Origin of the sequence: Bacillus sp. FSL K6-0255, from assembly GCF_045040725.1 — a bacterium.
Lineage (GTDB): Bacteria > Bacillota > Bacilli > Bacillales > Bacillaceae > Bacillus > Bacillus subtilis.
This window is the reverse complement of sequence record NZ_CP150278.1, coordinates 1,325,093-1,381,593: the sequence shown is the minus strand read 5'-3', so window position 1 is coordinate 1,381,593 and position 56,501 is coordinate 1,325,093. Positions and strand designations below refer to the sequence as shown.

Genomic DNA, 56,501 nt, shown 5'->3' with positions numbered 1-56,501 from the left:
ATCACTCTTTCTTTCGGATAGTGATAGTTCGCTTCAATTTCCTTTCTTCCGATCAGATACAGGAAGGTTAGGATGCCGATTCGCCCGATAAACATGACAATCATAATGACGCATTTTCCAACACTGCTCAAATCTGCCGTAATTCCAAGCGACAGGCCGGTTGTACCGAATGCCGAGCACACTTCAAACAAAAGCTCCAGCAGGGAATGTTTTTCTGTAATGGTCAGAATGAGTGTCGCGCCAAAAACGAGCAGGATCGCCATCATCGTGACAACAAGCGACTTCATCAAGTCAGCAGGGTGAAGCTCCCGTTTGAATACCTTTACGGCCTTATTGCCGCGGGCAAAATGAAACAGCGCAAGAAGGTTCAAAGCAAAAGTCGTTGTCCGTATGCCTCCCCCGACTGAGCTTGGCGACGCTCCGATAAACATCAGCGCACAAATAAAAAAGAGTGTGGAATCTGATAATTGGCTGATATCGATTGTTGCCAGTCCCCCGCTTCGGGTTGCCGTTGATTGAAACAGGGACAAAAACAAAATATCATGCCATGATTTTCCTGCGAACGCATGGTTTGCTTCCAGGGCAAAGATGCCAATGGCTCCAAACAAGACAAGTGAGCCGAACGTAATCGTCGTGATCTTTGTAAAAAGCGTAAATGGATAACGCCGATGCTTTGAAAACAGGAAATCCTTTACTTCAACAAGCACGGGAAATCCAATCGCTCCAAATATAATTAAAAGCATTGTAATAAACTGCACAAAGTAATCGTGGCGAAATGGAATCATCGAATTACCGGTAATATCAAATCCGCCGTTTGTCGTTGCACTGATACTGGCAAAAAATCCGTGTAAATAAGCTTCCTGATAGGAGTCATAGTAGGTTAAGAAATATGTGCCGAGAATCAGCCCGCCAAAAAATTCAATCCACAAGATCAGAAACAGTACCTGCTTCATCAGATTGACAATTCCTGAAAACTGGGATTGGTTTTGATCAACCATAATCAGCTTCCGTTCTTTCAGCCCGATACGTTTTCCCATTATCAGCCAAATGAATGTTCCGAGCGTCATAATTCCGATTCCGCCAAATTGCAGAACAAATGCTAATATAAAAATCCCTATTGTGCTGAATGTATCAGCTGTATCAACAACTGTCAGCCCTGTTACACTGACTGAACTGACAGCTGTAAAAAGCGCATCAATAAACGTCCAATCCGCCCCCGGTTTATGGGCCGCCGGCAAACTCAGCAATATAACGGCCACAGTAACTGCAAGAAAATAATATAATGCGATCAGCTGGGCCGGTGACAAGGCCTGTATCAATTTTCCAAACTTTAATCTCATGTAAAATCCTTCTGCCTCTCTTTTTAAGTACGGTAATTATTCTAAAGATATTAGGTCCATTTTTAAAGGCTTTTACGAAACATTTTCTTAACTTGCTTATTTTTTTATGATTTTAGTCAATGGATAAAATAAAAAACCTCTGAGAATTCTCTCAGAGGAACAATGTGTTTGTATTATTTAGCTTCCAGCCGCCTGATTCGCTCATCTAAATCAGGGTGAGTAGAGAAAAGCGAAGAGCGCTTCTTGCCATTAATCTTTAACGTTTGGACAGCTGTCTGATCGTCTTCCATAATCCGGGAAGAATAGCTTTTAAGCGTCCGCAGCGCATGAATCATCTTGTCCTTGCCGGCAAGATCCGCTCCTCCCCTGTCAGCATGGAATTCACGATGGCGTGAATACGCAAACACAACCAGGCTGCCAAGTATCGAAAAGACAATCTGAAAAATAATTATTGCAATAAAATGAACGATCGGCGCTAGATCTTCTTTGACAAAACGGCTTGCTATCCAAGCGGCGATACGCGATAAAAAGAAGACAAAGGTATTAACGATGCCTTGTAAAAGCGTCATTGTTACCATATCACCATTTGTAATATGCGCGACCTCGTGGGCAAGCACACCTTCAACTGCTGCGTCATCCATCTGCTCCAGCAGCCCTGACGATACTGCGACAAGTGAACGGCGTTTTGACGGTCCAGTCGCAAACGCGTTTACTTCAGGTGAACGGTAAATCCCGACTTCCGGCATTTTCGTTAAACCGGCAGAGCGGCTTAATCTGTGAACACGATCAACCAATTGCTGTTCCTCATAGCTGAGCGAGTGTTTTTTCGGATTCAGCACTCTGACGCCCATCATCGTCTTTGCCATCCATCTGGATATCGCAAGAGACGTAAAGGAACCGACAAATCCAACGACTAAACTGAACACAAGAAGCGCCATTGGATCGATACCGCCATCAGCTGTAAAGTACGTCCCGACTCCTGTAACAGAGCTTAAAACAGACAAAACGATCCCGATTGTTGTAAGCACCAAAATATTCGTTAGAATAAACAGAAAAATTCTTTTCGCCATAACAACCTCCGTTATTTTAAGTTCAAAAGAACCCGTATATTTAAATTATAAAACATCCATTTGAAAATGCAAGGAATTCGACGTATGATGTTAATGTAATTTGCTGACGCTTGAATTTTGAACTTATACATAGACCTATATCCGCGTCAAATTGTTTAAAGAGGTGAACAATGAACATTTTTAAACTCTCTCGAACCGATATGGTGCGGCTGCTCTATTCCCTAAAAGGACAAGGAGAACATAGCCCGCTCGACATTCTCGTCCAATCAGCGAACATGTCAGCAGAAAAAGCAGCCAATCATCTAGAAATTCCTGAATTTCTTACAAGATACGAACGAAAAAAACAGAAAAAAGAATACGGTCTTTCTACAAATGAAATCGTAGAGCTTGGCAACTTATGCGAGCTGACTTCGTTAAAGTCAACCGCAATTCAAAACTGGGTAAAGCGTGATATCAAAGATCTGATCGGACACCCTGAGCTGGGCAAAAAATACTCAGTTGAACAGGCAGTTATTCTTTTAATTGTACGTGATTTAAAATCCATTTATGACTTTGAACACATACGGGCTATTTTAAAAGTGGCCTTTAACACAATCTCAGACAGATCTGATGATGTCATCAGCCCGATTGCTTATTATGAAAGCTGCGCATATGTGCTTGATGCCATCCATCACCAAGATACTCCTTCTATGAAAGAATCAAATCTGCAGGAGATCGCCGAACAGGAGACAGAGCGTCTCCGTCACCGTTTTGAAGAACTGAATGACAGCCAATGGCTTAAAATCAGACAAATTATCGCCATTACAGTCCTCTCCATTTTGACGTTCCATATTCAGGCAACCGCACATAAAATGACAGCAGACATTCTATAGTCTGCGTCACCTCGGCTTAGAGGCCGGGGTTTTATTTTTCTCCACAACAATTGCCAGCATAAATAAACCCCGTATATTTCAAACTAAATACGCGTTAAGAATTTCTTTATCGAAAAAGGAGATGAAAAAGATGGCGAGCAGAAATAAACTCGTTGTTCCAGGGGTGGAGCAGGCACTAGACCAATTTAAACTCGAAGTGGCTCAAGAATTCGGTGTGAACCTTGGTTCTGATACAGTCGCACGCGCTAACGGCTCTGTAGGCGGAGAAATGACAAAGCGGCTGGTACAGCAAGCACAATCACAATTAAATGGCACAACTAAATAAATTCAGGTCTTTATTCGCCGGGGGCACTCGGCGAATCTTCATTTTTAGCTGAATGATTATCACTGCTGTAGCCGTTTGGATTACGTCGGTCTGAAGCGTTATCCCTTCTGGACGAAGAACGGTTCTTGCCTTGTTCACCATTGTTCCAGTCCCTGTGATATTGGCTTTGGCCCTTGTCAGCGCCGTTATTTTCATTTCCTTTATCTTGAGGATCTTGTATTGGGGTTTGCTCATGGTCCCCATCTTTTTCGGTATTTGTGTTTTCATCTGATTCCTTTATTTTTTTATCTTTGTCACTATCATCAATCTGGTCATCCGCTTTCTCTTCTTTCTGGTCTCCGGAATCCGCATCATTCAGCTGTTCATTATCTCCTTGCTTGCTGTCCTGGATGTCAGTTTGATCGGTGTTTTCATCCTCATTTTCATCACTCTTTTGATCCTCTTCCCCGGATGGTTTGCTGGAGTCATCTTTTAAATCTTTATTGTCATTCTTTTCATTTGATTTGATGTAGCTGCCTGTTGAGACGCCTTCTTTCTTCGCTTTTTCCCTCGTTTGCATATCTGACTCGAGAGATTCCATGCGGTATGTCGTTTTATATTTTTCAGTCACATCATTCAGCTGTTTTTTCACAGCCTTTTTATATGTATTGTCTTCTGTGTTTTCATAAACAGTGGAAATCAATATTTCTTTCGATTTCTTTACATACCCGTGTTCACTGCAGTCGGTTATAATATCGTCAATCACCTTTTTAAAATCAGTCTTCTCCCAATCATCTATATCATTCACGACTTTCTGTCCCTCATCGTTTAGAGGCGTCAGTTCAATCACTTCATAATCGCTGTTTAACGCCATTTCGACGCTTGGATTGATATCGATTGTCATATACGCATAGGCCTTATTATTAGAAAAAACGGGGAGAACTATAAAAATAAAGAGCATAATAGCAGTCATCGTAAAAATCCCCATTTTGAAAGGGCGCAGTTTAAAAAAATCAAAAAAGCTGGCCCTTCTGCCCATGCGTGTTTCACTCGGAAGCATGATTTCTTCTCCGATTTCATAGCTGTGTCGATCATTTTTGGCTTTTAAAAATTGTCCGTCAGGGGTCAGCAACGTGACGAATTTTTTATTTTTCTCTACTATAATCCCTCTTCTCATGAGTGCAGCACCCCTTTAAGATAATCTTTTAAATAAATATAATCACCCGTAATGATAATACACATCGCAATAATATATTTTCTGTTTCTCTCAATCGTTTTTCGGCTTACAGAGACAAGCTGTTCAAGCTGTTTGACCGGAAGTTGCTTCTTTGTATACAGGATAGCGGCCAATTCTTCATGTTCAACAAGCGTCATTGCCACCTTTATGGCGTTTTGCCTTGCATCCGTGTGCTTTGGAGAATTTTCAAGCAGTTCTTTAAACGATAAACCATAATCCTTGAGCTGCTTTTGAAAATAGAGGATTTCCTCCCGCCTCTGCTCCTGTTCAATCTGACGGCGGTATTCATCAATGGAAAGCTCGGCTTCAATCAGGCTTTGTGATGACTCCTGATCGTCTCCTTCCTGTAAATCGATATTTATATTTTGTGCGCTTCTGGCTTCTTTTCTAATGTAATCAATGACTTTTCTTTTTATAATAAGCTCAGCAAATGCGAGCAGAGAATTTCCTTTTTCAGGTGAATATTTTTCTATAGCTTCATTAAACGCGATCAGTCCAATACTGAACTCATCGTCTTTTTCATCTATATATCGTTTACAAACGGATGAAACCGTCTTTGCGATAAATGGCTTATATTGCTGTATTAATTCATTTTGCAGATCTTTATTGCCTTTTTGTATACTCTCAACAGCTTTTTCAAGTGTTTGCTTCTTTTTTCCCAATTTAAACAAAAGGCTAAGCACTGGTTTCACCTCAGTTCCTCCCTATAACTACTCATTAATGATAGCTAATTTGATAGGGATTCGCAAAGGAGAAAAAGAAATATTGATTTCCAATGTCTCAATTATGACAAACCATTCTGACGTCCTATACATGATTTCGTGCCTTTCTAAAGAATTAAGGGGGTTTTATGCGTGTTTTTTGTAACAAAGATGTTATAAAAATGTTATTTTATTTCGCTTATGAAAACGCTTCAAACAAAAAAAGACTCTGCTTTTAAGCAGAGTCTTTCAGATTACGCCCGTTCACGGGTGCTGTTTTTTTGTTCGTTTTGTGCGCCCTCCGGCTGTTTTTCCCCACCTGACATAAACCAGCCGCAAACCGCGATTGCTGCTAAGACACCCCAGAATATCAGCTTCCATGTTCCAGAATGAATAAAGTGCTCAGAAACAACCGCTATGTCGCGATGGGCAAGCGTATATAAAGCAAGCTTCACTCCGACCCAGCCGACAATCACAAAGGCTGCTGTTTCTAGGCTTGGACGTTCCTTTAATAACTTCACAAACATGGAAGCCGCAAACCGCATGATCACCAGTCCGATGATACCGCCGGCCAAAATGACGAGAAATTGTCCTCCGTCAAGTCCGCCGATCTTCGGGAGTGATGTCCCAGGAAGTGTAACCGCCAGCGCTACTGCTGCTAAGATGGAATCAACAGCAAACGCGATATCTGCCAGCTCAACTTTTAAAACAGTCGGCCAAAAACCGCTTTGCTTCGTCTCTTTATGTGTATCTTCTTTCTTAAATACATATCTTTTCAATAAGTGGCTTGCTGAGATATACAGCAAATAGATCGCGCCAATCGCTTGAACCTGCCATACGTTGACCAAAAATGAAATGGCGAATAAAGAGCCAAATCGCAGAACAAAAGCCCCTGCCAATCCATAAAATAACGCTTTTTTTCTTTTTTCCTCCGGCAAATGTTTTACCATTACCGCCATAACCAGCGCGTTATCGGCGGCTAAAATCCCTTCCAGCCCGATCAAGACGAGAAGAACCCAACCATACTCTAATAATAATGCTGCATCCATAAATGATACCCTCCCAAAAAAGTTGTTTTCTTTCTCTTCATCCGATCTTATGCCGGCCGGACCATGCAAAAAAGACCTTTGCCGACATAAGGCAAAGGTCTTGCTAGACATGAATTCAGGCATGCCAACAAAGCCGATGGATACAATCCATGAAATGACGACTTTGTTTCCGGAATACATTCCGGACGCTACTCCCCTTTGGGATTTCAAGAAATATGATTTTATACGTCAATGATATGCGCAGCGCAATGATTTGTCAACGTTTATTTTTCAAAAATACAGATAATTGTTCGGAGTGCGTGCGTTTCTTCCTCTTTTTCATCAGTAAGTAGAGCAGGAAAAGCGCCAAAATGGCTATTCCGATCGGAAGCATATATTGATCAAGAATAGAGCCGACTTCCTTCCAATTTTCACCGAGCTTCACACCGAGATAAACATATACAAATGTAATCGGAAGCATAGCAATGAATGTATAAAGCGAAAACACCCAAACATTCATTTTTGCAATTCCGCACGGTATGGAAATCAATGTCCTGATGCCAGGCAAGAAACGGCCGCTGAAGGCGACAAAGCCTCCATGTTTTTTGAAAAATTCATCTGACTTATCAAGCGCTTCAGGTTTAATAAAGAGATACTTCCCAAAACGTTCAAGAAACGGCCTTCCTCCGTACCGGCCTATCCAATACAGCGTAAGCGGACCGGCCACTCCCCCAAGCGATCCTGCCAAAACAACGCCGGCAAGTGTCATATCGCCTTTAGATACCCAATAGCCCGCAAGCGGCAAGACGACTTCGGCCGGGATAAACTCAATACTGAGCGCTAGAAATATTCCAAAATAAGATAAGCTTTTAAATGCTTCTATCCATGACATAACTAGCTCTTCGATAGCCACCAACTCCCTTGTTTCATGTTTATGTATCATACATTTTTGTTTTTTCGGAAAACGTCAAGATGATTTTAACACATTTTTCACGGTCAGTTGAACTAAAAATAGATCTCCCTCGTATTTCTATCGTTTTGAAGGCTGAAACTCTGCGGTTAAGCAGCCGATAATAAAGAGAGTCAACAAGACTGGAACACACGATACTGGGGGAATCTCCATTTGGAAATACACGTTACATATAATACGACGCTCATATGTTTATCTTTTCTTATCGCCTGTACCGCCTCGTATATTTCCCTTGAACTTTCAAGGAAAGTCACCATCAATAAAGGCTTAAAAAGTAAAATTTGGCTGATCGGCGGCTCACTTATTATGGGATTCGGTATTTGGTCAATGCATTTTGTAGGGATGATGGCGGTCCATATGGAAATGCCGATGGAATATGAATTCATGCCTTTACTGGCAGCCATTGGCGCATCTGTTTCGGGATCATTTGTGTCATTATATTTTGTCAGCCGGCACATTCTTACATATTACAGACTGCTTACCGGATCAGTTGTGCTTGGCGCATCTATTGCTTCTATGCACTATATCGGAATGTCTGCCATTTCCCGGGTAATGATTATTTACGAACCGATTTTATTTACAGTTTCAATTATCATTGCGATTGCAGCCTCTTTCGTCTCGTTAAAAATATTCTTTGACTTGGCCGTAAAAAAACATTCTGAGCATCTTATATTCTATAAAGTCGTCAGTTCAATTGTAATGGGCATTGGGATTTCGGGCATGCACTACACAGGGATGCTCGCGGCAACTTTCCATAAGGACATGGCTCCGCCCGGAAGCCATATGGAGGTGCAAACGTTTCATTGGTCAATTTTTGTTACTTTAATTATTTTTTGTATCCAAACGTTATTGTTATTCAGTTCCCATGCAGATCGAAAGTTTATTAAACAGAGCGAACGCATAAAGGATAACGAACAGCGATTTCAGTCTTTAATCGTCCACAATATTGATGCAATCTTTATTTTATCATTAGAAGGAAACATAATATCTTCCAATCACGCTGGTGAGGAAATGATCAGCAAATTTGGCTTCAGCATGCATGACTGGAGGAATTACACATCACTGAAGATTAAGCGCCTTTTTGAGCAAGTTAAAAAAGATAAACAAGCGATGAACAGTGATGGCGAACTTATCACTGAAAAAGGCCAGTTTCACTTAAATATTACGCTCATACCTGTTGAGGTCAATCAAGAACTGGACAGCATTTATGTCATTTGCAAAGACATGACGAAGCAGTACAAAGCAGAAAAAGAAATCCATAGAATGGCTCATTATGATTCGCTTACAGACTTACCTAACAGAAGACATGCCATCTCTCATCTAACAAAGGTACTGAATCGCGAGCATACCTTGCATTATAACACCGTTGTTTTCTTTCTCGACTTAAACCGGTTTAAAGTGATTAACGATGCATTAGGGCATAATGTCGGGGATCAACTGCTTCAGTTTGCGGCTAAACGTTTGTCATCTGTAGTCCCTGATAACGGATTTATCGCCCGTCTTGGCGGTGATGAATTTATTATTATATTAACAGACGCCAATACAGGAACAGGCGAAGCAGATGTTTTAGCAAGAAAAATTATCCAAATATTCAAAAAACCTTTCAAAATTCAAGATCACACCCTTGTCACATCTGTCAGTATCGGGATTGCGATATCTCCAAAAGACGGGACGGATGGCCTTGAATTGATGAAAAAGGCTGATATGGCGATGTATGCGGCTAAAGAACGAAACAAAAGCAAATACAGATACTATTCTTTTTCAATCGGCAACAAAGAAACCGTCAAGCTTAACCAAGAGATGGTACTCAGAGAAGCAATCGAAAACGATAGATTTGTCTTGCATTATCAGCCGCAATTCAGTGTAAAAAAACAAAAAATGACAGGAGCAGAAGCACTGATACGCCTTGTGACACCAGACGGGCAACTGCGTCCGCCCGGAGAATTCATCGGTGTCGCAGAAGAAACGGGACTTATTATTGATATCGGAAAGTGGATTATAGATGAAGCATGCAAGCAGGCAAGGATTTGGCACGACAAAGGCTATGATCTTTCTGTCGCCATTAATATTTCCGCCAGACAGTTCCAATCCGAAGATCTGATTCCCCTCATCAAGGATACGCTTAATAAATACCAGCTTCCTCCGCAGCTTCTTGAAGTGGAGGTGACGGAAAGCATGACAATGGACAATCTCGATCACTCCAAAAAGGTTTTGTCATCCCTTACAGAATTAGGAATCAGAATCAGTATTGACGATTTCGGTACTGGTCACAGCTCCCTTAGCTATTTGAAGGACTTCCCGATTCACAGGCTGAAGATTGACAAATCATTTATTGACGATATTCAGACCCATCCTAAATCAGAGCAAATTACCGGAGCTATTATTGCCATGGGGCATCAGCTGTCTTTGCAGGTGATTGCCGAAGGTGTGGAAAATGCAGCTCAAAAGCAGCTTCTATATGAAAAAGGCTGCGACCATTTGCAGGGCTTCTTTTTCAGCAGGCCAATACCTCCGGAACAATTCGAACAATTCATTATTGAACAGCCGTCGCAATAACAGCGCCGGCTTTTTTTCACCCATAAGTTACTACACATGAATCGTACTCCTTCTCTTCACACTAAAGAAAAAAAGGGGTTTATCGATATGCATACAATGTGGAAGGGATCGATCAGCTTCGGATTAGTAAACATCCCCATCAAGCTATATGCGGCCACAGAAGATAAAGATATTAAACTGCGCAGCCTCCATAAAGAGGATCACGCACCAATCAAATACGAGAAAGTTTGCACAAATTGCGAAAAAACTCTTAGTCCTGATGAAATTGTGAAGGGATATGAATATGTAAAAGGGAAATATGTAGTGCTGACGGACGAAGATTTAAAAAGCTTAAAACAGGAGCATGAGGAGAAAGCAGTTGAGATTGTTGACTTTGTTCAGCTTCAGGAAATTGATCCGATTTATTTTAACCGCTCCTACTTTGTCGGCCCCGGGGATAATGGGACAAAGGCCTATACCCTGCTGCGTGAGGCGCTGCGCTCAACCGGAAAGATCGGTATCGCCAATATGACAATCAGGTCAAAGCAGCAGCTGGCGATTCTCCGCGTTTATGAAAATTGTATCGTCATGGAGTCTATCCATTATCCGGATGAGGTCAGAAGCGCCGCTCATGTCCCAGGTGTACCTGATCAATCGAATGTAAACGATAAGGAACTGCAAACCGCTATCACTTTAATAGATGAACTGACTGCTGAGTTTGAGCCTAAGAAATATGAAGACACGTACCGACAGGCGCTGCTGCAAAGAGTCAACGACAAGCTAGAAAATAAAGAAACGGCCGTCACTCCTGATAAAGCGCCACCTCGTGAAGATGTCATTGACCTGGTAAGCGCTCTGCAAGCCAGCATTGACAGAACCAGAAGGCCGAACAGGGAGACACCGGCTGCCGCACCTGCACAAGCCGCTGAACCGAAAGGAGCCGGAGATAAAAAACAAAAAACAACTAGAAAAAAAGCCTCCGGCACGTCATAGCCCATGGCGTTTACCATGCAGCCGGTCTTAACTTCGTCACCGCCAATCGGAGCAGAATGGCGTTACGAAGTAAAATATGATGGGTACCGCTGTATTCTCCGCATCCATTCTTCAGGTGTGACCTTAACCAGCAGAAATGGTGTGGAGCTCAGCAGCACCTTCCCTGAAATCACACAATTCGCCAAAACTGCCTTTCAGCACATGGAAAAAGAGCTTCCGCTGACACTTGATGGTGAAATCGTATGTTTGGTGAATCCTTGTCGTGCAGATTTTGAACACCTTCAAGTGCGGGGGCGTTTGAAAAGGCCAGACAAGATTCAGGAATCGGCAAACGCGCGGCCGTGCTGCTTTCTCGCCTTTGATTTGTTAGAGCGAAGCGGAGAAGATGTAACGCTTCTTTCGTATTTGGACCGCAAAAAATCTCTGCGTGAACTCATATCCGCAGCAAAGCTTCCTGCATCTCCAGATCCTTACGCAAAAGAAACCATTCAATCCATTCCCTGTTATGATCATTTTGATCAACTCTGGGAGATGGTAATAAAATATGACGGAGAAGGAATTGTAGCGAAGAAAACAAACAGCAAATGGCTTGAAAAGAAGCGGTCGTCCGATTGGCTCAAATATAAAAACTTTAAACAAGCTTATGTTTGCATAACAGGGTTCAACCCTAACAACGGGTTTCTGACGGTATCTGTGTTAAAAAACGGAATAATGACACCGATTGCCTCTGTCTCGCACGGAATGCGCGATGAGGAAAAAAGCGCTATACGCAAGATTATGGAACAGCACGGACAGCAAACACCCTCAGGCGAATTTACGCTTGAACCTTCGATTTGTGCAGCTGTTCAATACTTAACAATTCTCCAAGGCACATTAAGAGAGGTATCGTTTATCGGTTTCGAATTCCAAATGGACTGGACCGAATGCACATATGCGCAAGTCATACGACACTCCAAACCGGTTCACCCAAAGCTCCAGTTCACAAGCCTGGATAAAATCATATTTGAAAAGAATAAAAAAACAAAAGAAGATTTTATTCAGTATATGATTGAAGTCAGTGACTATCTGCTCCCATTTCTGAAAAACCGGGCTGTCACCGTCATCCGCTATCCGCATGGATCTAGGAGCGAATCATTTTTCCAAAAAAACAAGCCGGACTATGCGCCGGATTTTGTTCAATCTTTCTATGATGGAAGCCATGAACATATTGTCTGTGAGGATATGTCTACATTGCTATGGCTTTGCAACCAGCTTGCTTTGGAGTTTCACGTTCCTTTTCAAACCATTAAAAGCAGGCGTCCGGCTGAGATTGTCATTGATTTAGACCCGCCTTCGCGAGATGACTTTCTTATGGCCGTGCAGGCCGCAAATGAACTGAAGCGGCTGTTGGATTCCTTTGGCATCACATCGTACCCGAAGCTGTCCGGCAACAAAGGCATCCAGCTTTATATTCCCTTGTCTCCCGAGGCATTTACGTATGAAGAAACACGCCACTTTACGCAGCTGATCGCAGAGTACTGCACCAATGCATTTCCCGAGCTATTTACCACTGAACGCTTGATTAAAAACAGACACGGCAAATTGTATCTTGATTATTTGCAGCATGCAGAAGGAAAAACGATTATCTGTCCCTATTCGACGAGAGGAAATGAGCTTGGGACTGTTGCAGCCCCGCTCTACTGGCATGAGGTGCAATCATCTTTAACACCCGCTCTGTTTACAATTGATACGGTCATCGATCGAATTAAGAAGCAGGGCTGCCCATTTTTTGATTTTTACCGCAACCCGCAAGACGAACCGCTTAGCGCTATATTGCATCAGTTGAAGAAAAAGAGCTGACTAATGAAGTCAGCTCTTTCCGTGTTTAACTGTACTTTTTTTCTAACCGCTCTTTTTCCTGGCGCTGAAGCGGGCTCAGCTGTTCATTATACAAATCAATATCAATCGCGTATTTCGGCCGTCTTTTCACTTCAGAAAAAATCGTTCCAATATACTCTCCGATAATTCCAATTCCCATCAATTGCAGCCCGCCCAAAAACCAAATGGATATGATAAGAGACGCCCAGCCTGCATTCGTATGGCCGAGCAGCTTTTGAATAAACGCGCCAATCCCTGCCACAGCGCTGAGGAAAAACAAAACAAACCCTAAAAGCGTAAAGAATCGAATTGGTGCGACACTGAATGAAGTAATCCCGTTAAAAGCGAAGGATAGCATCTTTTTCAGCGGATATTTCGTTTTGCCGGCAAAGCGTTCCTTGCGGTCATACAAAACTTCGGCCGATTTAAAGCCGATCATGGGGACAATACCTCTTAAAAACAGATTCGCTTCCGGATAACGCTCAAGCTCTTCGAGGGACCTTTTATTCATTAAACGAAAATCAGCATGATTATAAATTAATTTAATCCCAAGCTTATTCATGAGACGATAAAACCCTAACGCGGTCGTGCGCTTGAAAAAGGTATCGGTTTTTCTGCTCCGGCGTACACCGTAAACGATCTCGCAGCCCTCATGATATTTCAGCATAAAATCCCGGATCACAGAGATGTCGTCCTGAAGATCAGCATCGATCGAAATGACGCAGTCTGACCTATTCTTCGCTTTATGCAGTCCGGCTAAAAGCGCTTTTTGGTGGCCGACATTGCAGGCTAATTTTAAGCCGGTAACCTTCTTGTTTCTTATGCTCTCCATAGCAATTAAAGCCCAAGTGCGGTCTTTGCTGCCATCATCGACAAACAGAATTTTACTGTCTTCAGCAATTAATTTTTCTTCAATTAAATCATCTACAACCTCTGTCAGCTGACGGCTTGTTTCTTGAAACACTTCCTCTTCATTGAAACACGGGACGACGATGGTTAATACTGGCTGTGACTGTTTCAATCGATATCCTCCTTATCTTGTTTCATATAAATAAATGCGCCAGGCGGAATCTTTATGGTCAAACGTCTTTACGAGCGCGAGATGGTTTTGTTCAGCATTCATGATCGGAACTGAAGAAAAAATGTACCGTCCGCCCATTTTTTTAAATACATCTGTATTTAATTGAAGGTTGTTGATCGTTTTCTTCGAGTTCTTTTTGAAATCATATCGTTTACCGAGTTCATCGACAAAAAGGTAGCAGCGGCTGCCCCATTCATCAAAGTATTGTTTCAGCCGAGAATTTTTTTCCAGCTCTTTTTCGATGATTTTCCTAAATTCATATTTATATGAAAGCGGATACAGATTGTTATACGTATCTAACGTATAAAACCCGTTATATTGGGCGATAGACGGATGCAGTCCGATGCTCGCCACCCTGTACGAATCTTGCGGACGTCCGATATATTCCTTAATCTCTTTGAATTGCTCTGATGCATAAAACTCCCTGAATGTCGGCGCGTTGTAATGAACGCCATACGTATATTCTTCATTAAAAGGCGCCAACACCATCAGCTGTGCAGCGACTGCGGCGTACACAAGCCATTTCCATCCTTTCCCCATCCGCCAAATGAGATATAAAGCAAGCGCAAAGCTCACGTATATAACAAGCGGCCGAAGAAAATGAAAACGGGCAAAATTAAATTCTGCTAAAAAAGCAAATTTCTGCTTCGGAACAGCCCAAATTTTGTTGAACCAAAACGCATACCATAATGACAACCCGTAATTAAGCACACATAAAAACAGATAAACATTTTCTGGCTTTGTCCGATTTCGTTTGAACAGCAGAGCAGCAAATACGACCAGCAGGATCGGAAGGATGACAACGGTATGAACGGTCATCACATGATTATGGCCATAGACAAAGTTTTTTACGGAAAGCCGAAGAGAATGCCAAACGTCATGCCTAGATGAGATAAATTCGATACGATGCATCGGTGCGTGCTCAAACAGCATCGAATAGACAAGCCGATATTCAACGAAAAGATAAATACTCGTCATAAATGCAATACTGCCTAAGAACATCAAATTCCATCTTCTTTTTGTAATGGCATCATAAAGCCAAAAACACGCCATCCCTGCCAGGAAAAAGAAGAAGCCTAGAACAAAGCTTGAGTATAGAGGGAGCAAGCCCAGCGTCAGCCACTCTCTCCATGAGATATCCCCTTTTCGGATATTTAAAAAAGCCCACAGTGCCAAGGGGTACCCAAGCGTACTCAGCATTCCCGAAGGCCAGAACGGTGTTAAGGCAAATGCAAGCGATACGCCAATTCGGATGAAAGCCGCTTTTGGTTCCGGGATTATATGTTTCTTCAGCAGCACATACATTCCAAAAAAAGCGACAACTCTTGTAACCGTCTGGCTTATTGCATAGGCGGTCATGGAAGAAAAGAAAGCATGGAGCCAAACAATTCCGCTCCACTCGGTGCCAAAGGCATCCCGGGGCAGCCCGTTAATGATTTGCGGAATGGCGGCGTCAACCTTGCCGACGATTTCTCCGCTATCGGCCAGAACCTTGTACCAAGCGATGTTGGAATCTAAATTATCGTGGACCCGGATATGGGCATCTTCCTTTAAAATAAAAAGCGGGGATACATACAATAAAAGAAGAAATAATGCGATCCAGAGATAATATGTTTCTTTTTTTTGTTGTCTCATCAATCGTAACATTGCTTACACATCCATTTGTTATTCTGACTCCGTCGGCATGTTCTGCCTCATGTGTCAAAATTTATTATCCCTTTTCCCTTCCAAATCATTCATCATATGACAATCCGTTTTTCAACCTGTCTCTACCCATTAATTCCCGCTATCCATAGGGCTTGATCACTTACTATACTGATAGAAGGGAGGGGATATATTTTGTTTACAATCTTACTTTCATTGGCCATACTCGTATTTGTGCCATTTCTATATAAAGCGAACCGCAATACAAAAGATGTGAAAGTCAACACCATTTCAATCGACCAAAAAGACGGCCTTCCAGCCAGAAAAAAATTAAATATACTTCATTTATCTGATCTTCACTTGGAAAACATTTCAGTCTCACCTGAGGAGCTGTATCATTTAACAAAAGATCAGCCTGTGGACATCATTGCTCTTACCGGGGATTTTCTTGATCGGAAACGTAATATTCCGAAACTGGCAGGTTACTTGAACGCCTTGCAAAAGCTAAAGCCTGCATATGGAATGTACGCGGTGTTCGGTAACCACGATTATGTATTGAAAGAAGAGGACTTTCGGAGATTGAAGCGAGTTTTAGAGGAAAACGGCTGTATTACGCTGCAAAATGAACATGTTCGAATCGAGACGGCTGCAGGGCCAGTCAATATTATCGGCATTGATGATTACAGTACGAATCGGAGTAATATCACCGGCTCTTATCAAAGTCTGGAAAATGGCTATCATCTTGTCTTAACACATGACCCAAATATTATTCTGGATATGAAAGATGTTCATTATGATTACCTGCTGTCAGGGCATTTTCACGGCGGGCAAATTCACTGGCCAAAACCGTATCATTTGGTGAAAATGGGAAAGCTCGTGCGAATGAACATGATTAAAGGCCTTCATTATCATCACGATAAACCATTTTATATCAGCGAGGGCTTGGGACAAACCGGCGTAAATATCCGTGTCGGAAGCCGTCCTGAAGTGACATTTCATCAGATTTAATCAAAAAAGACTGTGCTGACCGAGGCATCAGTCTTTTTTTTGATAGGTTTTCTGCAGCTTTTCTTTTGAGATAAACAAATAGGATGAATTCGGTAAATGCCGCAAGCTCACAGGCTTTGAAGTCAAATATAAAATCGGCACATGGGACACTTTTTTAAAACATCTGTAAAAAGGGTTCACCGGGGTGATCACATCAAAGCCGAGCCTTTCCACACCTTTGTCAAGCATTGTAATCCCAATGATTCCTTTGATTTTCTCGCTTTTTTTATGATTGTTGATATAGTCAAGAAGAAGCGGCATCGATTGATATACTTTCTGATAAATAATGATTCCTTTTCTGACCGCGCTCTCAATGCTTTGCAGTTCTCTTATCAGCTTAATATTGTGCAGATGAATTTTAACGAGCACATCATTTTTTCTAATATGCGTTCCATCGCTCAGCACGACATGATGTCCTTTATACTTCGTCAGCCTGACTCGAAAAACGCTTTTTTGATCGTTGTCAATCAAGCTTAGCCTTGAAAAAAAGAAATAAATCGGGTCAACCACTCTCCATATGGAAAGGAAACAGGTTTTCATCTCTTCACCTTCCTCATAATCAAAAACACCCTTATATTTTGTGAACGTTCTCCTCAAAATATAGTTGCCATATTTTTTTAGGAGGACTGTCATGAAAAACATTCTCATTTTTCCTTTTTTAAGCATTTCCACCGGCCATCATCATGTGGCTGATGCATTACAGGCTGAATTAGAGTCTCAAGGGCTGGCAGCTGAAAAGATTGATATCTTTTCACATGCGTATAGCCGGTTAAAAAAATTGTCCTCCGTGGCTTATTTAAAATGGATTCAATATTTCCCGAAAACGTACAGCGGCATTTACAGGCTCCTCGCCTGCGGAGAATTCCAGCATGACAAACGCTATTTCATGTACGAATGGCTGTTCACACAGCAAATGAGGCACATCCTCCAAGAAAAACAGCCTGATATCGCCTTCTGCACACATGCGCTGCCTTCTTATCTGCTGAACCGACTAAAGCCTGAATATCCGAATCTGACGGTTGTGAATGTATACACTGATTTTTTCGTGAATCAATTATGGGGACGGAAGAACATTGATTACCATTTTGTTCCGAGCACGGAAGTAAAGAAGCAGCTAATATCAGAGGGGATCGATCAGAACAACATATACTTGACCGGCATTCCAGTTCACCGAAATTTTGAAATGGAATCAGCAGATACCTTGCAGCACCACCCGCCATATACCATCATCATCACAGGGGGCAGTATGGGGGTCGGCGGGATTTTAAAATGGGTGCAGGAACTGTCGCCAGGCGGAAAGATCTTATACAAAATATTATGCGGCAGAAACGAAAAGCTCTACTCCTATGTCAAAAGTTTACACCACCCCTTGATTGAGGCGATTCCTTACCTTCACAGCAAAGCAGAGATGAACCGTTTGTACGAACAGTCGACAGGCATCATGACTAAACCCGGAGGCGTGACCATCAGTGAATGCTTACAGAAACGGCTTCCGGTATTTATTTATCATGCACTGCCGGGACAGGAGGAAATGAATTTAATCCTCCTACATGAAAGGAAGCTCGTCACAGATATGAGAAACTGGGACATGCAGAAAGCAGAAGAGTATATCGCGGCATTTTTTCAATCGAACGAACAGATGAAGGAGTATAAAAAACACGTCAATGGATACCTTGGCGAAATGTCTGATAGGAAGATTGAAGATGTTTTAAAAAGAATCATATGGAAACAAAAAAACACTCTCCTGAAATAGAGAGTGTAGAATAGTTAACGAAACAGCAAATGCTGGCTGTGTATGCCTGCTTTCTTGAGCAGGACGATCAGCTGGTCCTGTTCATCAGGCGAAAGGCCTGAAAACGCTCTCGCAATACGCAGTGCATGAATCGGATAAATTTTATCCAAATACTCATTTCCCTTGTCAGTTAAATGTGCGTAAACAGAGCGTTTATCTTTCGGGTCCTGCTCCCTTACTAAAAACCCGTTTCTTTCTAGTTTGTCAATAACATATGTGACGTTTCCGCTTACAAGCAGAAGTCTCGACCCAATTTGCTGTAATTTTTGCGGGCCTCTTGTGTACAGGAGCTCCAGTACAGCAAATTCAGTGGGATTAAAACCGTGCTCTTTGCTATCACGGATACTATGTTCGGACACACTTTTGAAAGCCCTTGCAAAAACTCTGTACAAATTCATCGCACGCTCAACTTCTTCTTCGTTAAACGATAATCTCATCATATCTACCTCGTATATAGGATTTTTATAAAAAAATAATGAAAACCCTTACATATAATAAGAGTTCAGTCCCTTACTATACGTATTCGCTATAATTCGAGAAATTCCTTCTAAAAGCAAAAAAATCCTTATACATTATCTTGTATAAGGATAATTTTTATGATTTGTAATGCTTCGAAAGAAATAAGCGTATTCTTTTCGAAGCTCAGAAATCGTCATTTTGTTCATGACCTCTTTATTATAAACCCCAATCTGATAGAGTTTTTCAGAATAATGGCGTCGTTCTTTTTCTAAAGCGGATTTCAATAAATTACTCATAGCGTCCTCCTTCATTTTGAGGTATCCTATACAAAAGATACTCTTTTTAAATGAACGTGGTATGAATCTAATGTAAAGAATTTATGTTTACGAAGATTTTCGGTATTGTCCGTTTTGAACCGATCTTAATAATTGAAAAGCCTGTTCTCCGGCAAGCTGCATAAACGTCTCCAGCATTTCATCACGCTTGATATCCAACTCTATAATTTCTTTTGCCAGTGAGACCGCTTTTTCTTCCTCCATGATTATCCTTCCTCCTTGTTTGATTCGTTACATAAAGGATAAAACGTGCTTGGGTGTTACGCATTATTCTTGTTAATTTTTCTTCCGTATTTTTTCAAAAATCTTCTATTTGATGTTAGAAAATATGACAAGCGTTAGGTTTTTTCTCTTTGTTTTTTATATACTATTATCAAAAGACATCCAGGGGTGGAAAAATGACCACAGAAGATCATTCTTATAAAGACAAAAAAGTGATTTCAATCGGAATTGTGAGTGAATTGACAGGATTGTCCGTAAGACAGATCAGGTATTATGAGGAACGAAAGCTCATTTACCCGCAGCGTTCTTCAAGGGGGACAAGAAAATACTCCTTTGCCGATGTGGAGCGGCTGATGGATATCGCCAATAAGCGTGAAGACGGCGTACAGACGGCAGAGATTTTAAAGGATATGCGCAAAAAAGAACAGATGTTAAAAAACGATCCGCAAGTGCGGAAAAAAATGCTGGAGGGGCAGCTTAATGCTCACTTTCGGTACAAAAACCGTTAAATAATAAAAGTCCGGCTCGCAGTTGAGACGGACTTTTTACGTTTATAATGAGTGAATGAATGCAGTGGCAATGCCAAAGTAGATTAATAAAGATAAAATATCGTTTAACGTTGTAATCAGCGGTCCAGAAGCAATCGCCGGGTCTACTTTCAGTTTGTGCAAAATAATAGGGATAATCGTTCCTGACATCGTGCCGATGATTAAGGTTAAGAACAGTGAAGAGGCGACAACAAATCCCAAAAGCGCATTCCCCTGCCATATGATAGAAACAATCGCAATCAGCACAGAACAAACCGCTCCGATAAAAATACTTGTTCTGAACTCCCGGAAGATCAGGCGCACAATCGTTTTTTTGTTCATTTCTTCTTTAGACAAACCTCTGATAACAACCGCGAGAGATTGTGTTCCCGTATTTCCTGTCATCCCTGACACCATCGGCATGAAAAACGCAAGCGCGACAACCTGCTTCAGCGCGTCTTCAAAATAGCTGATAATGCTTCCTGAAATCAGTCCGATAAACAAGAGTAAAATCAGCCATGGCAGGCGCCGGTATGCCGCCACGTAAGCTTTTGTGTCAAAGGTGATGTCTTTACCGGAAGCGGCAAATTTTTCGTAATCCTCATCAGCTTCCCGAATAACGACGTCGATAATATCATCGACCGTCACAATGCCGACAAGCACGTTGTTTTCTTCTACAACCGGTATTGCCAAAAAATCGTAACGTTCAATCAGGCGGGCAACTTCTTCCTGGTCCTGAAGAGCATCTGCTGATATGACGCGGGTAAACATTAAATCCTGCACCTTTTCTTCAGGTTCACCCAGAATCAAATCGCGGTAGGAAAGAACCCCAACCAGCTGTTTGCTTTCATTAATAACATATAAGTAGTTGATCGATTCAGCTATTTCAGCGAAGCTTTTCAGTTTGACGACCGCGTCTTTTACCGTGTAATGCTGAGGAATCCACACATACCGGTTTGTCATCATGCGTCCCGCTGAATCAGCCGGGTAATTCATTAAGAGCTGTACAGCTTTTGACTCTGACGCTTCCATGCTGGATAAAAGCTGTTCCTTCAGTTCTTCGTCCATTTCTTCAAGCAATTGAGCGAGGTCATCGTTGTCCATTTTGTTCATCGCCAGTGTTGCTTTTGTTTTTCCGACTTTATTTAAGACGACAAGCTGAAATTCGCGTTCCAGCTCCCCGATCATATCAGTGATATCGTCTACAGTTAAATAAGATAAATAGCGGGCGCGGTGTTTTTCCGGCATTTCTTTAAAAATAAATGCCATGTCATAGGGCTGAAGCTCATCAATAACACTTCTAAAATCCCTGATTTTTCCGTCTCGCAGTAAAATAATGATGCGTAAAATGAGTTCGTCATAGGTCATGTTTTGAACCATCGGGACTCGTACCTCCTCTACGGAGACGTGCCGGCCTCGCCAGAAGGTGCGGCAGTTCGTCTCCTCATCGTGTAATCAATTGTCTTGCTGTCATAGTATATGGGTACTTCTTCAGATTGACTCGAATGGGGAGAATCCATACTCCGCACCTCCTTTGATTGGTTTCGTTTTAAAGGCATAAAAAAAGCCTTCGGGATTGAAGGTGAAAGAAGCACGGCAAAAAAAGCGTGCGGGCGCCTTCAATCGTAGAGCTTTAGCACTGTATGGCATAGGACAAGCATCCAGCTGCATTAAAAATCACCTTATGTCGATGATTTCTGTTGACCCATTGGCGTCTTTGGACATTTTTGGGCAGCAGCGTATCTCCATACAGGAGCCTCACCTAACGAAGTTCCTAATTGAATTGACACACTGAGATTACAGAAAAAAACAAGCTGTGTCAACTCAAAAAAGTAATAAATGCGCTTACATCACAATTACGGAACAAAACAAGGGCCTAAGCCCTTATTCTGTTGTTTGTGTCTCGTCATCTTCAGAAAGCAAATGATACGTTTCATGAAGAAATAAGGCATACTCTCCTTCCTTCGTCGGATGAGGGACATATTCAGCCTGATTGATGTATTGCTCCTCTTTCTTTTCCATGCGTTTCGCCTCCTTTTCTACTTAGATTGTCCAAAAGAAGGTTTCTTATCATGAAAAACCCCCGCTGCAGCGGGGGTTTTGATTAGTCATCTATCTCCTGTTTGATAATGCGTCCATCTTTTGCGGAAATTTCAAATTCTGTCTCAGTTCCTTGCTTCGTTTGGATTTCCATTTCATAGATGTAAGCACCGTCATCTTCGTCAAGCTTACTTTCTGTTACGGTTCCACCTGTTTGCTTTAAAGCAATTTCTTCAGCTTCTTCTTTGGTTATGGTGACTTGTTCTGCTTTCTCCTTTAACGGGTCATTAAGCGCTTGTTTTGTATGAATATCTACATAAACGTCGTAGTCTTCACCTTCTTTTTCAATCTCCACTTCATAGACTTCTTTGCCGTTGTAAAGGTCTCTGTCAATGTCTTCTACTGTGCCGTCAACAACTGTTTTAGCAATTGCTTCTGCTTCTTGTTCAGTGAGTGCATCCGTCTTAGAAGAAGCCTGTCTGTTTTCATTGTTTTCTTTGGCAAACGCGTTATAGCTGAATCCTCCGGCCGCTAGGCACCCTGCTAAAAGACCGACCATCCATTTTTTCTTGAGCATTTGTGAGTCCTCCTTTGTTTTGTATGAGTACAGTTTACACACTCAACATGAAAGGAAAACGAGAGCAAGATGAGAATTTGATGAGAAACCGTCAGTCTTCATACACAATGTTAGCTACCTTTCCTGTGTAGGCATTGATTTTCACTGTCGCTTCCTTATTATCAGGAAGATCAACGTCCACTTCAAAGATGAGAGTGCCCTCACTTTCTTCGAGATCTGCGTCATCCGCTGTTCCGCCCGTTTTTCGCTCTGCAATTGTTTTGGCTTCTTTTTTCGTAATCGGCGTTTTTTGTTGATCTTTGCTGCTGATTTGATCGGCAGACAAGACTGTTTTTGCCTGCATGTCTACCTTCACTTCGTATGTTTTTCCATCTTCTTTTTGTATGGTATAAGTGGCAACTCGACTTTGTCGTGTTTGTTTTTTGACCGTTCCCGGCACCCGCTCAAGCGCGAGATGCTCGGCTTCTTTTTCTGTCATGGCAGATGGATTCACTGCTTTTACTCTATTCATTGAAAGAATGTCAGCCGATATTGCGTCTGCTTTTACAAAGTAAGTTCCCTTTTGATTTTCAAGCGTTATATCATATGTTTTTTTATCCTTTGATTGTGTTGCTTTCGTGACCTTGCCTTCATAAGAGGCTTCGACTTTTTTTACGACAGTCTCCTTTGACAATACGTTCTCATGGGTTTGCCGAATGATGAGAAACGTACAGATGATGACAACTAAAATGGCTACTGCAGCAAAAGATACTGTTTTTATTGTTTTAGTCATCGGCCTCCCCCATTCTGTTCGCTGAATTGCATGGTGACAGCTGTTCCTCGTCCCGGCTTGCTTTTGACAGACAGCTCAATGCCATGCTCATCGGCGATTTGCTTGGCAATGGAAAGGCCTAAACCCGTTCCGCCTGTTTTTCTGTTTCGTGCCTCATCTGCCCGGTAGAACCGTTCGAACAAATGCGGGATATGCTCCTCAGGTATTCCGATGCCTTCATCCCTCACTGATAGAAACGGCCGTCCATTCCTCGTTCCGGCTGACATCTCAATAGGCTTTTCACTATACTTTATTGCATTATCAAGCAAAATGGTCAACAGCTGCTTGATGCGTTCTTCATCAGCCTTTACAAGCAGGCTCTCTTTATCTGTTTCAAGCAATATGTCACGCTGATAAACGGACTGGAGCGTTTGCATAACCGCCCGCGCCGCTTCAATCAGATCGATTGTTTTCAGATCAAGCTCAAGCTCTTGATGACTTTTGGCCAGCGCCAAAAGCTGATTGGTCAGTTTTTTCATATGCACCGCTTCTGAGTGAATGGCTTCTATCGACTCCTCAAGCACCTCCGGCTTTTTTGCACCCCACCGCTTCATCAGGCTGCTGTAGCTTTCTATAATGGTGAGCGGCGTTTTCAATTCGTGTGAAGCATCTTGAACAAATTGCTGCTGTTTATCATAGTGCTCCTTCAGCATCATTGCCATTTCATTAAATGTCAGCCCCATTTGATACAATTCATCGTTGGACTGTCCTTCTAAAGAAATCGTTTTAAATTCTTTGTCTCGCTGTATGTCTTTCATTGTGATCATTAATCGTCTGATCGGATTGATGATTCGGCGGGCTAGCAAGCTGCCTGCAAAAAAAGAAGCAATGCAGACAGCAGCACTTGCAGCGATTAAGATGATTTTCAACAGAAACAGACTCTCTTCTGTGTTCTCAAGCCTTTCAACCAGCTGAAGAGACACCACTTGTCCATCGGTCCAAATCACCGGAACAGCAGCCTCGGCAAACAGCTTGCCGTCATGTTTCCTCACATCTGCCTTTTCTCCGCTATGAAAAGAGAGAGGAAAATCTTTATAGGCTTTTTCTTTTGTGATCGTCATAACGGCTTTTTGATCACCATTCACTACACGCACCATGCCATTTGCCGGAAGATAGGCCTGCAGCATATCCTGCAAAGCCACTCCTTCTGTTTCAGCGGCACGCAGCGCTTCGGCAATGTTATCCGTCTCATCAGCAAGCCGGGCCGCATCCTTTGATGTCAGCGCAGACGAAAAAATGAGATATACTGCGGTATGAACCAAAATTAATAAAATCAACAGTGATAGCGAAGTGTATAGATGAATCTTGGTCTTCAGCTTCATCGTTTACCCCTTAATGGCATAGCCGACCCCGCGAATCGTATGGATCAGCTGTTTTTCGTAAGGATAGTCCAGTTTTTTTCTGATGTATCTTATGTAGACGTCCACGACATTGGTATCACCGATATAATCAAATCCCCATACCGAGCTTAGAATTTGCTCCCGTGTCAGCACTTGCTGCGGATGCTTTAGCATATAGACGAGCAGATCAAATTCCCGCGGCGTTAATTCCACCTCTTTGTCTCCGCGTCTCACTTCACGGGTTTTTTCGTTCACCCGCAAATCGTCATATGTAAGAAAGGTGCCGATATCTTCAGTTTTTGTTCCATTTTGTCGCAGCGCCGCCCTGATTCTCGCAAGCAATTCCTCGATTTCAAACGGCTTGGTGACATAGTCATTTGCACCGATGTCCAGACCTGTTACCTTATCAGGAATACTGTCTCGCGCCGTTAATAATATGACCGGTGTCTGCGAATCCGTTTTTCTCAAGCGGCGCAGCACTTCCAGTCCGCTAAGCCCCGGAAGCATGACATCAAGAAGCACCAAGGAATACCCGCCCTCCGCTGCCGCATCCAGACCTTCTGTGCCATTTTGTTTGATGGTGACGCTGTATCCTTCATATTCCAATTCAAGCTGAAGAACCCTGGCGATTTTTTCTTCATCTTCCACAATTAATATGTGTCCTTTTTCCAAATTTGATCATCCTCTCCCGTCCCTATTTGAAAAAAATGATTTCGTTGTTTACAAAATGATTCTTATCATCTATTATGATGTCAAAATAAAAAATTGTATACGGAAAGCACTAGGGGTGCTGTTTTGGCTGAGATAAAGCGCGAAAGAAACGCGCTTTGATCCCTTATGACCCGATCTGGATAATACCAGCGTGGGGAAGTGCAGGTTGACCGAATGGTGTATTTTTTGTGCGCTTAATCGATCTATGACTGCATATTCCCTTAGGATATGCAGTTTTTTATTTTACCAAAAAAACAGGAGGTCGGAGAAATGGAGCATATTTGCGGTACAAGCAGAATCGCCGGTTTTCGCTTCTCTTTATATCCGATGACGGATGATTTTATCAGTGTGATCAAGTCTGCGCTGAAAAAAACAGATACATCCAAGGTATGGACGAAAACCGACCATATCAGCACGGTGTTACGCGGATCGATTGATCATGTATTCGATGCTGCAAAAGCCATTTACCTTCATGCAGCAAACAGCGAAAAACACATCGTCATGAACGGCACGTTTTCCATTGGATGCCCGGGTGACACACAGGGGGATACATATCTTTCCAAAGGTGATAAGCGTGTCAATGAAGATGCTGTCCGAGGCTTGAAGGCGGAAGCGCCGTGCCAATTTGCCCTTTATCCAATGAACGAGCCGGATTATATGGGATTGATTAAAAAGGCGGTCGACATTGCAAAAGCCCGAGGCACTTTCGTACAGGGTGTCCATTACACGAGCGAGCTTGACGGGGATGCGCATGACGTATTCAGCACATTGGAAGCCGTTTTCCGCATGGCTGAGCAGCAAACAAACCACATCACCATGACTGTGAATCTTTCGGCTAACAGTCCATCAAGAAAAAACAGAAAGCAGGGATAAAATGAAAAGCTGGAAAGTAAAAGAAATTGTCATCATGTCCGTTATCAGTATCGTATTTGCCGTTGTTTATTTATTATTTACACATTTCGGAAACGTGCTTGCAGGTATGTTTGGGCCAATCGCCTATGAACCGATTTACGGCATTTGGTTTATCGTTTCTGTAATCGCCGCGTACATGATTCGAAAACCGGGTGCGGCGCTCGTTTCTGAAATCATTGCCGCTCTCGTTGAGTGCCTGCTGGGAAATCCGTCTGGCCCGATGGTCATCGTCATTGGCATTGTTCAAGGGCTCGGGGCTGAGGCTGTATTTCTTGCAACACGCTGGAAAGCATACTCTCTCCCTGTCCTTATGCTGGCCGGTATGGGGTCTTCAGTAGCCAGCTTTATCTATGATCTCTTTGTTTCTGGCTATGCAGCCTATTCACCAGGTTATCTGCTCATTATGCTTGTGATCCGTCTCATTTCCGGCGCGCTTTTGGCAGGGCTTCTCGGAAAAGCTGTCAGCGACTCTCTCGCTTATACAGGTGTGTTAAACGGAATGGCACTCGGAAAGGAACTGAAAAAGAAACGGAAGCGGGCGTCAGAACATGCAAGCCTTTGATGAGCTTCTGACGGTTGAGCAGCTCAGCTTCTCTTATGAAGAAGACGAGAAACCGGTTTTTCAAGACATTTCGTTTGAGCTTCAAAAAGGAGAATGTGTTTTATTATTAGGACCGAGCGGATGCGGTAAAAGCTCGCTCGCCCTTTGTTTAAAAGGTCTATATCCGGAGGCTTGCGACGGCATTCAGTCCGGACATGTCTTTCTATTTCAAAAGCCGGTCACAGATGCTGAAACCTCCGAAACGATTGCTCAGCATGCCGGGGTCGTTTTTCAGGATCCTGATCAGCAGTTCTGCATGCTGACGGTGGAGGACGAAATAGCGTTCGGGCTGGAAAATCTGCAAATTCCAAAAGAAGAAATGACAGAGAAAATCAACGCCGTATTAGAAAAATTACGCATTACCCATTTAAAAGAAAAAACGATCTCAACCCTTTCAGGAGGACAAAAGCAGAAAGTGGCTCTCGCCTGTATTTTGGCGATGGAGCCTGAGCTTATTATTTTAGATGAGCCGACCTCTCTTTTAGACCCTTTCTCAGCGCGGGAGTTCGTTCATCTGATGAAGGATCTTCAGCGGGAAAAAGGTTTCAGCCTCCTCGTCATTGAGCACCAGCTTGATGAATGGGCGGCTTGGATTGAGAGAACGATCGCGCTTGACAAATCAGGCAAAAAAGCGCTGGATGGCCTGACGAAAAATCTATTTCAACACGAAGCGGAGACACTAAAGAAATTGGGCATCGCCATTCCAAAGGTCTGTCATCTGCAGGAAAAGCTGAGTATGCCGTTTACTTTATCAAAAGAAATGCTGTTCAAAGAGCCTATTCCCGCCGGGCATGCCAAAAAGAAGGAAGCTCCTTCTGGGGAGAGTGTGCTTGAAGTCAGCAGCCTTTCGTTCGCGAGAGGACAGCAGACGATTTTCAAAGACATCAGCTTTTCGTTGCGCGGAGGCTCTTTAACGGCGCTTGTCGGTCCGAACGGCACTGGAAAATCGACGCTCTTATCAGTTCTGGCCCGTCTCATGAAACCGCAAAGCGGCAAAATCCTTCTTTATGACCAGCCGCTGCAGAAATATAAAGAAAAAGAATTGCGTAAACGGATGGGATTTGTTTTTCAAAACCCTGAGCATCAATTCGTCACCGATACGGTGTATGATGAGCTTCTGTTCGGCCAGAAAGCAAATGCTGAAACTGAGAAAAAAGCGCAACACCTGCTGCAGCGTTTTGGTCTTGCGCATTTGGCTGATCATCATCCGTTTGCGATCAGCCAAGGGCAAAAACGGCGACTGAGCGTAGCTACTATGCTCATGCATGACGTAAAGGTTTTATTATTAGACGAACCAACCTTTGGCCAGGATGCCCGCACGGCGGCTGAATGCATGGAAATGATTCAGCGTATCAAGGCAGAGGGAACCGCTGTCCTTATGATTACACACGATATGGAGCTAGTCTCTTCGTATGCTGACAGCGTGCTTGTGCTTCACGATACGGGCCTGGCCTTTGACGGATCTCCAGCGCAGTTGTTTTCTCAAGAAACAGGGCTTGTTCAAAAAGCAAAGCTCACCCTTCCCCTTCTATATGAATGGATGGCATTTCAAGAGGAGGTGCGTGATGAAGCAGCCGTTACATCTCATTAATCCGACTGTGAAAGCGGCGGCGGTTTTTTGTTGTGTCGTCATGCTGTCGTTTATTTACAACCCATACACTCCGGCATGTTTTTATATCATCATCGTTGCGGGCGTTCTACTGGCGGCCGGAATCCCATTGAAAAAATGGTTGTTGTTTACGATTCCGTTTTTGATTTTAGCATTCGGATGCGTGTGGACAGCCGCAGTTTTTGGAAAAGTGCCGACAACACCGGATAATTTTTTGTTTCAAGCAGGCCCTATCTCAATTAACAGCGATAATGTGTCTGTCGGCATCTCTCTCGGGTTTCGTATTTTATGCTTTTCCGCCTTATCGATGATGTTTGTTTTTACAACCGATCCGATTTTATTTATGCTGAGCCTTGTCCAGCAGTGCAGGCTCTCACCAAAGCTCGCGTACGGTGTCATTGCAGGCTTTCGCTTTCTTCCGCTGTTAAAGGATGAGGTCCAGCTGATTCAGCAGGCTCATAAAATCAGAGGAGGAGCGGCGGAGAGCGGCATCATGAATAAAATCAGTGCGTTAAAACGATATACCATACCGCTATTGGCAAGCGCCATCAGAAAAGCGGAACGGACAGCGCTTGCGATGGAATCGAAAGGATTTACAGGAAGCAGAAACCGGACATACTACAGGACATTGAGCGTGAACCGGCGCGACTGGGTGTTCTTTTGCCTCGTCCTCATATTATTCGCGGGATCCTTTCTCGTATCTTTATGTTTCGCATCATAAAAAATCCGCTATCACAGATAGCGGATTTTTTTATTGATGATAGTTTAATGCTTGGGCAAGGTTGGTTTTAATGGTAATATTCGAAAAGTCAATCCCCAGCTGTACAGCAGTTTGCGCAATTTCAGGCCTGATTCCTGACAGGGTTGACCGGACACCGATCAGATTAAGCGCCTCAATCAATTTAAAGATCTGGTGCGCCACCATCGTATCCACCACAACAACACCTGACAGATCGATTAACAGATGCTCCACACGTCTTTTCGCACAAGCTTGAAGCGTGTTTTCCAGAATAAACTTCGCCCGTTCGGTATCAATGTCACCGACAAGTGGCAGCAGAGCTGTTGATTTGCTCAGGGTAATGACAGGTGAGCTTAATTCCAATATCATTTCTCTTTGGGCGTTTAATTGCTGCTTGGCATTCATTTCAGCGTGATCAACGAATGTATAAATGGTGAAATCAAATACTTTTACAATCAAATCTGCCCATTTTTGCTTCTCTCCCGGTTCAAACGCTGATTCATTTTCTTCTGCGAACTTCTCAAAATACTTCGTATATAATCTCCTGTTTCTCATAAACTCCCGAATGACATACTGAACCGGTGTGTCGAGATGTTTTTGATCGTTGGTCAGCTCAATGACCCACTCTTGAAACTCTTCGAGAAATTGTTTTTCCGGTAAAACATACATGTAATTCAGATGCCGGTAAAATTCTCTGTCCTGCTCTTTCAATTCTTCCGTTACTGTTGCATTATGTAGGGCGTAAAGCGAATTCGGATCACTTTCCTCCATCGTTTCAATCCATTCCTCGGCCATTTGTTCCACATGCTCTGAAAAAAATGCATATAATTTTTCATTCAGTTTCATGACACTGCTCCTTTCCCCAACACTATTATAACTTGACTTACAGTTGAATCCCAGTCATACACGCCGAAGCCACCCAATATTTTGAAAATTACTAATTCTTTGGTGTGTATCCTATTTTTTCAAAATGCTTCAAATGGCTCTGTCCGAGCGCTTGTTTTTTTCATATAATATGAGACAACACCCTTGAATCCACTTGCAAGCATAAAAAAGGAGGGCTTTTTTATGAATGGTGAAATCCGCTTGATCCCGTATGTGACGAATGAGCAGATCATGGATGTAAACGAGCTTCCTGAGGGCATTAAAGTGATTAAGGCGCCAGAAATGTGGGCAAAAGGGGTAAAAGGCAAAAATATTAAAGTTGCTGTATTAGACACGGGCTGCGACACAAGCCACCCTGATTTAAAAAATCAAATCATCGGCGGAAAGAACTTCACGGATGACGACGGCGGCAAGGAAGATGCGATTTCCGACTACAACGGACACGGCACACACGTCGCCGGAACAATTGCAGCTAATGATTCAAACGGAGGCATTGCCGGAGTCGCGCCTGAGGCAAGCCTATTGATTGTGAAGGTTCTTGGCGGCGAGAATGGCAGCGGACAATACGAATGGATAATTAACGGCATCAACTACGCGGTGGAACAGAAAGTCGACATCATCTCAATGTCCCTTGGAGGGCCAAGCGATGTGCCAGAGCTGGAAGAAGCAGTGAAAAACGCAGTGAAAAACGGAGTGCTTGTCGTTTGTGCAGCGGGAAATGAAGGTGACGGCGACGAACGCACAGAAGAGCTTTCCTACCCCGCAGCTTATAACGAAGTCATTGCAGTTGGATCTGTTTCAGTAGCGCGAGAATTATCAGAATTTTCTAACGCGAATAAAGAGATTGACCTTGTGGCACCAGGAGAAAACATCTTATCCACCCTTCCCAACAAGAAGTACGGTAAGCTGACCGGCACTTCAATGGCTGCCCCTCATGTCAGCGGTGCGCTTGCTTTAATCAAAAGCTATGAAGAAGAATCATTTCAAAGAAAGCTTTCTGAATCTGAGGTTTTCGCACAGCTAATCCGCAGGACACTTCCTCTTGATATTGCAAAAACGCTGGCAGGCAATGGATTCCTGTATTTAACAGCTCCTGATGAGCTCGCAGAAAAAGCAGAGCAATCACATTTGTTGACCCTATAAGATTATTTTTCTTATATAATATACACCACATCATGTAAATAAAAATTTCAAATTCTATGTTGACAATGAATTTGAATTACTGTTAAGATTACCAACAAATGATTCAACTTTTCAAAAAATTAATAACATTTTCTCTTATCGAGAGTTGGGCGAGGGATTGGCCTTTTGACCCCAACAGCAACCGACCGTAATACCATTGTGAAATGGGGCGCACTGCTTTTCGCGCCGAGACTGATGTCTCATAAGGCACGGTGCTAATTCCATCAGATTGTGTCTGAGAGATGAGAGAGGCAGTGTTTTACGCAGAAAAGCCTCTTTCTCTCATGGGAAAGAGGCTTTTTGTTGTGAGAAAACCTCTTAGCAGCCTGTATCCGCGGGTTAAAGAGAGTGTTTTACATATAAAGGAGGAGAAACAATGACAACCATCAAAACATCGAATTTAGGATTTCCGAGAATCGGACTGAACCGGGAATGGAAAAAAGCACTTGAAGCGTATTGGAAAGGCAGTACTGATAAAGAAACGTTTTTGAAGCAAATCGACGAACTATTTTTATCCGCAGTAAAAACACAAATTGACCAGCAGATTGATGTTGTGCCTGTTTCTGATTTCACACAGTATGACCATGTACTCGACACAGCAGTCAGCTTCAACTGGATCCCGAAACGGTTCAGACATTTGACTGACGCTACCGATACATACTTCGCTATCGCCCGCGGAATCAAAGACGCTGTATCTAGTGAAATGACAAAATGGTTTAATACAAATTACCATTACATCGTTCCGGAATATGACGAGAGCATTGAGTTCCGTCTGACAAGAAACAAACAACTCGAAGATTATCGCCGGATCAAACAGGAATACGGTGTGGAAACAAAGCCTGTGATTGTCGGCCCTTATACGTTCGTTACGCTTGCTAAAGGCTATGAACCGTCTGAAGCAAAAGCGATCCAAAAACGCCTTGTGCCATTATATGTACAGCTTTTGAAAGAGCTTGAAGAAGAAGGCGTAAAATGGGTTCAAATCGATGAGCCGGCGCTCGTTACCGCCTCTAGTGAAGATGTCCGCGGTGCAAAAGAATTATTTGAAAGCATTACAAGTGAGCTTTCATCCTTGAATGTGCTTTTGCAGACGTATTTTGATTCTGTTGATGCTTATGAAGAGCTGATCTCTTACCCGGTTCAGGGAATTGGCCTTGATTTCGTTCACGACAAAGGCAGAAACCTGGAACAGCTTAAAACACATGGCTTTCCGACAGACAAAGTGCTGGCAGCCGGCGTTATCGACGGACGCAACATTTGGAAAGCGGACCTTGAAGAGCGTCTCGATGCCGTTCTTGATATTCTCAGCATTGCAAAAGTTGATGAACTGTGGATTCAGCCTTCCAGCAGCCTGCTACATGTTCCAGTAGCGAAACACCCTGATGAGCATTTGGAAAAAGACCTATTGAACGGATTATCCTACGCAAAAGAAAAGCTGGCCGAGCTGACAGCTTTGAAAGAAGGCTTAGTATCAGGAAAAGCGGCGATCAGCGAAGAGATTCAGCAGGCTAAGGCTGATATCCAGGCGCTTAAACAGTTTGCAACAGGCGCCAATTCCGAACAAAAGAAAGAGCTTGAGCAATTAACCGATAAAGACTTCAAGCGCCCGATTCCGTTTGAAGAACGTTTAGCCCTGCAAAATGAATCTCTCGGCCTTCCGCTTTTGCCGACGACAACGATCGGAAGCTTCCCGCAGTCTGCTGAAGTGCGGAGCGCACGCCAAAAATGGCGGAAAGCTGAGTGGTCCGATGAACAGTATCAAAACTTTATCAATGCGGAAACAAAAAGATGGATTGATATTCAGGAAGAATTGGAGCTTGATGTCCTTGTTCACGGCGAATTTGAACGGACAGACATGGTCGAATACTTCGGTGAAAAGCTGGCCGGTTTCGCCTTCACTAAATATGCCTGGGTTCAATCATACGGCTCACGCTGTGTCCGCCCGCCAGTCATTTACGGAGATGTTGAATTTATTGAACCGATGACAGTGAAAGACACAGTCTACGCACAGTCATTGACTTCCAAGCATGTGAAAGGAATGCTGACGGGCCCGGTTACAATCTTAAACTGGTCTTTCCCTCGAAACGACATCTCGAGGAAAGAAATCGCCTTCCAAATCGGGCTTGCCCTTCGCAAAGAAGTTAAAGCGCTTGAAGACGCAGGCATTCAAATCATTCAAGTCGATGAACCAGCGCTGCGTGAAGGCCTTCCATTGAAAACCCGCGATTGGGATGAGTATTTGACTTGGGCGGCAGAAGCTTTCAGATTAACCACTTCTTCCGTGAAAAACGAGACACAAATTCATACACATATGTGCTACAGCAACTTCGAAGATATCGTTGATACAATCAATGATCTTGATGCCGATGTGATTACAATCGAACATAGCAGAAGCCACGGAGGATTTTTAGATTACTTAAAAAACCACCCGTATTTGAAAGGGCTTGGCCTTGGTGTATATGACATTCACAGCCCTCGTGTGCCGTCAACTGAAGAAATGTACAATATTATCGTTGATGCGCTTGCCGTCTGTCCGACTGACCGCTTCTGGGTAAATCCGGACTGCGGATTGAAAACAAGACAGCAGGAAGAAACGGTTGCAGCATTGAAAAACATGGTTGAAGCTGCAAAACAGGCAAGAGCACAGCAGACACAGCTAGTATAATTTGAAAAAACCATCTGCATTTGGCAGATGGTTTTTTTCTATAATACAGCCACAATCGGTTTCTTATTTAGCAAATCCCCCAAATACTTTGTTTATTTTGCACTTTTTTAAGAATGTTCTTTGCATTCTTTTCGGCTATACTAATAACACTCTATTGACAGGAGGGATTGGGATGAATCATGAAACGTTCTTAAAACGGGCTGTCACTCTCGCATGTGAAGGAGTGAATGCAGGAATCGGCGGGCCTTTTGGAGCCGTTATCGTGAAAGACGGAGCCATTATCGCAGAGGGACAGAACAACGTCACAACAAGCAATGATCCGACTGCCCACGCGGAAGTCACAGCTATTCGGAAAGCCTGTAAGGTGCTAGGAGCCTACCAGCTTGATGACTGCATTTTGTATACGAGCTGTGAACCATGCCCAATGTGCTTGGGCGCCATCTACTGGGCCCGGCCTAAAGCCGTTTTCTATGCAGCTGAGCACACAGACGCTGCCGAAGCCGGGTTTGATGATTCATTCATTTATAAAGAAATTGATAAACCTGCTGAAGAAAGAACGATCCCCTTTTATCAAGTGACACTAACAGAGCATTTATCCCCGTTTCAAGCATGGCGGAACTTCGCCAATAAGAAAGAATATTAAAAGGATCAGGCATGCGCGGCCTGGTCCTTGTTATTTCTCCAAGTAGCCGCTATGCCCTGTGCAAATACAAAACAGCATATACGCGCAATTCAGCACGGCAGACACCGTGCCAGCCACCCGCTTCATCTGTAACTTTTGGTTTAAAGGCATGCTTCAAACGCTTCTCTGAAGTTTTATCATAAATCTGTGCCCGCCCCGCATGTCCGACACCAAAAAACATCCTGAGAATCCTCAGGATGCCGGTCATTATTTTAATTCTAGTTTTACATCAACATTTCCTCTGGTTGCCTTTGAGTAAGGACAGAATTCATGAGCGGCGTTGACAAGCTCTTGTGCCTTTTCCCGATCTAAATCTTTCGTGTTCACAACAAGTGTGACACCGATTTTAAACCCGCCGTCGCTCTCATCCTTCATGAGGCTGACCTGCCCTTCAATCTCCGAATCAATTTCGATATTCTGCTCTTTGGCTACGTGTTCGAGCGCGCCGCCGAAGCATGCAGCATACCCTGCCGCAAAGAGCTGTTCCGGATTTGTGCCGGTTTGTCCTTCTTTTTTGGCATTTGGCATGACAATATCAAAATCAAGAACACCGTCATCTGATGTAATATGTCCTGCTCGTCCGCCTCGCGCGGTTACTTTTGCTGTAAATAGTGCCATATTTCCCAACCTCCTTATTTGTATCTAGTTGTTATATTTCCCTTTCTGATCTTTTTAAACATGCTATGTTTGCCGAGAATAGGAAAAGTGAGGTTTTTCAGATACAATAGAATCGAATGACAAAAAAGAGTTGGTGAACAAAATGGAAAATAAATTTGATCATATGAAATTGGAGAATCAGCTTTGTTTTTTGCTATATGCGAGTTCGCGGGAAATGACAAAGCAATACAAGCCGCTGCTTGATAAGCTGAATATAACATACCCTCAATATTTGGCTTTGCTATTGTTATGGGAACATGAAACGCTTACTGTCAAAAAAATGGGCGAACAGCTGTATTTAGATTCAGGGACGCTCACTCCGATGCTTAAACGAATGGAACAACAGGGTTTGATTACGAGAAAAAGATCTGAAGAGGATGAGCGGTCCGTGTTGATCAGCCTGACAGAGGCCGGAGCGTTATTAAAAGAAAAAGCGGTTGACATTCCAGAGACAATTCTGGGGCTCTCAAAGCAGTCTGGGGAGGATCTCAAACAGTTAAAATCCGCTCTATATACATTGCTGGAAACACTTCATCAAAAAAATTGAGGATGCCTTGTACAGGCATCCTCTTTTTATTTATTCAGCAACTTCAAGTGTCACATCAATATTTCCGGAGGTTGCTTTTGAGTACGGGCAGACGCCGTGCGCTTTTTTCACAAGCGCCTCCAATTCTGATGCACTGACTCCTTCTCCTTTTACTTGCAGCGTCACACCAAGCTTGTAGCCCTGGTCCGCTTCATCCTTTAACAGACTTACATTCGCTGTAACCTCTGTCTCTACTTTTACCCGTTCTGTTCTTGCGACAAGCTGCAGGGCGCTGTCAAAGCAAGCTGCATAACCTGCTGCAAACAGCTGCTCTGGATTTGTCGCTTTTTCTAATTTCTTGGCTCTCGGTGTCCCCGGCATTGCGACATCAAGCTCAAGAACGCGGTCTGATGAAATGACCTTTCCTTCTCTTCCTCCTACCGCTGAAACAGTTGCTGTAAATAATGGCTGACTCATTTTTCATTCCCCCAATATATTTTATATAATTAAATTGTACACAATTAAATTTGAAATGTCAATTTTTCGCGTATAAAAAAGCTTATCTCGTAATGAGATAAGCTTTTTCATTGAACATTGCCCTGCTATTCACGGATTTGCCCAGTTCCTTTAATGATGTATTTTGTAGAAGTCAGTGCAGGAAGCCCCATCGGTCCTCTTGCATGAAGCTTTTGCGTGCTGATGCCGATTTCGGCTCCGTAGCCGAATTCAAAGCCGTCGGTAAAGCGGGTTGACGCGTTATGATAGACAGCGGCAGCATCGACAGCCGTTTGAAAATATGCCGCGTTTTTGTCATTTTCAGTTAAAATCGCTTCAGAATGATTGGTGCCGTATTGTTGGATATGCTTCACAGCTTCTTGGACGTTTTCAACCGTCTTTACGCTGAGGACAGGCGCTAAAAATTCGGTTTCCCAATCTTCTTTTGATGCTTGTTTGCCTGAAGGATGAAGTTCACATACCAATTCATCACCGCGAATTTCAACTCCCGCGTTTTCCAGCTGGTCCAGCAATTCTCTCCCATGCTGTCTTGCCCAAGCCTTGTGAATCAGCAATGATTCAATCGCGTTGCATACGGAAGGGCGTTGCGTTTTGGCATTTACGACAACCTTTTCTGCCATTTGCGGTTTGGCTGTTTCGTCAATGAATATGTGGCAGTTTCCTGCTCCCGTTTCTAATACAGGAACCGTTGATTCTCTCACAACGAGATCAATCAGTTTCTTGCCTCCGCGCGGAATCAATACGTCTAAGCCATCATTTAACGTAAAGAGCTCTTTTGCTGTCTCTCTGCTCGTATCCTCAATCAGCTGCACAGCGTGAATCGGAAGCGCTGATTGCTCAAGTGCTCTGTGAATGACACTGACGAGCGCTTTGTTGCTGTGGATGGCTGAGGAGCTTCCCCGCAGCACAACCGCGTTCCCTGTCTTCAGGCAAAGGGTAGCCGCATCAACTGTGACGTTTGGCCTCGCCTCATAAATCATTCCTACGACACCGAGCGGCACACGGATTTTTTCAATAAACAGGCCGTTTTCTTTTTCAATCGTTTCAAGAGAGTCGCCGACCGGGTCCGCTAAGTCGATTAAGAGCTCCACCGCGTCCGCGATATCGCGTATCCGTTTCTCATCCAATGTGAGACGGTCAATGACGTCCGGTGTTAAACCATTCTCTTTTCCGTTCACAATGTCTTTTGCATTCTCCGCCAAGAGAAAATCCAGTTCTTTGCGGAGTCCGTTTGCAATGAGGCTGAGCGCCTCATCCTTCTCGGCTGTTGTTTTCATGATCATTTCGGCTGCTGCTTCTTTCGCCAGCTTCGCTTTTACAGAAACTTCACTCATTTTTCCGCCTCCTAGTCTTTTACATTGACCCAGTCATTCCTATGAATAACCTCAAACGTTTTCTCAAAATCAAGTTCGTCACTGCGTTTGCCCTTGGCCTCCATAATCTCCTCAGAGGAGTAATGGGTTTGGCCTTTGCCGATCACGCCGCCCGGTCCCCTGACTTCCACGACCGCCCCTTTCGGAAAGCTTCCGTTCACGCCCACAACGCCAGCGGGCAAAAGGCTGCTTCCATTATGGATCATCGCCTCCTCGGCACCCGCATCAATGATAATTTCTCCCGATATCGGCGAGTGGAACTGAATCCACTGCCTTGTGTTGTTAACCGAAGATAGTTCTTTGTCTCCGATATAAGTGCCGTCTCCCCTGCCGTCCAAAATGTCCGCAAGTTTTTGCTCTCCGCTGCCAGTTCCAATGAATACTTTCACTCCCAGAGACAGCGCGGTTTGTGCGGCTAACAGCTTTGATTTCATTCCGCCGGTGCCGACCTTTGATCCAGCTGAACCTGCATATCCAAGCAATTCAGGCGTGATCTCTGGCAAATAATCAAATCGTTTCGCCTCAGGATTTTCATTTGGATTGGCATCATACAGTCCGTTAATGTCGGTGAGAATCATGAGCTGGTCCGCGTGAATCAATCCGCTGACTAACGCAGAAAGCATATCATTATCTCCGAATGTCAATTCTTCAACAGATGTAGAATCGTTCTCGTTGATAATCGGAATGACGCCGCGTTCCAATAATTCCATTATCGTAGCATACGCGTTTCGATACCGTTCTCTTTTCGAAAAATCATTTCTCGTTAAAAGGATTTGTCCCGGAGTCAGTGAGTATTGTTTAAATTGATTCATATATTGCTGCATTAACAGTGTTTGTCCGACCGCGGCCGCCGCCTGTTTTCCTTTGATGGTAACGGGACGGGACGGATAACCGAGGCTGGAAAACCCCGCCGCTACGGCACCCGAGGTAATCAGAATCATTTCATGCCCCGCTTTTTTTAACACGGAAATCGCCTGAACATGCTCTCTGATTTTTGCCTCATCAATGCTTCCTTTGCTATTCGTGAGCGAACTGCTTCCTATTTTCACTACTATTCTTTGTTTTTTCATTTATTCTCCTCCGCGGCTCTTCTACAATAAAAAAACCCATTTCATCCTGATTCATAAGGACGAAATGGGTTTCCGTGGTACCACCTTGATTGAACGCGCTTGTGCACGCTCCGCTCTCCTGTAACGCCAGGTTATGCGCCTAGGTTTTTCCCCTAGGACTCCAAGGCAGGTTCGGCAGGTTTCATGCGGCAAAATGTTTCAGCGATTCATTTTGCTCTCTGTCACAGAAAGGTCTGCTTACTAATCCTCTTCAACGCTCAATGATTTTTTTATATTATGCAAAGAAAAAAGACACTTGTCAAGGTTTTTTGTCATCAAAAATAGCCCGCATTGCGCGGGCCTCTTGCAGTCTAGTTAAAGACGATTGTTTTATTTTCATGAACGATGACACGGTCTTCCAAATGCCATTTCACAGCACGGGCAAGCACGCTGCGCTCAATTGTTCTTCCGATGTTTTTCAGCGCTTCCGCATTATCGCGGTGGTCCACACGCTCAATATCCTGTTCAATGATCGGCCCTTCATCAAGATCGTTTGTCACATAATGAGATGTCGCACCGATCAGTTTCACGCCGCGCTCGTAGGCCCGTTTGTACGGATTCGCACCGATAAAAGCTGGCAGGAATGAATGGTGGATATTGATGATGCGATTCGGATGAGCCGAAACAAAATCAGGAGTTAGAATCTGCATATAGCGTGCGAGCACGATGACATCAACATCGTACTGCTCCAGCAGTTCAAGCTGCTTCTTTTCGACTTCCGCTCTGATGTCTTTGTTCGCTTTCATATAGTGGAATGGAATGTTCAGGCGCTCAACCAGCTCTCTCGCTTCCTCATGGTTACTGATGACAACAGCGATCTCCGCCATCAGGTTGCCGGTTTGCCATTCCCAAATCAGCTCATGCAGGCAATGGAGCTCCTTTGAAACGAAAATGGCGACACGCTTCAGTTCGCTCGCCAAAGTTAAGCTCCATGTCATGTCGAATTTATCCGCTACAGAGGCAAACGCCGCCTGAAGTGATGTTTTTTTCTCACGAATGCCTGCGCAGTCGAATTCGATTCTCAGGAAGAATCGGCCGCCTTCAGGGTCTGTCGTATATTGATTTGATTCTATAATATTGGCACCGTGTTCAAATAAAAACGCGGAAACTGCAGAGACGATACCCGGCTGATCGGGGCAGCTGACCAAGAGCCGCCCTTTATCCTCATTTCCGACACGGTATTCGTCCAACCGCTGAGTCATATATGATTTCATGAATAATCCCTCTTATCTTTGTAAGTCTAAACTATTTATCCATTATACTGAAGATTTGATAAAAATCAATTTATGACAGAATTTTTAAACCAACTGCTGAGCATAAAATCAACGCGATAAAGAAGATCCGTTTGGCGTCTTTCTGCTCCTTGTAAAAGAGGATGCCGATAAGCGCCCCGCCGGCGGTGCCAATTCCTGTCCAGACCGCGTAAGCCGTTCCCATCGGAATGGTTTCCATTGCGTACGACAGCAAGGAAAATGAAGCGGCAAAACCAACAATGATCAACAGCACCCATTTCACGCTTTTTTCTTTCGCATATTGATTCATAAGGGCCACGCCGGCCATTTCTAAACAGCCCGCGCACAATAAACTGATCCAGTGCAGCATTATGCCTCGCCTCCTTTTTCCTCTGTCTCATCCTGTGTCACAAGCTTCAACCCGATTACACCGATTAAGAGCACGCCAATTAACAATAGCTTCGGCCATCCAACCGGTTCATGAAAAAGAACGATTTCACTAAGTACTGTTCCCGCTGTGCCGAGCCCGGTAAAGACGGCATACACGGTACCAACAGGCAGACTGTGAGTCGCCTTCATTAGAAGGTAAAAGCTGAATATGATGCCGATGGCAGTGCCGCTCCATGTTAAGGCTGAGTCAGCGTGCTTTAAGCCTATCACCCAAACAACCTCGAAAACAGCGGCAAGCACGACCAATCCCCATTTCATTTTGAGTCATTCCTTTCTATCTATTAAGATTCTCCGAAAACAAAAAAACCCCGGACAGTCGTCTCACATGAGATTGACTCTCCCGGGCTTTTTTCCCTCCGTGTGCATACGCGCTTCTATTTACGCGTATGTGTTTTCTCTCGGACCAGTCCATGTCAATTGACATGCGGAACCCTAGAAAACTTTACATGATATCATGATACTAAACTCAGCTCTATCTTTCAATTGTAAGATTTTCTTTCATATACCGCGATCGGTTTATTCCATTTTCTGATCGTTTTGCTGTAATGCATGCCGATTTTCTCCGCTACCCGTATGGACGCTTTGTTACCCGGATCAATCAAAGCCGCCATTTTGCCGAACTGCCGCTCGTTAAAGCCATAGTCCAGACAGGCCCGAGCCGCTTCTTGCGCATAGCCGTTCCCCCAGTGGCGGCGGGCAAACATATAGCCAATTTCCATTACGGTTTGATTTTCGATCTGCTGGGGAACGATGCCGCATTGCCCCAAAAACTCCCCTGTCCGCTTATCTTCGGCGATCCACAGACTAACGCCGTACCCTTTTTCATTTCGTTGGTTCCAATTGACCCACTCGCGGGTTTGCCTCTTATCTTTTAAACCGGAATAATATGTCATGACGTCAGGATCATTAAAAAGCAGCCCAAACAAAGTGGCTTGATCCCGATCTTCCATACAGCGCAAACGAATTCGATCAGTCACAAGCTTCGTTTTAGCGTTCATACTTCGCCACATCCTGCTTCCATTCTTTTTTGAGAGCTTCAATATGTGCCTGATGATAGCGGTTATGATCTGCCATATGCCAAATTCCCCATCGTATCGTCGCGGTGTCACCTTCGAAGGAAAGCGGCTGGTTCAAAGCATTTTCAGTTAAAGTGAAGCATACCGATTTCAGCTTCTCTACTACATGCTGATGTCTTTTCAGGAGTTCATCTAAGTCTGGCTGATTCACCGGTTCAGGCAGCCGTCCGCTTTCATCTGTCATCGGGCCGTATGCCTGTTCAATATGGTCCGGGATCCGATTTTCCTTGATACGCCAGACCCATCTGATATCAACATTTGTGATATGGTGCAAAAGCTGAGCCGTGCTGTTTTTTGTTTGGCAGCGCCCCTTATAGTAAAGTTCACTGTGTGTCATATGGCTTACGATGGAAGCCAGACGGAGACTGTTTTCTTCCACTGCGGAATACAGCAAACTGACCGTTGGCGCCATGTCGTTTCTTATGGATAAGTCCTTCATGTTCAGTTCCCCTCCTAACTAGGTACATTTGACACCAAACAAAAATTCCCTTTAAAAAAGAAAAAAGCTCTCATTACAAGAGAGAGCCATCTTAATTGTTATTTCCCGGTTTATATAAGTAAGGATCATGCTGCGGTTCATTAGCGGTATTTAAATCAAGGGATATATCACCGCGTGCATTCATCGTGCCAAGGGTAATCGAAGACAGCAGTTTGGGGCTGTACCCTTTTTCCTCAAGCTTCTCAAACAGCCAGGATCGGTTTTTTTGGAGATATTTCAAATTATGATCAAGGATTTCGCCATCCAGTATGAGCGGAATCGGGATAAAATTCCGTTCAGCTTCCATATTCAAATCCCGCACCTGCACCGCTCTCGCTTCCTCTTTCGGGATGACGCTTACTTCTCCCGTTTCTTCAATGATAGCAAGATCAATGTCAGCCGGGTCGGCATAGCCCTTTTCCCTCAGCTTTCCGAGCAGCTCATTAACAGTCAGCCTTTCTTTACGAAGGCCGCGTTCATCAATATCCCCGTTTCGGATTAGGACAGTCGGGCTCACGACTAGGAGCCATCGCCATTTATTAGATAAAGAGAGCTTGCTCATGATAAGATAAAGCACCAAAAAAGCACCCGCATAATAAATTGACATCGGCAGCTTGGATGTAAGGATCGGCTCACTGATAATGGTTCCGATTGCGAAGGTCAAAAGCAGGTCAAAATTGTTCATTTGTGACACAGCTTTTTTACCGGCAAGCCGAAACAAAATATATGCAATCGAAAATACGATAACTGGCTTCAGTAAAAATACCCATACCATCCATAACACCGATCTTTACCTCCATCCGCTGGTCATATTGAGCCTATTGTGCCCCGTGGCAGGCCCTCTATGCATCAGTGTCTAGGCGAACGTGCATATCGCCTGAACATAACATAATAGAAAGTGACACCGATTGGAGGCGCAATACGCAATATGAAAAATCAGAAGTCGAATACCCTTTGGCCCTTTGATCTGCCATTGGCTCCCCAACCCGAGGGCTACCAGCAGCAAACAATCGACAGGCTGGCCGGTTTGGAGCTAAGAATGAAGCAACTAATTAGAGCGATTGAGGTAAACAATGAATTGCTGAGAACAATGCAAGAACAGCAAAACCGTGTATGCACAAATGGCAGCGGGTCTGTGATTGTCCGGATGTAGAAACCGGCGCTTGTCTGCCTTCTTATATCTCAATAAAAAACTCTTCTCTGAAAGGAGAAGAGTTTCATGTATGTGTTCAAACGGACTGCGCCAAACTTAATTGCGGGCCGAATAGCTCGTAATGGATAGACTCCGGCGCTGATCCGAGCTCTGATACAAGCTTATGCATTGCCGTAATAAACGACGGTGAACCGCAAATATAGTAATCCGCATCTGTGTTGGCAATCAGTTCTTTGAGGAATTGCTGATCAATCTGTCCTTCATGAAAATGCAGATCACCTGCACGGTCTTCCTCTGTCGGCTCGCGATACACAAATGCTGTTTTAACAGCAGAATGTTTTGCTGCTTCTTCTACTTCATGGCGCAATGCATGATATTCACTGTTTTTCGCCGCATGAATGAACAGAATTTGCCGTTCAGGCTGTTTGGAAACAGATGTTTTCAGCATGCTGATCATTGGTGTAATGCCAACTCCGGCACTGATCAAAACGAGATCTTTTTGTGATGCATGATCTAAAACAAAGTCCCCTGCCGGTGCGCTGATCTCTATTGAATCTCCCTCCTGCAGCCCATCGTGTAAGTAGGAAGACACGACACCATCTTTCTTCACTGAAATTCGATAATAGTCTTTTCCCGGCATATCAGACAGGCTGTACTGGCGGATATGCGTATATTCAGAATCAGGAATCCGCACTTTGATGCTGATATATTGCCCTGCTTGGAATTCAGGTAACGGCTTGCTGTCTTCCGGTTTCAAATAGAAGGATGTAATTTCTTTGCTTTCCCGCTCTTTTTTTGCGATAACGAATGGCTTATACTCCTTCCAGCCGCCGGCTTGCTCTTCAGCCTGTTCATACATGTCTTTTTCAATTCCGATGAACGCGTCAGCAATGACTCCGTACGCTTTTTCCCATGCCTGCATAATGTCAGGAGTTGCAGCGTCTCCCAATACATCTTTAATCGCAATCAGCAAATATTTACCGACGATTGGGTAGTGCTCAGGCTTAATTCCGATACTGCGGTGCTTGTGGCCGATTTGTTTGACAACCGGAATGATGTTTCCTAATTGGTCAATGTTTGCCGCAGCTGCAATAACGGCATTTGCCAGTGCAGTTCGCTGTGTTTTTTTCTTTTGGTTTGTTTGATTAAAAATGTTCAAAAGCTCTGGATGGTCTTGAAACATCCGATCGTAAAAACGGCCAGTGATTGTTTCTCCATGCTGTTGCAATACGGGTACAGTGCTTTTAATAATTTCGATTGTTTTGTTATCTAACATTTTATAAACAATCCTTTCGAAAAGATGTATTTAAAATATATCTTTAAAATACATGATCTTACGAATAAAAGATATATCTAAAATGAATCTTTAATAAAGTTGTCACAAAATTATCAATTTAACATGACATTTGTTGCTTTTTTATAGAATCCCCTAGCAAAAACGGACTAACCATTGTAATAATCACCATTGAAAAGTACAAAAAAACCCAAAACAACTTATGTTTTGGGTTTAACGTTCACCAAGGCTTATCAGTTCCGAGCGCATTTGCAAGCGCCTGGCTGTGTCTCTTGCGGTTCTTACGTTCATTAGCACGCTGTACAGCTGTATTATGCAGCATGATTTCTTCTTCTGTTTCCGGTACAACCCTCGGTACAGGCACCGGCTTGCCATTTGAATCTAATGCGACAAATGTCAAAAAGGATGTGGCAGCGAGTTCCCGTTCGCCAGTCATCAAATGCTCCTTAATAACTTTCACAAATACTTCCATGGAAGATGTGCCGACCCATGTCACATATGACTCTAGGCAGACAGAATCCTTTTGCCCGATCGGCTTTAAAAAATCTACAGAATCCATTGAAGCTGTTACCGTTTCACGTCTGCAATGGCGCGCCGCTGAAATAGAGGCAATGTCGTCTATGTAGCTCATTAATTTTCCGCCAAACAGCGTATTATGGTTGTTCGTGTCAAGCGGGAACACCCTGCTGGTTTTCACAACCTTTGACTCTTTACAAAATCTTGTTTCCGGTGTTTCCATACCTTTCTCCCCTTTGATGTCTGATCTTTTAGCTAAATGCACTTATATTCTCCTATTAAACAATATTCTCTTCCATTTGTCTAAAATTTAAAATGGTTTAATGATTTTCATGATGAGGGAATAATAAATGTATTCTTCACACTTTAGGAGGAAAAACAAATGGACGTATCCATCCCGAAATCTCAGCACAAAACGGTATGCCGAACGGAATACGGCACACTTCAAAAAGTGATCTTATGCAAACCTGAGCACATGACCATAAAAGATGTTATAAACGAAACACAAAAACATTTTGAAGATGACAATATTCATGTAAAAACCGCTAACGACCAGCACAGCCGCTTAGTGGAGGCACTTAGGTCACACAACGTTGAGGTCGTCCTTTTGCCCGTTCGCGACGGACTCCCAGAACAGGTTTTTACTAGGGACATAGGATTTGTCATCGGAGAAAAAGCCTTTCTGTCAAGCATGACTGAACCGATTCGCCAAGGAGAAGAAGCCGTTATAAAAGATTTTTTTCACAGCCAAGGTATCTCTTACACCCGCATGCTTGATACGAGTATTGAAGGCGGAGACGTCATTATCGATGATGACATTGTCTATGTCGGAATCAGCCAGCGCACCGACATTTCAGCTATCGGCCAGCTAGAAGAGGCACTTCCTGAATATACGATCGTTCCAGTGAAGCTTCATGAAAAATTTTTGCATTTGGACTGCGTATTTAACATTATATCTGAAAGCGAAGCGTTAATTTATTCACAGGCCATTGAGCCAGATGCAGCCGATATGCTGGCAAAACGTTATGATCTTATTGAGGTGCCCGAGGACGAACAATTTACGCTTGGCACCAACGTCCTTTCAATCGGAAAAAAAACGATCATCAGTCTCCCTGGCAACCGCCATGTCAATCAACAGCTATCGAAAAGAGGCTATCACATTATCGAAATTGACCTGTCAGAAATTATTAAATCAGGCGGCTCCTTCAGGTGCTGCACAATGCCGCTGATTCGAGGCGAATGAAGAATCTTCCCCTTTTTCATGTTTTGAACAGCTTATTTTATCAAGATACGTTAATATAGAGGTGACATCATTTTTAAGGGGGAAATCGCATGACAAAATACATAGGATATGTGGGAACATATACAAAAGGCGGAAGCGAAGGAATTTATTCATTTGAGCTTGATACTGAGAAAAAAGCACTCAGCGAGCCAAAGCTGGCCGCTAAGCTGGGCAACCCGACATATGTGGCGACGAATAAAAACAACACCATCCTTTATTCCATCGAAAAAGCAGACGGCCAAGGCGGAGTTGCTGCCTATCAAATCGATAAAAACAGCGGCGAATTGACATTTCTGAATCATCAGTTAATTGATGGCCCTTCGCCATGCCACGTAAGCGTTGATGATCAAAATCAATTCGTACTGACTGCCAATTATCACAGCGGGAAGGTACACGTTTTTCCGGTTCAGGAAGACGGCAGCTTGCAATCACCTGTTTCAGAGGCCGCTCACACAGGAAAAGGGCCGCACGAAAGACAAGAAAAACCGCATACACACTACGCGGGGTTCACACCTGAACACAATTATGTGGTAGCGGTTGATTTAGGTATAGATAAGCTCTACACCTATAAGCTTAAAGACGGTGTGTTGACTGAATCCGGAAGCCATTCCTTCGCTCCCGGTGCAGGACCTCGCCATATCGCTTTTCATCCGAAAGAAAAATACGCTTATGTCATGACAGAATTAAGCAATGAAGTGATTGCGCTTGAATACAACCCGACAGCCGGCGAATTTAGAGAAATCCAAGTCGTTTCTGCCATCCCTGATGATTTTACAGATAACAGCCAGGGAAGCGCAATACATGTCACGCAGGACGGACGTTTTGTTTATGTCGCAAACCGCGGCCATGACAGTATCGCCGTATTTGAAGTGAATCAATATTCAGGAGAGCTGGCTTTCGTAGAAAGAGTGTCGACAGAAGGAAACTGGCCTCGTGACTTTGTATTTGACCCAACGGAAGGGTTCCTCGTTGCTTCAAATGAAGAAACAGGCAACCTTGTCTTGTTTGAAAGAGACAAAGAAACCGGCCGATTGACACTCCTCCCATCAACGGTTTCTGTCCCTTACCCGGTTTGTGTAAAGTTTTTACATCAAGTATAAACAAATGGAGTGGCTCTAGTAAAAAGGAGCCACTCTTTTTATTTATCTTACTTTTTCCTTCGTTTCAGCATTTCGATACAAATGGCAAGCGACAAAACGGCCGGGTTCGATTTCTTGAAGCTGGGGACGAGATTCTCCACATTCAGGCATCGCCTCCGGACAGCGGGTACGAAACACGCAGCCGCTTGGCGGATTGACCGGGCTCGGCAGCTCCCCTTTCAAGAGAATACGCTCACGCTTGTCCTCCAATTCAGGATCTGGAATCGGAATCGAGGACAAAAGCGCCTTTGTATAGGGATGGAGCGGTTCACGATACAAGGTGCCGCTCTCTGTAATTTCCATCATGTGTCCTAAGTACATAACACCGATCCTGTCACTGATATGCTTCACCATCGAAAGATCATGGGCAATGAATAAAAACGTAAGCCCTTTCTCTTTTTGAAGCCGCTTCAGCAGGTTGACCACCTGCGCTTGAACAGAGACATCAAGTGCAGAAATCGGTTCGTCCGCCACGATAAATTCAGGATTCAGCGACAGTGCTCTCGCAATCCCGATTCTTTGCCTTTGCCCGCCGCTGAATTCATGCGGATAACGGCTGCCAAAATCGGGATGAAGCCCAACTGCCTCAAGCAGCTCGTCCACGACGAGAAGCCGCGCTTTATGAGTATTGTAGAGATTGTGAATCTCCATCGGCTCCAAAATAATTTCTCGAACGGTCATGCGCGGGTTAAGTGAAGCATAAGGGTCCTGAAAAATCATCTGCAGTTTGCGGTTGAAGGCAAACTGCTCTTTTTCACTTAGTGCATGAAGATTTGTGCCGCGGTATGTCACGCTTCCTTCTGTCGGCTGATAAAGGCGCATCAGCACTCTCCCCAAGGTTGATTTCCCGCACCCTGATTCCCCAACTAGCCCGAACGTTTCTCCTTCACGAATCTGAAAGGTGACCCCGTCGACGGCTTTGACTGTCCGCTTTTTCCCTGCGTCAAAATGCATTTTCAGCTGGCTGACCTCTAACAAAGGCAGTGGCGTCATTTGTCTCCCTCCTTATTCTGAAAAACAGCGGCGCACCGCACAAAGTTCTTTTTCATAGATTGTCTCTTTTAATGTGAGGATTTCGATTGATTTTCCTGTCTTTGGAGAATGAAGCATTTTCCCGCCGCCTACATACAGACCGACGTGATGAATCGCTCCTTTTCCTTCCTCATAAGCAAAAAACAGCAGGTCACCGGCTTTCATATCATCAAGCGGGACACCCTTCCCCGCCTTAGCCTGATCTCCCGCATCACGGGGGATGCTGTATCCATTCGCCTTAAATATACTGTACATAAATCCGGAGCAATCAAACCCAAACCCGCTGATCCCTCCCCACAGGTAGGGAAGGCCAAGGAAAAACGCACCCGTTTGAATGATGTCTTCAGCAGTCCCTTTCTGTTGGCTGACAGGCACTGCATCACTTTGCTTCACAAACCTTTCTCCCAAAACAGTCGAAACCTTAAAATATCCGTTTTCTTTTGCAATGAAGGGGAGAACCGTCAAAAAGCTTAATTCGATCTCCTTTTCCCCATTGCTTCTGTACAAAAAGGCAGCAGGTTTGCTGATCATCACATCGTGTTGTGTATGGATGGGCTTTGTTTTTTCCAGCTGGTTCTTTTTCATCCAGCCCGGGTATCCGCGCGGATCCTTTCGGGATGGCTGGCTAGGCACGATCACAGAAACCCATTCCTCCTGTTCCGCTGTCACAAGTACCTTTTCGCCAAAGAGAACCTGAGTTTGGATTACATTGTCTGTACATAATCCAAGCCGTTCATCATACGTCATGCGCTCCAGCCAGTCTCTGATCCTTACAGTCGGTTGAAGCATGAATTGATCAGACGGACGCGGTGAAACAGGCGCTGTCCAGATGTTGGCCACTGCTGATATGACAGTGTGCATCATTGCTCTTTTTCCCCTTTCAAAAGCGCAGTCCCGGTGATTCCGAGGCCCGGTTTGCCAGGCATCGAAACCGTGCTGCCGCTATATGTTATGCCGCCTTTGAATACATCTGTTTTCAGCATCAACGGCGCGTCAAAATCAAAGCGTGTGATGTTTCTCTTGCTTGCCGCAAAATGCGCCGCGGCCGTAATGCCCAGCTTCGTTTCGATCATGCTGCCGACCATACACTCCACCCCGCAGGCCTCCGCCATGGCATTAATTTTCTCTGCTCCGCTGATGCCGCCCGCTTTCATCAATTTAATATTGATCAAGTCTGCGCTCCGGGTTTGCAGAACTTCGAACGCCTGGCGCGGTGTAAAAACACTTTCATCAGCCATAATCGGCGTATCTGTTGCATCTGTCACCTTTTTAAGCCCAGCGAGATCATCTTTATGGACAGGCTGCTCGACAAGCTCAATGCCTAGGCCCGCATCCTCCATTTTCCGAATGGCAGTTACCGCTTCCTTCGGCCTCCACCCCTGATTAGCGTCTAAACGCAGTTTCACAGCTGATCCGACACGTTTTCTGATTTCCTGGATACGGGCGATATCTGTTGCAATATCATCTTTTCCGACCTTTATTTTCAGCGTTTGGAAGCCTTGTTTGAGATAATTCTCGGCATCAGCTGCCATCTCTTCAGGTGAGTTGACACTGACGGTATAGTCTGTTTCCAGCGTATCTCGGTATCCGCCAAGCATTTGATAAAGCGGCAGCCCGCACATCTGCGCCCAGCCGTCGTATAGCGCCATCTCTACAGCAGCCTTCGCGCTCATATTTCCTGTAAGAAGATGCTGGATGTCGTGCAGTATGGCCTCACAGCCGGACAGGCTTTTTCCAAGCAATGCCGGTTTCAACACATGGTGAATGGCACTTTCAATGCTATCCATGCTGTCTCCTGTAATCACTAACGTCGGGGGTGCTTCTCCCCATCCGACTGCACCGCTGTCATAAGTAATCCTTACTATGACTGATTCAGCCGTATACACAGTGCGAAGCGCGGTTTTAAACGGCTTTGTCAGCGGGACAGCGATTCGGCTTGTTTCGATTCGAATGATTTTCATGTCTTCAGCGCCCCTTCTGAAACGCCTGCCTCTATTACGACTGTTTTTTCTGCTGTATTCATAGCAGCTTTCGCACCGATCGGAACCGCAATACTTGGCGAGCAGTGGCCGATTTTAAATCCTCTCAGAGCGGGCCTGCCCGCAGATATAATATAGTCTTCCAGCACCTGCTCAAGCGAGAGAGACTTCTCTCGCTTCACCGGGACACAATTGTGAAAATCACAAACTAGAATTCCCGCCGCGTCCGTCAGCTTCCCCGCCATTTTCAGCTGATTCAGCATCCGGTCGATTTGATAAGGCTCCTCGTCAATATCTTCAATAAACAGAAGCTTTCCTCTCGTATCAATTTCAAATGGCGTGCCCAGTGTAGACGTCAGCAAAGACAGATTTCCCCCGACAAGCTCGCCTTCCGCTTTTCCAGGAACAAGCTCGGTCAGCGGAGAAAGCTCTTCTGTATAGGTGAATTCCGTCTCCTGGAAGAGCTGCTTATATGACGCTTTTGTCAACGGGTGAACGTCGTCAAGGCCAATATCCGTGCTGAGCATCGGGCCATGGAAAGTGACAAGACCTGTGTTTTGATGAATGGCAGTATGTAAAAACGTAATATCGCTGTATCCCCAAAAGATTTTAGGGTGTTTGCGGATCAAGCTGAAATCAATGCCCGCGGCGATACGTCCTGTCCCAAAACCCCCGCATGCGCACAACACTGCTTTTACCTCATCGTCTCTAAACATCTCATGGAGATCCGCCAGCCGCTCATCATCCTGTCCCGCTAAATAGCCGTGCTGGTTTTTCAGCGCCTTGCCCAACTTCACCTGAAGACCGAGCTCTTCTAAAAATAAAAGCGCGGTGTCAAGCTTTTTTGGATCCGGCGGACTTGCGGGCGCGATCACTCCGACTGTATCACCCTTGTTCAACGCTTTCGGCTTGTAATTCAACGAAAACACTCCTTTCATTTGCTCTGCACCCTACGTATACGTGCAAGAAAGAGAAAAAATACCGCTCCTTCGCATAAAGAAGCAGTATTTCTTCAATCACCGCCATCAGTTTTTATCTGCCCATTTTAAGTCGATATAGCCGACAGGGTGACGGACAATTCCCTTTACTTGTTCATTTTGCAGGTGAACCTGATTATAAAAATAAACCGGGATAATCGGCGCTTCATTGATGAGCAGCTCTTCAGCTTGATGCATAAGAGAGAACCGTGTTTTTTCATCGGCTTCATTTTTCGCCTGTTTGATCAGCTGATCGTATTCTTTATTGGCCCAGCCTGTGCGGTTCATCGAATTTCCCGTTTGAAAGGCTTCCAGAAAACTGATAGGGTCCGCGTAATCAGGCAAAAATGAGCTTTGAGAGAATTGGAATTTCAGCGCTTTTTGATCCTCTAAAAATACGTTCCATTCCATATTGGCCAGCTTTACATCGACTCCAAGGCTATTTTTCAATTTTTGCTGAATAGCTTCGGCAATCTTTTTATGCTCCGGCTTTGTACTGTAAGTAAGCGTGATCGCAGGAAGCTTATTATAGTTTTCTTCCTTCATGCCCTTTTCGAGCAGCTGCTTCGCTTTGCTTTCGTTAGGCTTGATCAAGTCTCCGCCTGCTTCACGGAAATCTTTGCCGTCAGGCTGCGTAAACCCAGGCGATACAAAGGCGCGCGCCGGTTTTTCATTATTTTTCGTGACGTACTTTACAATTTCCTCTTGATCCACAGCCATCGCAAAGGCTTTTCTGATGTTTTCATTTTGGAATGGCTCCATGTGGACATTAAATCGATAGAAATAGAGACCCGCCTGGTCAACAATATTGACGTTATCCTGATCCATCAGCTGGTCGCTTAACTCTGCAGGGACATAAGCGGTATCAAGTTCCCCTGATTGAAACATCTGATAATCTGTATTTCTGTCACTGACCATCGCCCATTTCACCTTATCAAGCTTCACGGTATCTTTATCCCAATACGTGTCGCTTTTCTCCATAGTGATGCTGTCATCATGCTTCCATTCCGTCAGCTTAAATGGGCCGTTTCCGACAAATGTATCCGCCTCAGCAAACCACTTTGGATTGTCTTTATCGACCTTTTCATTTACCGGAAAATACGCAGGATTGGACACAACGCTCAGAAAATATTTTTGCGGTGCTTCCAGTGTAACTTCAAGGGTTCGATCATCCTTTGCCGTCACCTTCACATCGTCTTTTTTCCCTTTCCCGCTGTTATATGCTTCGCCGCCTTCAATAAAATAACCTAGGAATGCCGATGAAGCGCCTTTTTTCGGATCAAGCATCCGCTTCCACGCGTATTCGAAGTCTCCGGCTGTTACAGGATCTCCGTTTGTCCATTTCGCATTTTCCCGAATTGTAAATGTGTAAGTTTTATTATCTTTCGAAACAGACCACTTCTCCGCCATTGCCGGCTCAGGCTCATGATCTTTGCCAAGACGCGTCAGCCCCTCCATGATGTTATTTAACGGCTGCCATGACACATTATTAAAGCCGATCGGCGGATCGAATGAAGTCGGTTCATTTTCATTATTTACATACAGCACCTTTTCTCCGCTGGTTTTTGCCTTATCATGACTGCCTTCTTTTCCGGCCTGTTCATTTGCTGTGCACCCCATCAGCGCAAACGAAAGTCCTAATGCAAGACCCATGCCCCATAGCTTTTTCACTCGTTTCATCCTCTTCCCCCTTTTCATGTTCAATCCTTCGCATCTCCTGACAGCACTGCATGCTCTGCTCGTTGATCCTGCAGCCAGCAGTTGACGGTGTGCGAGTCAGATCTGATCGTCTGGCCCGGGTACACCCTGTCACACACAACCATCCTGTTCGGACAGCGGGCGGCAAACGGGCAGCCCGGCGGAGGCGAAAATAAATCCGGCGGCGTTCCGTCGATTGGGATCAGCTCAGCGCCATCTAAATCCAGCCGCGGGACAGAAGCCAGCAGTCCTTTTGTATAAGGGTGCTGCGGCTGATAAAAAATATCTTTTCTCGTGCCGATTTCCGCGATTTTCCCGGCATACATGACTGCGACTCTGTCAGCTACCTGGGCAACGACCCCTAAATCATGTGTAATCAGGATGACAGACACATTCGTTTTTCTCTGAATCTCTTTAAACAGCTCTAAAATCTGTGCCTGAATGGTTACATCCAGGGCGGTGGTCGGTTCATCCGCAATTAAGATGTCAGGCTCGCAAATCAGCGCCATCGCAATGACAATCCGCTGTCTCATGCCGCCGCTGAATTGGTGGGGATATTGCTTTAGGCGCTCTTCGGGATCTGGAATACCAACCAATGACAGCATGGAAAGCACCTCTTTCCGTGCCGCTTTTTTGCTCATTTTTTTGTGGCGCAATAGCGCTTCCCCCAGCTGGTCGCCGACAGTCAGCGTAGGGTTTAACGCCGTCATCGGGTCTTGAAAAATCATAGAAATGTCGGCTCCCCTTATACCTCTCATTTCTTTATCAGAGAGACGGCAAAGGTCTTTGTTTTTAAATAGAATGCTGCCGTCTGTCACCTTCGCCGAATAAGGCGGAAGCAGGCCCATGATGCTTTGGGAGGTAACGCTTTTGCCGCAGCCGGATTCGCCGACGATCGCAAAGGTTTCTCCTTTATACAAATCAAAGCTCACCCCTCTGACCGCCTGAACCGTCCCGCCGTAAGTCGTAAAAGACACGTGCAGATTTTGGACTGACAGAACTTTTTCCATACAGCTACCTCCTCAGCTTAGGGTCAAGCGCATCCTGCAATCCGTCCCCCAGCACATTAAACGCGTACATCGTCAGAGATATGAAAAAGGCCGGAAAAAACAGGCGCCACCAATGCCCAGATAAAATCGTGGGCAGGCCGTCATTCGCCATCACGCCCCAACTTGCAAACGGAGCCTGTATGCCGAGGCCGAGAAAGCTTAAAAATGATTCTGCGAATATGGCGGCAGGTACGGTTAATGTCATTTGTACGATGATCGCTCCCATAGTATTCGGCAGCAAATTCTTCCGGATGATGCGAAAGGTTTTCGCGCCAAAGGTTTTCGAGGCGAGTACATATTCATAATTTTTAATCTGAAGCACCTGGCCTCTTACAATTCTCGCCATGCCGACCCACCCGGTCACAGTCAGCGCCACAATAATCGTGCCCAGTCCCGGCCCCATGAGCACCATCAGCAAAATGACAACAAGCAGGTACGGCAGTCCGTACAGCACTTCGATAATCCGCATCATAATGCTGTCAATCCTGCCGCCTTTATAGCCGGCAACGCCTCCGTAAATGACACCGATCAAAAAATCAATCAGTGCTGCCATCACGCCGACAAACAACGAGATTCTCGCGCCATACCATGTCCGGGTAAACACATCCCGGCCGAGTTCATCGGTGCCGAACCAATGATCGGCTGAGGGCGGAAGATTTTGTTCTGTCAGCGATTGGCGTACGACACTATGGGTCGATAAAAAGGGCCCGATAACTGCCATGACAAAAAGAAATAAAAGAATAAAGAGTCCGGCCATCGCTAATTTATTTTTTTTCAGCCTCCTCCAGGCATCCTGCGTGTATGACAAACTCGGCCGCTTGACCGAATCGGCTTCCCGATTTTTTTCCTGATTCGAGACAAACCACTCATCAGGCACCTGATTGTGCTGTTCTGGCTGGCGTTCATCCGTTTGTACAGGGAGATTCACACGCTTCACCCTTTCTTATGCAGTTTAATGCGCGGGTCTAAGAGACCGTAGGCCAAATCGACCAAAAACAGCATGATAATCAGAATGACGCTGTAAAAAACGGTCGTTCCCATAATCACGGGATAGTCACGCTGATTAATGCTTTCAACAAAATATTTTCCCATTCCCGGAATGGCAAAGATTTTTTCAATGACAAAGCTTCCTGTTAAGATGCTGGCGACGAGTGTGCCCAGGACGGTAATGACGGGCATGAGTGCATTTCTGAGTGCGTGTTTTACGATAATTTTGAATGGAGAAAGCCCTTTTGCTTTTGCTGTGCGGATATAATCCTGTGTCAGAACTTCGACCATGCTCGAGCGTGTCAGCCTGGCAATGATCGCCATTGGCCCTACAGCAAGCGCTGCGGTCGGAAGCACCATATGAATCGGGCTCGTCCATGTCGCAGCAGGAAATAGTTTGAGATTGACAGCAAATTGCTGAATGAGCAATGTTGCCAGAATAAAATTCGGGATGGAGATGCCGAGTACTGCAAGACTCATCGCGGCGTAGTCCAAAAAGCCATTGCGGCGGAGTGCAGCGATTACGCCCAGCACCAGCCCAGAAATCACAGCAATGACAATCGCTGTCATCCCAAGCTCAAAGGAAACGGGAAATCCGCGTTCCAGCATATCATTTACGCTGTCCGACGGTTTTTTAATTGAAGGTCCGAAATCGAATGTAATGATGGATTTTAAGTAGAAAATGTATTGGAAAATGAGAGGATCGTCTAAGTGATAGTAGGCTTCGAGATTTTTTTGAACGGCTTCATTTGTGCCTCTCTCCTCGTTAAAAGGAGATCCGGGAATGACCTTCATGAGAACAAAAGTCAGGGTGGTAATCACCAAAATCGTAGCTGCCATTGCCCAAAAACGCTTTATCATGTATCGCGCCAAAGCCTAAAACACCCCTTTAGCAGAATGATGTCCGCATCGCAAGCTCAGTCATGACAAGCATCGCCTGATAGGCTTCAAGCATGTCCTTCGCCTGAAATTGAACGGTTGTAGTTCCCGTCTTGATTTCCGTTCCCGGCATCAGATTCGCCCATTCTGCTTGGCCATAATTGGCGAATTCAATGCTCAGAACTGGCCTGTCAGGCGGTGTGAGCGGCTTGACTTTGTCCTTGTTTTGCAGGGCAAACGCAGTTTTTTCTGTCAACAGCCGTCCGGCTTTCGCAGGGGACAAGCACTTCACTGCGGATCTTGAAATGGTTTGTTTGACTGCGGCTGTCGT

General features: G+C 44.3%; 61 protein-coding genes and 4 riboswitches (2 of these 65 running past the window's edge). Of the genes, 19 read left to right on the top strand and 42 right to left on the bottom strand.

Annotated features, from left to right (window positions below; genetic code table 11):
- Together ktrD and htpX are read right to left on the bottom strand one after the other, a co-directional pair.
- Positions 1–1,340 carry the 5' portion of a Ktr system potassium transporter KtrD gene (gene ktrD / locus MHB62_RS07235; protein WP_003244672.1) on the bottom strand. The gene continues 10 nt to the left of window position 1, outside the view, so only the first 1,340 of its 1,350 coding nucleotides appear in the window; it begins with the start codon at positions 1,338–1,340; the stop codon falls past the left edge of the window.
- Positions 1,341–1,513: 173 nt separating this feature from the next.
- Positions 1,514–2,410 carry a protease HtpX gene (gene htpX / locus MHB62_RS07230; RefSeq protein WP_015715778.1) on the bottom strand — a complete coding sequence of 299 codons (897 nt, stop codon included), beginning with the start codon at positions 2,408–2,410 and terminating at the stop codon, positions 1,514–1,516.
- A gap of 170 nt (positions 2,411–2,580) precedes the next feature.
- Here htpX and htpK point away from each other — a divergent pair, with 170 nt between their 5' ends.
- Positions 2,581–3,282 (top strand): transcriptional regulator HtpK, encoded by a 702-nt coding sequence (gene htpK, locus MHB62_RS07225; RefSeq protein ID WP_015252224.1) that lies wholly within the window; start codon positions 2,581–2,583, stop codon positions 3,280–3,282.
- A gap of 130 nt (positions 3,283–3,412) precedes the next feature.
- Complete coding sequence (sspD, locus tag MHB62_RS07220; protein ID WP_003218568.1) at positions 3,413–3,607, top strand: acid-soluble spore protein SspD; 195 nt, start codon at positions 3,413–3,415, stop codon at positions 3,605–3,607.
- A 10-nt stretch (positions 3,608–3,617) separates the two neighbouring features.
- On the opposite strand, the gene rsgI is transcribed toward sspD, so the two are convergent.
- The 4 genes from rsgI to MHB62_RS07200 form a co-directional block, all read right to left on the bottom strand.
- Positions 3,618–4,763: an anti-sigma-I factor RsgI gene (gene rsgI / locus MHB62_RS07215; protein ID WP_032721413.1), complete on the bottom strand. Its 1,146-nt coding sequence runs from the start codon at positions 4,761–4,763 to the stop codon at positions 3,618–3,620.
- The gene (sigI, locus tag MHB62_RS07210) at positions 4,760–5,515 is read right to left on the bottom strand and encodes an RNA polymerase sigma factor SigI (protein ID WP_003245855.1); all 756 of its coding nucleotides are present in this window, start codon (positions 5,513–5,515) and stop codon (positions 4,760–4,762) included. The genes rsgI and sigI overlap by 4 nt, the downstream gene beginning before the upstream one ends.
- A 263-nt stretch (positions 5,516–5,778) precedes the next feature.
- Positions 5,779–6,573, bottom strand: a complete 795-nt coding sequence (locus MHB62_RS07205) for a TerC family protein (RefSeq protein ID WP_032721929.1) — start codon at positions 6,571–6,573, stop codon at positions 5,779–5,781.
- A 256-nt stretch (positions 6,574–6,829) separates the two neighbouring features.
- A complete protein-coding gene (locus MHB62_RS07200) occupies positions 6,830–7,495 on the bottom strand; it encodes a DedA family protein (protein WP_026113618.1) in 666 nt (221 codons plus the stop codon).
- Between the two features lie 180 nt (positions 7,496–7,675).
- Here MHB62_RS07200 and MHB62_RS07195 point away from each other — a divergent pair, with 180 nt between their 5' ends.
- The 3 genes from MHB62_RS07195 to MHB62_RS07185 are packed head-to-tail and all read left to right on the top strand — an operon-like array spanning position 7,676 to position 12,889.
- Positions 7,676–10,078, top strand: a complete 2,403-nt coding sequence (locus MHB62_RS07195) for an EAL domain-containing protein (RefSeq protein WP_015715775.1) — start codon at positions 7,676–7,678, stop codon at positions 10,076–10,078.
- 36 nt (positions 10,079–10,114) lie between these two features.
- Positions 10,115–11,050, top strand: coding sequence for a Ku protein (locus MHB62_RS07190; RefSeq protein WP_074794217.1), 936 nt, complete (start codon positions 10,115–10,117; stop codon positions 11,048–11,050).
- 3 nt (positions 11,051–11,053) lie between these two features.
- Positions 11,054–12,889 (top strand): DNA ligase D, encoded by a 1,836-nt coding sequence (locus MHB62_RS07185; RefSeq protein ID WP_015715773.1) that lies wholly within the window; start codon positions 11,054–11,056, stop codon positions 12,887–12,889.
- A 25-nt stretch (positions 12,890–12,914) separates the two neighbouring features.
- Here the strand turns inward: MHB62_RS07185 and MHB62_RS07180 are convergent, their stop codons facing one another.
- Both MHB62_RS07180 and MHB62_RS07175 read right to left on the bottom strand, forming a co-directional pair.
- Positions 12,915–13,928 (bottom strand): glycosyltransferase family 2 protein, encoded by a 1,014-nt coding sequence (locus MHB62_RS07180; RefSeq protein ID WP_015252230.1) that lies wholly within the window; start codon positions 13,926–13,928, stop codon positions 12,915–12,917.
- Between the two features lie 12 nt (positions 13,929–13,940).
- Positions 13,941–15,635, bottom strand: coding sequence for a DUF6044 family protein (locus MHB62_RS07175; RefSeq protein ID WP_015715772.1), 1,695 nt, complete (start codon positions 15,633–15,635; stop codon positions 13,941–13,943).
- A 192-nt stretch (positions 15,636–15,827) separates the two neighbouring features.
- On the opposite strand from MHB62_RS07175, the gene MHB62_RS07170 reads away from it, so the two are divergent.
- Complete coding sequence (locus tag MHB62_RS07170; protein ID WP_015715771.1) at positions 15,828–16,640, top strand: metallophosphoesterase; 813 nt, start codon at positions 15,828–15,830, stop codon at positions 16,638–16,640.
- Between the two features lie 27 nt (positions 16,641–16,667).
- Here MHB62_RS07170 and MHB62_RS07165 read toward each other — a convergent pair whose 3' ends face one another.
- The gene (locus MHB62_RS07165; protein ID WP_003245777.1) at positions 16,668–17,219 is read right to left on the bottom strand and encodes a YkoP family protein; all 552 of its coding nucleotides are present in this window, start codon (positions 17,217–17,219) and stop codon (positions 16,668–16,670) included.
- 91 nt (positions 17,220–17,310) lie between these two features.
- Between MHB62_RS07165 and MHB62_RS07160 the strand changes: the two genes are divergently transcribed.
- The gene (locus MHB62_RS07160; protein WP_015715770.1) at positions 17,311–18,432 is read left to right on the top strand and encodes an MGDG synthase family glycosyltransferase; all 1,122 of its coding nucleotides are present in this window, start codon (positions 17,311–17,313) and stop codon (positions 18,430–18,432) included.
- Between the two features lie 14 nt (positions 18,433–18,446).
- Here MHB62_RS07160 and MHB62_RS07155 read toward each other — a convergent pair whose 3' ends face one another.
- The 3 genes from MHB62_RS07155 to MHB62_RS07145 form a co-directional block, all read right to left on the bottom strand.
- Positions 18,447–18,911, bottom strand: coding sequence for a MarR family winged helix-turn-helix transcriptional regulator (locus MHB62_RS07155; RefSeq protein WP_003232536.1), 465 nt, complete (start codon positions 18,909–18,911; stop codon positions 18,447–18,449).
- A 132-nt stretch (positions 18,912–19,043) separates the two neighbouring features.
- A complete protein-coding gene (gene ykoL, locus MHB62_RS07150; protein ID WP_003245766.1) occupies positions 19,044–19,226 on the bottom strand; it encodes a stress response protein YkoL in 183 nt (60 codons plus the stop codon).
- 87 nt (positions 19,227–19,313) lie between these two features.
- Entirely contained in the window at positions 19,314–19,469 is a 156-nt protein-coding gene (locus MHB62_RS07145) for a hypothetical protein (protein ID WP_003232538.1), read from the bottom strand.
- Between the two features lie 194 nt (positions 19,470–19,663).
- On the opposite strand from MHB62_RS07145, the gene tnrA reads away from it, so the two are divergent.
- Complete coding sequence (gene tnrA / locus MHB62_RS07140) at positions 19,664–19,996, top strand: MerR family transcriptional regulator TnrA (RefSeq protein ID WP_003232541.1); 333 nt, start codon at positions 19,664–19,666, stop codon at positions 19,994–19,996.
- Positions 19,997–20,038: 42 nt separating this feature from the next.
- Here the strand turns inward: tnrA and mgtE are convergent, their stop codons facing one another.
- The 7 genes from mgtE to ykoG form a co-directional block, all read right to left on the bottom strand.
- Positions 20,039–21,394: a magnesium transporter gene (mgtE, locus tag MHB62_RS07135; protein WP_003232543.1), complete on the bottom strand. Its 1,356-nt coding sequence runs from the start codon at positions 21,392–21,394 to the stop codon at positions 20,039–20,041.
- A 17-nt stretch (positions 21,395–21,411) separates the two neighbouring features.
- Positions 21,412–21,534 (bottom strand): hypothetical protein, encoded by a 123-nt coding sequence (locus MHB62_RS07130; RefSeq protein ID WP_009967087.1) that lies wholly within the window; start codon positions 21,532–21,534, stop codon positions 21,412–21,414.
- Between the two features lie 91 nt (positions 21,535–21,625).
- Positions 21,626–21,791, bottom strand: a riboswitch (M-box (ykoK) riboswitch).
- 107 nt (positions 21,792–21,898) lie between these two features.
- Positions 21,899–22,036: a transcriptional regulator SplA domain-containing protein gene (locus MHB62_RS07125; RefSeq protein WP_003218541.1), complete on the bottom strand. Its 138-nt coding sequence runs from the start codon at positions 22,034–22,036 to the stop codon at positions 21,899–21,901.
- 82 nt (positions 22,037–22,118) lie between these two features.
- Positions 22,119–22,631: a PepSY domain-containing protein gene (locus MHB62_RS07120; protein ID WP_032721406.1), complete on the bottom strand. Its 513-nt coding sequence runs from the start codon at positions 22,629–22,631 to the stop codon at positions 22,119–22,121.
- Between the two features lie 91 nt (positions 22,632–22,722).
- Positions 22,723–23,403: a PepSY domain-containing protein gene (locus tag MHB62_RS07115; RefSeq protein WP_015252235.1), complete on the bottom strand. Its 681-nt coding sequence runs from the start codon at positions 23,401–23,403 to the stop codon at positions 22,723–22,725.
- Positions 23,400–24,764 carry a two-component system sensor histidine kinase YkoH gene (ykoH, locus tag MHB62_RS07110; protein WP_032721405.1) on the bottom strand — a complete coding sequence of 455 codons (1,365 nt, stop codon included), beginning with the start codon at positions 24,762–24,764 and terminating at the stop codon, positions 23,400–23,402. Before ykoH ends, MHB62_RS07115 begins: the two co-directional genes overlap by 4 nt.
- 3 nt (positions 24,765–24,767) lie before the next feature.
- Entirely contained in the window at positions 24,768–25,454 is a 687-nt protein-coding gene (gene ykoG / locus MHB62_RS07105; protein ID WP_019712475.1) for a two-component system response regulator YkoG, read from the bottom strand.
- Positions 25,455–25,555: 101 nt separating this feature from the next.
- A riboswitch (TPP riboswitch) is annotated at positions 25,556–25,668 on the top strand.
- Between the two features lie 95 nt (positions 25,669–25,763).
- Here ykoG and thiU point away from each other — a divergent pair.
- From thiU to thiX, 4 genes are read left to right on the top strand one after another with little or no spacing between them, the layout of a single operon-like run.
- Positions 25,764–26,366, top strand: a complete 603-nt coding sequence (gene thiU, locus MHB62_RS07100; protein ID WP_019712474.1) for an HMP/thiamine ABC transporter substrate-binding protein ThiU — start codon at positions 25,764–25,766, stop codon at positions 26,364–26,366.
- 1 nt (position 26,367) lies between these two features.
- A complete protein-coding gene (locus MHB62_RS07095) occupies positions 26,368–26,967 on the top strand; it encodes an ECF transporter S component (protein WP_003232554.1) in 600 nt (199 codons plus the stop codon).
- Positions 26,954–28,597, top strand: a complete 1,644-nt coding sequence (locus tag MHB62_RS07090; protein WP_019712473.1) for an ABC transporter ATP-binding protein — start codon at positions 26,954–26,956, stop codon at positions 28,595–28,597. The genes MHB62_RS07095 and MHB62_RS07090 overlap by 14 nt, the downstream gene beginning before the upstream one ends.
- Entirely contained in the window at positions 28,572–29,336 is a 765-nt protein-coding gene (gene thiX, locus MHB62_RS07085; RefSeq protein WP_019712472.1) for an HMP/thiamine ABC transporter permease ThiX, read from the top strand. The genes MHB62_RS07090 and thiX overlap by 26 nt, the downstream gene beginning before the upstream one ends.
- A 30-nt stretch (positions 29,337–29,366) precedes the next feature.
- Here the strand turns inward: thiX and rsbRB are convergent, their stop codons facing one another.
- On the bottom strand, positions 29,367–30,200 hold the full coding sequence (rsbRB, locus tag MHB62_RS07080; RefSeq protein ID WP_003232560.1) for an RsbT co-antagonist RsbRB: 834 nt from the start codon (positions 30,198–30,200) through the stop codon (positions 29,367–29,369).
- 222 nt (positions 30,201–30,422) lie between these two features.
- On the opposite strand from rsbRB, the gene isp reads away from it, so the two are divergent.
- The 3 genes from isp to guaD all read left to right on the top strand — a co-directional run bounded on the left by isp (position 30,423) and on the right by guaD (position 34,729).
- The gene (gene isp / locus MHB62_RS07075) at positions 30,423–31,382 is read left to right on the top strand and encodes a serine protease Isp (RefSeq protein ID WP_014479598.1); all 960 of its coding nucleotides are present in this window, start codon (positions 30,423–30,425) and stop codon (positions 31,380–31,382) included.
- Between the two features lie 132 nt (positions 31,383–31,514).
- A riboswitch (SAM riboswitch) is annotated at positions 31,515–31,670 on the top strand.
- A 127-nt stretch (positions 31,671–31,797) separates the two neighbouring features.
- The gene (metE, locus tag MHB62_RS07070) at positions 31,798–34,086 is read left to right on the top strand and encodes a 5-methyltetrahydropteroyltriglutamate--homocysteine S-methyltransferase (protein ID WP_015715762.1); all 2,289 of its coding nucleotides are present in this window, start codon (positions 31,798–31,800) and stop codon (positions 34,084–34,086) included.
- Between the two features lie 172 nt (positions 34,087–34,258).
- Positions 34,259–34,729, top strand: a complete 471-nt coding sequence (gene guaD / locus MHB62_RS07065; RefSeq protein WP_003245084.1) for a guanine deaminase — start codon at positions 34,259–34,261, stop codon at positions 34,727–34,729.
- A 49-nt stretch (positions 34,730–34,778) separates the two neighbouring features.
- Here guaD and MHB62_RS07060 read toward each other — a convergent pair whose 3' ends face one another.
- Complete coding sequence (locus MHB62_RS07060) at positions 34,779–34,949, bottom strand: hypothetical protein (RefSeq protein ID WP_003232568.1); 171 nt, start codon at positions 34,947–34,949, stop codon at positions 34,779–34,781.
- Positions 34,950–34,975: 26 nt separating this feature from the next.
- Complete coding sequence (locus MHB62_RS07055; RefSeq protein ID WP_003232570.1) at positions 34,976–35,386, bottom strand: organic hydroperoxide resistance protein; 411 nt, start codon at positions 35,384–35,386, stop codon at positions 34,976–34,978.
- 142 nt (positions 35,387–35,528) lie between these two features.
- Between MHB62_RS07055 and ohrR the strand changes: the two genes are divergently transcribed.
- On the top strand, positions 35,529–35,972 hold the full coding sequence (gene ohrR / locus MHB62_RS07050; protein WP_019712470.1) for an organic hydroperoxide resistance transcriptional regulator OhrR: 444 nt from the start codon (positions 35,529–35,531) through the stop codon (positions 35,970–35,972).
- A 30-nt stretch (positions 35,973–36,002) separates the two neighbouring features.
- On the opposite strand, the gene MHB62_RS07045 is transcribed toward ohrR, so the two are convergent.
- From MHB62_RS07045 to MHB62_RS07005, 9 genes are all read right to left on the bottom strand, one after another.
- Positions 36,003–36,428, bottom strand: coding sequence for an organic hydroperoxide resistance protein (locus MHB62_RS07045; protein ID WP_003232574.1), 426 nt, complete (start codon positions 36,426–36,428; stop codon positions 36,003–36,005).
- Between the two features lie 125 nt (positions 36,429–36,553).
- Positions 36,554–37,801: a glutamate-5-semialdehyde dehydrogenase gene (gene proA, locus MHB62_RS07040; RefSeq protein WP_019712469.1), complete on the bottom strand. Its 1,248-nt coding sequence runs from the start codon at positions 37,799–37,801 to the stop codon at positions 36,554–36,556.
- A gap of 11 nt (positions 37,802–37,812) precedes the next feature.
- A complete protein-coding gene (proB, locus tag MHB62_RS07035) occupies positions 37,813–38,910 on the bottom strand; it encodes a glutamate 5-kinase (protein WP_014479591.1) in 1,098 nt (365 codons plus the stop codon).
- Between the two features lie 350 nt (positions 38,911–39,260).
- The gene (gene purU, locus MHB62_RS07030) at positions 39,261–40,163 is read right to left on the bottom strand and encodes a formyltetrahydrofolate deformylase (RefSeq protein ID WP_003232580.1); all 903 of its coding nucleotides are present in this window, start codon (positions 40,161–40,163) and stop codon (positions 39,261–39,263) included.
- 70 nt (positions 40,164–40,233) lie between these two features.
- The gene (gene ykkD / locus MHB62_RS07025; protein WP_015252242.1) at positions 40,234–40,551 is read right to left on the bottom strand and encodes a multidrug efflux SMR transporter subunit YkkD; all 318 of its coding nucleotides are present in this window, start codon (positions 40,549–40,551) and stop codon (positions 40,234–40,236) included.
- The gene (gene ykkC / locus MHB62_RS07020; RefSeq protein ID WP_003232583.1) at positions 40,551–40,889 is read right to left on the bottom strand and encodes a multidrug efflux SMR transporter subunit YkkC; all 339 of its coding nucleotides are present in this window, start codon (positions 40,887–40,889) and stop codon (positions 40,551–40,553) included. The genes ykkD and ykkC overlap by 1 nt, the downstream gene beginning before the upstream one ends.
- Positions 40,890–40,966: 77 nt before the next feature.
- Positions 40,967–41,078: riboswitch (guanidine-I (ykkC/yxkD leader) on the bottom strand.
- A 32-nt stretch (positions 41,079–41,110) separates the two neighbouring features.
- The gene (locus MHB62_RS07015) at positions 41,111–41,629 is read right to left on the bottom strand and encodes a GNAT family N-acetyltransferase (RefSeq protein WP_003244793.1); all 519 of its coding nucleotides are present in this window, start codon (positions 41,627–41,629) and stop codon (positions 41,111–41,113) included.
- Entirely contained in the window at positions 41,619–42,146 is a 528-nt protein-coding gene (locus MHB62_RS07010; RefSeq protein ID WP_003245783.1) for a DinB family protein, read from the bottom strand. The genes MHB62_RS07015 and MHB62_RS07010 overlap by 11 nt, the downstream gene beginning before the upstream one ends.
- A gap of 91 nt (positions 42,147–42,237) precedes the next feature.
- Positions 42,238–42,969 (bottom strand): DUF421 domain-containing protein, encoded by a 732-nt coding sequence (locus tag MHB62_RS07005; RefSeq protein WP_015715759.1) that lies wholly within the window; start codon positions 42,967–42,969, stop codon positions 42,238–42,240.
- A 144-nt stretch (positions 42,970–43,113) separates the two neighbouring features.
- Between MHB62_RS07005 and MHB62_RS07000 the strand changes: the two genes are divergently transcribed.
- On the top strand, positions 43,114–43,338 hold the full coding sequence (locus MHB62_RS07000; RefSeq protein WP_009967080.1) for a hypothetical protein: 225 nt from the start codon (positions 43,114–43,116) through the stop codon (positions 43,336–43,338).
- Between the two features lie 76 nt (positions 43,339–43,414).
- Here the strand turns inward: MHB62_RS07000 and hmpA are convergent, their stop codons facing one another.
- Together hmpA and MHB62_RS06990 are read right to left on the bottom strand one after the other, a co-directional pair.
- Positions 43,415–44,614, bottom strand: coding sequence for an NO-inducible flavohemoprotein (gene hmpA / locus MHB62_RS06995; protein WP_003245238.1), 1,200 nt, complete (start codon positions 44,612–44,614; stop codon positions 43,415–43,417).
- A 238-nt stretch (positions 44,615–44,852) separates the two neighbouring features.
- Positions 44,853–45,371 (bottom strand): acyl-CoA thioesterase, encoded by a 519-nt coding sequence (locus tag MHB62_RS06990; RefSeq protein ID WP_003244690.1) that lies wholly within the window; start codon positions 45,369–45,371, stop codon positions 44,853–44,855.
- 159 nt (positions 45,372–45,530) lie between these two features.
- Here MHB62_RS06990 and MHB62_RS06985 point away from each other — a divergent pair, with 159 nt between their 5' ends.
- Together MHB62_RS06985 and pgl are read left to right on the top strand one after the other, a co-directional pair.
- Entirely contained in the window at positions 45,531–46,391 is an 861-nt protein-coding gene (locus tag MHB62_RS06985) for a dimethylarginine dimethylaminohydrolase family protein (RefSeq protein ID WP_003245320.1), read from the top strand.
- A gap of 89 nt (positions 46,392–46,480) precedes the next feature.
- Positions 46,481–47,530: a 6-phosphogluconolactonase gene (gene pgl / locus MHB62_RS06980; protein WP_003244689.1), complete on the top strand. Its 1,050-nt coding sequence runs from the start codon at positions 46,481–46,483 to the stop codon at positions 47,528–47,530.
- A gap of 42 nt (positions 47,531–47,572) precedes the next feature.
- Here the strand turns inward: pgl and MHB62_RS06975 are convergent, their stop codons facing one another.
- From MHB62_RS06975 to dppA, 9 genes are all read right to left on the bottom strand, one after another.
- Entirely contained in the window at positions 47,573–48,562 is a 990-nt protein-coding gene (locus tag MHB62_RS06975) for an ABC transporter ATP-binding protein (RefSeq protein ID WP_003232600.1), read from the bottom strand.
- A gap of 12 nt (positions 48,563–48,574) precedes the next feature.
- Entirely contained in the window at positions 48,575–49,465 is an 891-nt protein-coding gene (gene eepC, locus MHB62_RS06970) for a gamma-D-glutamyl-L-lysine dipeptidyl-peptidase (RefSeq protein ID WP_019712468.1), read from the bottom strand.
- Complete coding sequence (gene ykfB / locus MHB62_RS06965; protein WP_019712467.1) at positions 49,462–50,562, bottom strand: L-Ala-D/L-Glu epimerase; 1,101 nt, start codon at positions 50,560–50,562, stop codon at positions 49,462–49,464. Before ykfB ends, eepC begins: the two co-directional genes overlap by 4 nt.
- The gene (locus tag MHB62_RS06960) at positions 50,559–51,518 is read right to left on the bottom strand and encodes an LD-carboxypeptidase (protein ID WP_019712466.1); all 960 of its coding nucleotides are present in this window, start codon (positions 51,516–51,518) and stop codon (positions 50,559–50,561) included. The genes ykfB and MHB62_RS06960 overlap by 4 nt, the downstream gene beginning before the upstream one ends.
- Positions 51,519–51,605: 87 nt before the next feature.
- Complete coding sequence (dppE, locus tag MHB62_RS06955; protein ID WP_080287610.1) at positions 51,606–53,255, bottom strand: dipeptide ABC transporter substrate-binding protein DppE; 1,650 nt, start codon at positions 53,253–53,255, stop codon at positions 51,606–51,608.
- Positions 53,256–53,257: 2 nt separating this feature from the next.
- On the bottom strand, positions 53,258–54,265 hold the full coding sequence (gene dppD / locus MHB62_RS06950; protein ID WP_032721399.1) for a dipeptide ABC transporter ATP-binding subunit DppD: 1,008 nt from the start codon (positions 54,263–54,265) through the stop codon (positions 53,258–53,260).
- Between the two features lie 4 nt (positions 54,266–54,269).
- The gene (gene dppC / locus MHB62_RS06945) at positions 54,270–55,232 is read right to left on the bottom strand and encodes a dipeptide ABC transporter permease DppC (protein WP_032721397.1); all 963 of its coding nucleotides are present in this window, start codon (positions 55,230–55,232) and stop codon (positions 54,270–54,272) included.
- 5 nt (positions 55,233–55,237) lie between these two features.
- Positions 55,238–56,164, bottom strand: a complete 927-nt coding sequence (gene dppB / locus MHB62_RS06940) for a dipeptide ABC transporter permease DppB (RefSeq protein ID WP_003245446.1) — start codon at positions 56,162–56,164, stop codon at positions 55,238–55,240.
- Positions 56,165–56,180: 16 nt separating this feature from the next.
- Positions 56,181–56,501, bottom strand: the 3' end of a protein-coding gene (dppA, locus tag MHB62_RS06935) for a D-aminopeptidase DppA (RefSeq protein ID WP_032721396.1). It continues 504 nt past the right edge of the window; 321 of the gene's 825 nt are visible here — the last part of the coding sequence; its start codon lies beyond the right edge, outside the window; it ends in the stop codon at positions 56,181–56,183.

Bases quoted from the DNA above. Each gene is read 5' to 3' on its own strand.
- thiX (WP_019712472.1), top strand. From the start codon at position 28,572: ATGAAGCAGCCGTTACATCTCATTAATCCGACTGTGAAAGCGGCGGCG.
- MHB62_RS07130 (WP_009967087.1), bottom strand. From the start codon at position 21,534: ATGGATTCTCCCCATTCGAGTCAATCTGAAGAAGTACCCATATACTAT.
- htpX (WP_015715778.1), bottom strand. From the start codon at position 2,410: ATGGCGAAAAGAATTTTTCTGTTTATTCTAACGAATATTTTGGTGCTT.
- MHB62_RS06960 (WP_019712466.1), bottom strand. From the start codon at position 51,518: ATGAAAGGAGTGTTTTCGTTGAATTACAAGCCGAAAGCGTTGAACAAG.
- metE (WP_015715762.1), top strand. From the start codon at position 31,798: ATGACAACCATCAAAACATCGAATTTAGGATTTCCGAGAATCGGACTG.
- ohrR (WP_019712470.1), top strand. From the start codon at position 35,529: ATGGAAAATAAATTTGATCATATGAAATTGGAGAATCAGCTTTGTTTT.
- MHB62_RS07090 (WP_019712473.1), top strand. From the start codon at position 26,954: ATGCAAGCCTTTGATGAGCTTCTGACGGTTGAGCAGCTCAGCTTCTCT.
- MHB62_RS07055 (WP_003232570.1), bottom strand. From the start codon at position 35,386: ATGGCACTATTTACAGCAAAAGTAACCGCGCGAGGCGGACGAGCAGGA.
- eepC (WP_019712468.1), bottom strand. From the start codon at position 49,465: ATGATGCACACTGTCATATCAGCAGTGGCCAACATCTGGACAGCGCCT.
- rsbRB (WP_003232560.1), bottom strand. From the start codon at position 30,200: ATGAAACTGAATGAAAAATTATATGCATTTTTTTCAGAGCATGTGGAA.
- MHB62_RS07115 (WP_015252235.1), bottom strand. From the start codon at position 23,403: ATGACTAAAACAATAAAAACAGTATCTTTTGCTGCAGTAGCCATTTTA.
- dppD (WP_032721399.1), bottom strand. From the start codon at position 54,265: ATGGAAAAAGTTCTGTCAGTCCAAAATCTGCACGTGTCTTTTACGACT.
- MHB62_RS07175 (WP_015715772.1), bottom strand. From the start codon at position 15,635: ATGTTACGATTGATGAGACAACAAAAAAAAGAAACATATTATCTCTGG.
- sspD (WP_003218568.1), top strand. From the start codon at position 3,413: ATGGCGAGCAGAAATAAACTCGTTGTTCCAGGGGTGGAGCAGGCACTA.
- MHB62_RS07045 (WP_003232574.1), bottom strand. From the start codon at position 36,428: ATGAGTCAGCCATTATTTACAGCAACTGTTTCAGCGGTAGGAGGAAGA.
- MHB62_RS06990 (WP_003244690.1), bottom strand. From the start codon at position 45,371: ATGGAAACACCGGAAACAAGATTTTGTAAAGAGTCAAAGGTTGTGAAA.
- ykoL (WP_003245766.1), bottom strand. From the start codon at position 19,226: ATGAGTAATTTATTGAAATCCGCTTTAGAAAAAGAACGACGCCATTAT.
- MHB62_RS07000 (WP_009967080.1), top strand. From the start codon at position 43,114: ATGAAAAATCAGAAGTCGAATACCCTTTGGCCCTTTGATCTGCCATTG.
- isp (WP_014479598.1), top strand. From the start codon at position 30,423: ATGAATGGTGAAATCCGCTTGATCCCGTATGTGACGAATGAGCAGATC.
- MHB62_RS07095 (WP_003232554.1), top strand. From the start codon at position 26,368: ATGAAAAGCTGGAAAGTAAAAGAAATTGTCATCATGTCCGTTATCAGT.
- MHB62_RS06975 (WP_003232600.1), bottom strand. From the start codon at position 48,562: ATGACGCCACTGCCTTTGTTAGAGGTCAGCCAGCTGAAAATGCATTTT.
- MHB62_RS07060 (WP_003232568.1), bottom strand. From the start codon at position 34,949: ATGTTTTTTGGTGTCGGACATGCGGGGCGGGCACAGATTTATGATAAA.
- proA (WP_019712469.1), bottom strand. From the start codon at position 37,801: ATGAGTGAAGTTTCTGTAAAAGCGAAGCTGGCGAAAGAAGCAGCAGCC.
- ykoH (WP_032721405.1), bottom strand. From the start codon at position 24,764: ATGAAGCTGAAGACCAAGATTCATCTATACACTTCGCTATCACTGTTG.
- MHB62_RS07155 (WP_003232536.1), bottom strand. From the start codon at position 18,911: ATGATGAGATTATCGTTTAACGAAGAAGAAGTTGAGCGTGCGATGAAT.
- guaD (WP_003245084.1), top strand. From the start codon at position 34,259: ATGAATCATGAAACGTTCTTAAAACGGGCTGTCACTCTCGCATGTGAA.
- MHB62_RS06985 (WP_003245320.1), top strand. From the start codon at position 45,531: ATGGACGTATCCATCCCGAAATCTCAGCACAAAACGGTATGCCGAACG.
- MHB62_RS07125 (WP_003218541.1), bottom strand. From the start codon at position 22,036: ATGGAAAAGAAAGAGGAGCAATACATCAATCAGGCTGAATATGTCCCT.
- proB (WP_014479591.1), bottom strand. From the start codon at position 38,910: ATGAAAAAACAAAGAATAGTAGTGAAAATAGGAAGCAGTTCGCTCACG.
- thiU (WP_019712474.1), top strand. From the start codon at position 25,764: ATGGAGCATATTTGCGGTACAAGCAGAATCGCCGGTTTTCGCTTCTCT.
- MHB62_RS07200 (WP_026113618.1), bottom strand. From the start codon at position 7,495: ATGATACATAAACATGAAACAAGGGAGTTGGTGGCTATCGAAGAGCTA.
- ykfB (WP_019712467.1), bottom strand. From the start codon at position 50,562: ATGAAAATCATTCGAATCGAAACAAGCCGAATCGCTGTCCCGCTGACA.
- MHB62_RS07010 (WP_003245783.1), bottom strand. From the start codon at position 42,146: ATGAAGGACTTATCCATAAGAAACGACATGGCGCCAACGGTCAGTTTG.
- pgl (WP_003244689.1), top strand. From the start codon at position 46,481: ATGACAAAATACATAGGATATGTGGGAACATATACAAAAGGCGGAAGC.
- mgtE (WP_003232543.1), bottom strand. From the start codon at position 21,394: ATGGTTCAAAACATGACCTATGACGAACTCATTTTACGCATCATTATT.
- tnrA (WP_003232541.1), top strand. From the start codon at position 19,664: ATGACCACAGAAGATCATTCTTATAAAGACAAAAAAGTGATTTCAATC.
- MHB62_RS07145 (WP_003232538.1), bottom strand. From the start codon at position 19,469: ATGGAGGAAGAAAAAGCGGTCTCACTGGCAAAAGAAATTATAGAGTTG.
- MHB62_RS07160 (WP_015715770.1), top strand. From the start codon at position 17,311: ATGAAAAACATTCTCATTTTTCCTTTTTTAAGCATTTCCACCGGCCAT.
- ykkD (WP_015252242.1), bottom strand. From the start codon at position 40,551: ATGCTGCACTGGATCAGTTTATTGTGCGCGGGCTGTTTAGAAATGGCC.
- purU (WP_003232580.1), bottom strand. From the start codon at position 40,163: ATGAAATCATATATGACTCAGCGGTTGGACGAATACCGTGTCGGAAAT.
- MHB62_RS07190 (WP_074794217.1), top strand. From the start codon at position 10,115: ATGAATCGTACTCCTTCTCTTCACACTAAAGAAAAAAAGGGGTTTATC.
- MHB62_RS07205 (WP_032721929.1), bottom strand. From the start codon at position 6,573: ATGGATGCAGCATTATTATTAGAGTATGGTTGGGTTCTTCTCGTCTTG.
- MHB62_RS07165 (WP_003245777.1), bottom strand. From the start codon at position 17,219: ATGAAAACCTGTTTCCTTTCCATATGGAGAGTGGTTGACCCGATTTAT.
- ykkC (WP_003232583.1), bottom strand. From the start codon at position 40,889: ATGAAATGGGGATTGGTCGTGCTTGCCGCTGTTTTCGAGGTTGTTTGG.
- MHB62_RS07185 (WP_015715773.1), top strand. From the start codon at position 11,054: ATGGCGTTTACCATGCAGCCGGTCTTAACTTCGTCACCGCCAATCGGA.
- rsgI (WP_032721413.1), bottom strand. From the start codon at position 4,763: ATGAGAAGAGGGATTATAGTAGAGAAAAATAAAAAATTCGTCACGTTG.
- htpK (WP_015252224.1), top strand. From the start codon at position 2,581: ATGAACATTTTTAAACTCTCTCGAACCGATATGGTGCGGCTGCTCTAT.
- MHB62_RS07120 (WP_032721406.1), bottom strand. From the start codon at position 22,631: ATGCTCAAGAAAAAATGGATGGTCGGTCTTTTAGCAGGGTGCCTAGCG.
- dppE (WP_080287610.1), bottom strand. From the start codon at position 53,255: ATGAAAAGGGGGAAGAGGATGAAACGAGTGAAAAAGCTATGGGGCATG.
- MHB62_RS07015 (WP_003244793.1), bottom strand. From the start codon at position 41,629: ATGAACGCTAAAACGAAGCTTGTGACTGATCGAATTCGTTTGCGCTGT.
- hmpA (WP_003245238.1), bottom strand. From the start codon at position 44,614: ATGTTAGATAACAAAACAATCGAAATTATTAAAAGCACTGTACCCGTA.